The 57,671-nt window shown below is 47.8% G+C and carries 46 protein-coding genes, 1 other RNA gene and 11 pseudogenes (1 of these 58 running past the window's edge); 3 read left to right on the forward strand and 55 right to left on the reverse strand.

What is annotated here, in order from left to right; genetic code table 11:
• Both MMY81_RS05705 and MMY81_RS05710 read right to left on the reverse strand, forming a co-directional pair.
• Nucleotides 1–773, reverse strand: a 773-nt coding sequence (locus tag MMY81_RS05705; protein WP_252312009.1) for an SMP-30/gluconolactonase/LRE family protein, incomplete at its 3' end; no start/stop codon positions are given.
• A 64-nt stretch (nt 774–837) separates the two neighbouring features.
• Nucleotides 838–1,344 carry a C40 family peptidase gene (locus MMY81_RS05710; protein ID WP_252312010.1) on the reverse strand — a complete coding sequence of 169 codons (507 nt, stop codon included), beginning with the start codon at nt 1,342–1,344 and terminating at the stop codon, nt 838–840.
• Between the two features lie 160 nt (nt 1,345–1,504).
• Between MMY81_RS05710 and MMY81_RS05715 the strand changes: the two genes are divergently transcribed.
• Nucleotides 1,505–2,431, forward strand: coding sequence for a prenyltransferase (locus MMY81_RS05715; protein ID WP_252312011.1), 927 nt, complete (start codon nt 1,505–1,507; stop codon nt 2,429–2,431).
• A gap of 55 nt (nt 2,432–2,486) precedes the next feature.
• Here the strand turns inward: MMY81_RS05715 and MMY81_RS05720 are convergent, their stop codons facing one another.
• From MMY81_RS05720 to rpoN, 16 genes and pseudogenes are all read right to left on the reverse strand, one after another.
• A complete protein-coding gene (locus MMY81_RS05720) occupies nt 2,487–3,182 on the reverse strand; it encodes a hypothetical protein (protein ID WP_252312012.1) in 696 nt (231 codons plus the stop codon).
• Between the two features lie 29 nt (nt 3,183–3,211).
• Nucleotides 3,212–3,511, reverse strand: a complete 300-nt coding sequence (gene gvpO / locus MMY81_RS05725; protein WP_252312014.1) for a gas vesicle protein GvpO — start codon at nt 3,509–3,511, stop codon at nt 3,212–3,214.
• Between the two features lie 246 nt (nt 3,512–3,757).
• A complete protein-coding gene (locus MMY81_RS05730) occupies nt 3,758–4,228 on the reverse strand; it encodes a YusW family protein (protein WP_252312015.1) in 471 nt (156 codons plus the stop codon).
• Nucleotides 4,229–4,329: 101 nt separating this feature from the next.
• Nucleotides 4,330–4,695: a transfer-messenger RNA gene (ssrA, locus tag MMY81_RS05735) on the reverse strand.
• An 85-nt stretch (nt 4,696–4,780) separates the two neighbouring features.
• Nucleotides 4,781–5,254 (reverse strand): SsrA-binding protein SmpB, encoded by a 474-nt coding sequence (gene smpB / locus MMY81_RS05740; RefSeq protein ID WP_252312016.1) that lies wholly within the window; start codon nt 5,252–5,254, stop codon nt 4,781–4,783.
• Nucleotides 5,255–5,287: 33 nt separating this feature from the next.
• A complete protein-coding gene (gene rnr / locus MMY81_RS05745) occupies nt 5,288–7,615 on the reverse strand; it encodes a ribonuclease R (RefSeq protein WP_252312017.1) in 2,328 nt (775 codons plus the stop codon).
• Nucleotides 7,616–7,664: 49 nt separating this feature from the next.
• Nucleotides 7,665–8,417, reverse strand: coding sequence for an alpha/beta hydrolase (locus MMY81_RS05750; RefSeq protein ID WP_252312241.1), 753 nt, complete (start codon nt 8,415–8,417; stop codon nt 7,665–7,667).
• Nucleotides 8,418–8,439: 22 nt separating this feature from the next.
• Entirely contained in the window at nt 8,440–9,195 is a 756-nt protein-coding gene (locus MMY81_RS05755) for an alpha/beta hydrolase (protein ID WP_252312019.1), read from the reverse strand.
• Between the two features lie 134 nt (nt 9,196–9,329).
• Nucleotides 9,330–9,560 (reverse strand): preprotein translocase subunit SecG, encoded by a 231-nt coding sequence (gene secG, locus MMY81_RS05760; protein WP_120192024.1) that lies wholly within the window; start codon nt 9,558–9,560, stop codon nt 9,330–9,332.
• A 157-nt stretch (nt 9,561–9,717) separates the two neighbouring features.
• Complete coding sequence (gene eno / locus MMY81_RS05765) at nt 9,718–11,001, reverse strand: phosphopyruvate hydratase (protein ID WP_120191969.1); 1,284 nt, start codon at nt 10,999–11,001, stop codon at nt 9,718–9,720.
• 25 nt (nt 11,002–11,026) lie between these two features.
• Complete coding sequence (gene gpmI, locus MMY81_RS05770; RefSeq protein ID WP_252312020.1) at nt 11,027–12,565, reverse strand: 2,3-bisphosphoglycerate-independent phosphoglycerate mutase; 1,539 nt, start codon at nt 12,563–12,565, stop codon at nt 11,027–11,029.
• The gene (tpiA, locus tag MMY81_RS05775) at nt 12,555–13,319 is read right to left on the reverse strand and encodes a triose-phosphate isomerase (RefSeq protein ID WP_252312022.1); all 765 of its coding nucleotides are present in this window, start codon (nt 13,317–13,319) and stop codon (nt 12,555–12,557) included. Before tpiA ends, gpmI begins: the two co-directional genes overlap by 11 nt.
• Before the next feature lie 22 nt (nt 13,320–13,341).
• Nucleotides 13,342–14,527, reverse strand: a pseudogene (locus MMY81_RS05780) (phosphoglycerate kinase).
• 264 nt (nt 14,528–14,791) lie between these two features.
• Nucleotides 14,792–15,797 (reverse strand): annotated as a pseudogene (gap, locus tag MMY81_RS05785) (type I glyceraldehyde-3-phosphate dehydrogenase).
• Nucleotides 15,798–15,869: 72 nt separating this feature from the next.
• Nucleotides 15,870–16,889, reverse strand: a complete 1,020-nt coding sequence (locus MMY81_RS05790; protein ID WP_120191963.1) for a sugar-binding transcriptional regulator — start codon at nt 16,887–16,889, stop codon at nt 15,870–15,872.
• Between the two features lie 216 nt (nt 16,890–17,105).
• Nucleotides 17,106–18,460, reverse strand: a pseudogene (rpoN, locus tag MMY81_RS05795) (RNA polymerase factor sigma-54).
• A gap of 426 nt (nt 18,461–18,886) precedes the next feature.
• Here rpoN and clpP point away from each other — a divergent pair.
• Nucleotides 18,887–19,464 (forward strand): annotated as a pseudogene (clpP, locus tag MMY81_RS05800) (ATP-dependent Clp endopeptidase proteolytic subunit ClpP).
• Nucleotides 19,465–19,690: 226 nt separating this feature from the next.
• Here the strand turns inward: clpP and MMY81_RS05805 are convergent.
• The 26 genes and pseudogenes from MMY81_RS05805 to MMY81_RS05930 form a co-directional block, all read right to left on the reverse strand.
• Nucleotides 19,691–19,966, reverse strand: coding sequence for an HPr family phosphocarrier protein (locus MMY81_RS05805; RefSeq protein WP_252312242.1), 276 nt, complete (start codon nt 19,964–19,966; stop codon nt 19,691–19,693).
• 17 nt (nt 19,967–19,983) lie between these two features.
• A pseudogene (whiA, locus tag MMY81_RS05810) lies at nt 19,984–20,932 on the reverse strand (DNA-binding protein WhiA).
• A 29-nt stretch (nt 20,933–20,961) separates the two neighbouring features.
• Nucleotides 20,962–21,905: pseudogene (locus MMY81_RS05815) on the reverse strand (gluconeogenesis factor YvcK family protein).
• Nucleotides 21,902–22,811, reverse strand: a pseudogene (gene rapZ / locus MMY81_RS05820) (RNase adapter RapZ). The pseudogenes MMY81_RS05815 and rapZ overlap by 4 nt, the downstream one beginning before the upstream one ends.
• Nucleotides 22,798–23,286 (reverse strand): NUDIX hydrolase, encoded by a 489-nt coding sequence (locus MMY81_RS05825; protein WP_252312024.1) that lies wholly within the window; start codon nt 23,284–23,286, stop codon nt 22,798–22,800. Before MMY81_RS05825 ends, rapZ begins: the two are co-directional and overlap by 14 nt.
• 237 nt (nt 23,287–23,523) lie before the next feature.
• Complete coding sequence (gene trxB, locus MMY81_RS05830) at nt 23,524–24,468, reverse strand: thioredoxin-disulfide reductase (protein WP_252312026.1); 945 nt, start codon at nt 24,466–24,468, stop codon at nt 23,524–23,526.
• 117 nt (nt 24,469–24,585) lie between these two features.
• Entirely contained in the window at nt 24,586–25,623 is a 1,038-nt protein-coding gene (locus MMY81_RS05835; protein ID WP_252312027.1) for a tetratricopeptide repeat protein, read from the reverse strand.
• A gap of 134 nt (nt 25,624–25,757) precedes the next feature.
• Nucleotides 25,758–26,387 carry a bifunctional phosphoribosyl-AMP cyclohydrolase/phosphoribosyl-ATP diphosphatase HisIE gene (gene hisIE, locus MMY81_RS05840; protein ID WP_252312028.1) on the reverse strand — a complete coding sequence of 210 codons (630 nt, stop codon included), beginning with the start codon at nt 26,385–26,387 and terminating at the stop codon, nt 25,758–25,760.
• Nucleotides 26,384–27,142: an imidazole glycerol phosphate synthase subunit HisF gene (gene hisF, locus MMY81_RS05845; RefSeq protein ID WP_120191952.1), complete on the reverse strand. Its 759-nt coding sequence runs from the start codon at nt 27,140–27,142 to the stop codon at nt 26,384–26,386. Before hisF ends, hisIE begins: the two co-directional genes overlap by 4 nt.
• Nucleotides 27,136–27,873 carry a 1-(5-phosphoribosyl)-5-[(5-phosphoribosylamino)methylideneamino]imidazole-4-carboxamide isomerase gene (hisA, locus tag MMY81_RS05850; protein ID WP_252312029.1) on the reverse strand — a complete coding sequence of 246 codons (738 nt, stop codon included), beginning with the start codon at nt 27,871–27,873 and terminating at the stop codon, nt 27,136–27,138. Before hisA ends, hisF begins: the two co-directional genes overlap by 7 nt.
• Complete coding sequence (gene hisH / locus MMY81_RS05855) at nt 27,866–28,510, reverse strand: imidazole glycerol phosphate synthase subunit HisH (RefSeq protein ID WP_252312031.1); 645 nt, start codon at nt 28,508–28,510, stop codon at nt 27,866–27,868. The genes hisA and hisH overlap by 8 nt, the downstream gene beginning before the upstream one ends.
• A gap of 48 nt (nt 28,511–28,558) precedes the next feature.
• Nucleotides 28,559–29,149: an imidazoleglycerol-phosphate dehydratase HisB gene (gene hisB / locus MMY81_RS05860; RefSeq protein WP_252312032.1), complete on the reverse strand. Its 591-nt coding sequence runs from the start codon at nt 29,147–29,149 to the stop codon at nt 28,559–28,561.
• Nucleotides 29,146–30,426, reverse strand: a complete 1,281-nt coding sequence (hisD, locus tag MMY81_RS05865; RefSeq protein ID WP_252312033.1) for a histidinol dehydrogenase — start codon at nt 30,424–30,426, stop codon at nt 29,146–29,148. The genes hisB and hisD overlap by 4 nt, the downstream gene beginning before the upstream one ends.
• 1 nt (nt 30,427) lies before the next feature.
• Nucleotides 30,428–31,060, reverse strand: coding sequence for an ATP phosphoribosyltransferase (hisG, locus tag MMY81_RS05870; protein ID WP_252312035.1), 633 nt, complete (start codon nt 31,058–31,060; stop codon nt 30,428–30,430).
• Nucleotides 31,053–32,241 (reverse strand): annotated as a pseudogene (locus tag MMY81_RS05875) (ATP phosphoribosyltransferase regulatory subunit). Before MMY81_RS05875 ends, hisG begins: the two are co-directional and overlap by 8 nt.
• A 216-nt stretch (nt 32,242–32,457) precedes the next feature.
• Entirely contained in the window at nt 32,458–32,946 is a 489-nt protein-coding gene (locus tag MMY81_RS05880) for an acyltransferase (protein ID WP_120191945.1), read from the reverse strand.
• Entirely contained in the window at nt 32,946–33,593 is a 648-nt protein-coding gene (gene ppaX, locus MMY81_RS05885) for a pyrophosphatase PpaX (protein WP_252312037.1), read from the reverse strand. The genes MMY81_RS05880 and ppaX overlap by 1 nt, the downstream gene beginning before the upstream one ends.
• 11 nt (nt 33,594–33,604) lie before the next feature.
• Nucleotides 33,605–34,482 (reverse strand): annotated as a pseudogene (gene lgt / locus MMY81_RS05890) (prolipoprotein diacylglyceryl transferase).
• Between the two features lie 16 nt (nt 34,483–34,498).
• On the reverse strand, nt 34,499–35,434 hold the full coding sequence (hprK, locus tag MMY81_RS05895; protein ID WP_252312038.1) for an HPr(Ser) kinase/phosphatase: 936 nt from the start codon (nt 35,432–35,434) through the stop codon (nt 34,499–34,501).
• Between the two features lie 141 nt (nt 35,435–35,575).
• The gene (locus MMY81_RS05900) at nt 35,576–35,944 is read right to left on the reverse strand and encodes a phage holin family protein (RefSeq protein ID WP_252312039.1); all 369 of its coding nucleotides are present in this window, start codon (nt 35,942–35,944) and stop codon (nt 35,576–35,578) included.
• On the reverse strand, nt 35,944–36,144 hold the full coding sequence (locus MMY81_RS05905; protein ID WP_120191941.1) for a PspC domain-containing protein: 201 nt from the start codon (nt 36,142–36,144) through the stop codon (nt 35,944–35,946). The genes MMY81_RS05900 and MMY81_RS05905 overlap by 1 nt, the downstream gene beginning before the upstream one ends.
• A 22-nt stretch (nt 36,145–36,166) precedes the next feature.
• Nucleotides 36,167–37,336, reverse strand: a complete 1,170-nt coding sequence (locus MMY81_RS05910; protein ID WP_252312040.1) for a DUF4097 family beta strand repeat-containing protein — start codon at nt 37,334–37,336, stop codon at nt 36,167–36,169.
• A gap of 108 nt (nt 37,337–37,444) precedes the next feature.
• On the reverse strand, nt 37,445–40,330 hold the full coding sequence (gene uvrA / locus MMY81_RS05915; protein WP_252312041.1) for an excinuclease ABC subunit UvrA: 2,886 nt from the start codon (nt 40,328–40,330) through the stop codon (nt 37,445–37,447).
• A 5-nt stretch (nt 40,331–40,335) separates the two neighbouring features.
• Nucleotides 40,336–42,315 (reverse strand): excinuclease ABC subunit UvrB, encoded by a 1,980-nt coding sequence (gene uvrB, locus MMY81_RS05920; RefSeq protein WP_252312042.1) that lies wholly within the window; start codon nt 42,313–42,315, stop codon nt 40,336–40,338.
• A gap of 170 nt (nt 42,316–42,485) precedes the next feature.
• On the reverse strand, nt 42,486–43,658 hold the full coding sequence (locus MMY81_RS05925) for a PDZ domain-containing protein (protein ID WP_252312043.1): 1,173 nt from the start codon (nt 43,656–43,658) through the stop codon (nt 42,486–42,488).
• A gap of 94 nt (nt 43,659–43,752) precedes the next feature.
• Complete coding sequence (locus MMY81_RS05930) at nt 43,753–45,207, reverse strand: S41 family peptidase (protein WP_252312044.1); 1,455 nt, start codon at nt 45,205–45,207, stop codon at nt 43,753–43,755.
• A 211-nt stretch (nt 45,208–45,418) separates the two neighbouring features.
• Between MMY81_RS05930 and MMY81_RS05935 the strand changes: the two genes are divergently transcribed.
• Entirely contained in the window at nt 45,419–46,531 is a 1,113-nt protein-coding gene (locus tag MMY81_RS05935; protein ID WP_252312045.1) for a cysteine desulfurase family protein, read from the forward strand.
• Nucleotides 46,532–46,577: 46 nt separating this feature from the next.
• Here the strand turns inward: MMY81_RS05935 and MMY81_RS05940 are convergent, their stop codons facing one another.
• The 11 genes and pseudogenes from MMY81_RS05940 to fliD all read right to left on the reverse strand — a co-directional run.
• On the reverse strand, nt 46,578–47,135 hold the full coding sequence (locus MMY81_RS05940) for a M23 family metallopeptidase (protein ID WP_252312046.1): 558 nt from the start codon (nt 47,133–47,135) through the stop codon (nt 46,578–46,580).
• 291 nt (nt 47,136–47,426) lie between these two features.
• Nucleotides 47,427–47,726, reverse strand: a complete 300-nt coding sequence (locus MMY81_RS05945) for a c-type cytochrome (RefSeq protein WP_252312047.1) — start codon at nt 47,724–47,726, stop codon at nt 47,427–47,429.
• A gap of 85 nt (nt 47,727–47,811) precedes the next feature.
• Entirely contained in the window at nt 47,812–48,591 is a 780-nt protein-coding gene (locus MMY81_RS05950; RefSeq protein WP_252312048.1) for an SDR family oxidoreductase, read from the reverse strand.
• 14 nt (nt 48,592–48,605) lie between these two features.
• A protein-coding gene (gene prfB / locus MMY81_RS05955) for a peptide chain release factor 2 (protein WP_252312049.1) occupies nt 48,606–49,710 on the reverse strand; the annotation gives its coding sequence in 2 pieces (ribosomal slippage) (nt 48,606–49,637 and nt 49,639–49,710; 1,104 coding nt in all).
• An 87-nt stretch (nt 49,711–49,797) separates the two neighbouring features.
• Nucleotides 49,798–52,332 (reverse strand): preprotein translocase subunit SecA, encoded by a 2,535-nt coding sequence (gene secA, locus MMY81_RS05960; protein ID WP_252312243.1) that lies wholly within the window; start codon nt 52,330–52,332, stop codon nt 49,798–49,800.
• A gap of 240 nt (nt 52,333–52,572) precedes the next feature.
• Nucleotides 52,573–53,158 (reverse strand): annotated as a pseudogene (hpf, locus tag MMY81_RS05965) (ribosome hibernation-promoting factor, HPF/YfiA family).
• Nucleotides 53,159–53,337: 179 nt separating this feature from the next.
• A pseudogene (locus tag MMY81_RS05970) lies at nt 53,338–54,763 on the reverse strand (NAD-dependent succinate-semialdehyde dehydrogenase).
• A 242-nt stretch (nt 54,764–55,005) separates the two neighbouring features.
• Complete coding sequence (locus MMY81_RS05980) at nt 55,006–55,389, reverse strand: DUF8042 domain-containing protein (protein WP_252312050.1); 384 nt, start codon at nt 55,387–55,389, stop codon at nt 55,006–55,008.
• Nucleotides 55,390–55,541: 152 nt separating this feature from the next.
• On the reverse strand, nt 55,542–55,898 hold the full coding sequence (fliT, locus tag MMY81_RS05985; protein WP_252312051.1) for a flagellar protein FliT: 357 nt from the start codon (nt 55,896–55,898) through the stop codon (nt 55,542–55,544).
• Nucleotides 55,895–56,407, reverse strand: a complete 513-nt coding sequence (fliS, locus tag MMY81_RS05990; RefSeq protein ID WP_308215236.1) for a flagellar export chaperone FliS — start codon at nt 56,405–56,407, stop codon at nt 55,895–55,897. The genes fliT and fliS overlap by 4 nt, the downstream gene beginning before the upstream one ends.
• A 33-nt stretch (nt 56,408–56,440) precedes the next feature.
• Nucleotides 56,441–57,671, reverse strand: the 3' portion of a protein-coding gene (gene fliD, locus MMY81_RS05995) for a flagellar filament capping protein FliD (RefSeq protein WP_252312052.1). 788 nt of this gene lie beyond the right edge of the window; only the last 1,231 of its 2,019 coding nucleotides appear in the window; its start codon lies beyond the right edge, outside the window — the gene reads right to left on this strand; the stop codon is at nt 56,441–56,443.

Genomic DNA, 57,671 nt, shown 5'->3' on the forward strand with positions numbered 1-57,671 from the left:
GAGCTTCCTGTCGTAATGTACAAATCTTTGAGGTCTTTTCCCCCGAAAGTACACGAGGTCGTAACAGAGACAGGTACTTTTATTTTTTCCAGAGCCTTTCCACTTTCAGGGTCCCAGCGGATTACCTGTCCCTCTCCAAAGTGGGCAATCCACAGCTTCCCTTCGGAATCAATGGTCATTCCGTCCGGAGGCCCTTCTTCATCCGGCACGACAAATGCAACTTCCGGATCGTCCGCTGTTCCTGTGAGCGGATCAATGTTCATCGTATAGATCGTTTTCGCGGGTGTATCAATAAAATACATCAACGAGCCGTCTTCCGACCAGGCCATGCCGTTGGAAATAGTTAAATTGTTTACGACAGTATACACTGAATGATCGGAATGAAGACGGTAAAGAGAGGCTTCGCCTTCTTCCTGGTCAAAAGACATTGTGCCTGCCCAGAAACGGCCGAATGGATCGCACTTGCCGTCATTAAAACGATTATTCGGCTTGTGCTGTTCCGGATCATGAATCGCTTCTAATTGCTTAGTATTTAAATCAAATTCATAAAACCCATGCTGCATGGCCAATATAAGACCGCCGTCCCGTTTGGGCACCGCGGCTCCTATGTACTGCTCAAGCGAAATAGTTTCGTTTTTATTTTCTGCCGGATCGTATATCATCAGTTTTTTCCCTTCGATATCGACCCAGTACAACACTTCAAGCTCTGCATTCCAGCTTGGTCCTTCCCCCAGTTCTGCCTTTTCATCGACTACACATTCTGCTGTTTTCATGACACTTCACCCTTTTCCTTCTTTTTGTTTATGTTCCCCTCTCCCTTTCTGCTAAACCTTTATATTAAATGCGTCTGACATGCTCGTTAAATACGCTGCTCCAATAGCCTTCCTCCAGGCTTTCCACTGCAGCTCCCGTACTTTCCTGAGCGCCGATATATTCTCCATTCCCTATATATATGCCTACATGTCCATCTTCTTTGTACGTATCAAAAAACACAAGATCCCCGATCTGCATCTCTTCCGGAGGAATCTGCTCACCCTTATGTTTTATTGTATCCGTAGTGACGCCCCGCATCGATCCAAGCTTCATTCCTTCTTGTTCAAATGCCCAGTGCACAAAACTTGAACAGTCAAAAATACCTTCTTCCCGCTCTGCTTCATTTCTGCCGGCTCCGAATTCATATTCTGTTTTTCCAATCTGTGCAGCTGCGGCTTCGATTACGTTTTCCCGGTCTGACTGACTCCAGTCTGCAGAAGTTTCTTTTTTCAGCGGTTCTTCTGCTTCAAAGGAACAGCCTGCGAGTCCGAGAAAGACTGCTGCATATATCATCGCGTAATAACGGGACATCGTATGCTCCTTTATCTTTTTTATTTATCTTTCCAGTATAATACAACTATTTCTTTTATTTCTATCAAACTGGTTTCTCTTTTTCCTTTAAACTGCTCTCATTCTCCTTCATACTGAAAAAAAGCTGTATTACCATTTATTCGGAAAGGGCTGACCGCTGTTGAACTCTCGTTCGATTTCTATCTACCAGTTACTTCTTCAGCTTATGAGGGCGGTAGCCGTTGTTTCTTCCAGTGCGGTCGCTGTTCTTTCTACCATGCTTCCATTATTTATCTATTATGCTTTTTCTTTTTCTACTTTATTTTTTACTATGCTTTTTTTATTGGCAGGGGCATTTGCGGTGCACGGCGTACTAACGCATGCTTTTAATGATTACAGCGATCACCTCTCCGGAACAGACACGCTGAGCCCTGCTCTGCTCTCAGGAGGAAGCCGGGTGATTCAGGAAGGTCGTATTTCTCCTGATGCTCTATTAACGCTTGGAAAAGCACTAGCCGGCCTTCTGTTAATCGCTGCAGCGGTGGCTGCTATTTTAGGATTTATTCCTGTTGCTGTTCTTTTGGTTGTTGGTGTATGGGCAGCTGCTTCTTATTCGCTTCCGCCTTTTCAGTTCAGCTACACTCCTCTGGCTGGGGAATGGCTGAGCCTGTTTCCTTCTATTTTTGTTCTGGGACTTGCCGGGCCATGGCTTATTCTTGGGACCGTTCCGGAATGGGGTTACCAGAACGCAGCGGTGAACGCTCTTTTATGCCTGGCCTGGGTAATGGTTCATCATATTCCGGACCAGAAAGCAGACCGCCGGGCCTCCCCTGTAAAAAATACAACCGTTGTGTGGTCAGTTTCACGGTTTGGACCGGCTGCGGCGAAAGTGCCTGCGCTGATCTATTTAATGTTGGCTGCCGGCTGCGCTCTTTGGATCGGCGGTGACCGGATGTGGGCCGCAGCCGGGGCTTTGATATTTATTGGCCTTTCGCTGCTGTTGGTCTGGAAAATGAATGTCCATGATATTCAGCAGGTGACTCAGCATGAAAAATGGCTGCTTCTTCTTGCAATGGCTGCAGCGGTCTGGCTCGGCCTGTTTATTTAAAAGCACACAAAACCCGCCGGGCAGCCCGGCGGGTTTTAATTACTTACTGCTGTTTCTATTTCTTTTTACTGCTTTTTATGTCTTTTTTTATCTGCTTTTTTAGATCTTTCTGCACATCTTTTACCAGCTTCTCTTTATACTCATCCGTTAACTCTTTCCGAACTTGATCTATTACATCCTGTTTTACCTGATCCAGAATATCTTTTTTAAGTTCGTTTTTCAATTCTTCTTTAATGTCATCAACGAGCTGACTTACCGAGCTGTCAGGCAGGAAGGATTTTTCCTTCTCGTCCTCTTCTGATTCCTCTTCGTCCTCTTCCTCTGTTTCTTCTTCGTCCTCTTCCTCTGTTTCCTCTTCGTCTTCTTCCTCTGTTTCCTCTTCGTCTTCTTCCTCTGTTTCCTCTTCGTCCTCTTCTTCTGTTTCCTCTTCGTCCTCTTCTTCTGTTTCTTCTTCGTCCTCTTCTTCTGTTTCCTCTTCGTCCTCTTCCTCTGTTTCTTCTTCGTCTTCTTCCTCTGTTTCTTCTTCGTCTTCTTCTGTTTCTTCTTCCTCGCTGCTGTCAGAGGACTGTTCTTCTACAAATTCTATAATATCATCGATAATATCTGATTTCTTTTTTGAACTTAATTCCATACCGCTGTTTTCCGCCAGTTCTTTTAACTCTTTTACACTTAGCGTTTCCAGGTCGATTTCTTCGTTTTCATCATCCTCGTTTGTAATTTCTACGATGGCATTCTCTCTCTTTTGACTCATTCTATATTCCTTCTTTCGCGTAGTTGTATTTATTCTTCTTTTTTCAGGGTTTTGCTTCTTGGACGCAGGCTGACGCGCTGATAGGAAACAACCTCTAAATCTTTATTGATTTTTGTTTCGTATACTCCGAGAAGCATGTCTTTTGCATATTTTTTCATGTATTCTTCTTCTTCAATTACTTCCACTTCCACATCCCAGCCCTCTTCGTGGGCCGCTACTGATGTTATTTTAAAAGGGGGAAGAATATTCGTCGTAAAAAAGGACTGGATGGTATCCAGAACCTGGCCCATGGAAGCTTCTTCTTTTTTTGTATTTGATTTCGGCTTCACGTTTAACTTTTTAGCACTGCTTTTGTTGGAAGCTTTAGCTTGATCTGCGATAATAATCTCCTCCTGCTCTTGAAAATAAAAATGTGTGCTTTTTATTTATTGCGATGATTTTTGCTTAAGAACGTCTGTCCTAATCGATACCCTTCCTAATCTATATTCAATCTTTTTTATGCATAATTAATATGTTTTCATCAATAGGTAAAATTTTACAAAGAAAAAAGCTATGCTCTAAGCACAGCTTCCTTCTTATCCCTGCGTACTATCTTCCGCCTGGATAGCTTCCGCTTCGTCAAATTCCACGTCTATCTGCATTTCCTGATAGTTATCGTCCAGCTGGAAATTATTTACGCTCTCGTTCATCAGCTGCAGCTCGTTGGACTGCGGCGTTACGTCCAGATTGGGAAGCACCTGGCCCAGTTCGAGCAGAGCCTCTTCATCTTCGATTTCTCTTTCTTCATCTCCACGGGAGTCTGAAATTTCCGCCTGTGGATCTCCGTTATTGTAATCATAGGAAACATCGTATTCCCCGTATTCATATTCTACTTCCATCTCAAAAGAGGTATAGCCTAGTTCATCGTACCAGGCCGCCTCCTCTAATTCTGAATCATCATCACTTAAAGGCTGGCTTTCTATGCTTGGTCCGCTTTCATCAGACCCGCAGGCTGCCAGTGCAAAAGGCAGGCTTGCTGTCAGCAAAAATAGTCCCGTTTTTTTCATTCTGCATCCCCTCTCTTATCTGCTCATCCTTTCCCTGAAAACAGCTATGCAAAACAAAAAAAAGGATGCCGGGAGCCGGCATCCTTTCTATTTAATATGTATGGTGGAGATGGTGGGATTCGAACCCACGTCCAGAGATATCGCCACTTGAGCTTCTACGAGCGTAGTCGCTATATTATATTTCGCCTATGCTTCAGCCTAGCAACAGGCTTCAGCACAGCTAGCCTGATTAGTCTCTTCAGCCGACCTCAGGCGGAGATCGGAGCTGCGTAGCCCACTATTAGGTGAGACCCCAAATCACTCGACATGGGCGATCGAGTGCGGGATCCGCATTAGTCAGTTATTATGCTGCTACTGCGAGGTTTTCGTTAGTTTTGCCAGTTATTATTGGCGTGGCCATTTTACGAGATTGCCTCTCGGCTCGCAACTCAAGCTCAACCTATCCCTGTCGAAGCCAAGTCATCCCCATGGAAATAAGGAAAAGAAACCAATCTTTTCCCTAGAGTGATTATATTATCATTCTTTTCCCGTATTTTCAATAGAAAAGCCTTATTACTCGCCTTTCATGCGGGAACGGATCGCTCTGTCCATTTCGCGCTGCGCGTCTTTTTGCTTTAAGGTTTCCCGTTTGTCATACTGCTTTTTACCTTTGGCGAGGCCGATTAATACTTTAGCCTTTCCCCGCTTAATATACACTTTCAAAGGAACAATCGAATAACCCGGCTGCTGGCTCTGGCCGATCAGCTTGCTGATTTCCCGGCGGTGAAGCAGCAGCTTTCTCGTGCGGAGCGGGTCATGGTTAAACTGGTTGCCGTGTTCATACAGGCCGATATGGGCATTGTGGAGGAATAATTCTCCTCCATCAATTTTCCCAAAGCTGTCCTTTAAGTTCATGCGGCCTTCACGAATGGCTTTTATTTCGGTTCCTTTTAAAGCAAGTCCGGCTTCGTACGTTTCTTCAATAAAAAAGTCATGGCGGGCTTTCTTATTCTGGGCAAGCACTCTTCCCTCTGTCTGCTGAGCCATGCGTCCATCCCCCCTGTTCTCAAACGACCTGTGTTATTTTCTTTTGTTCGGTTTTTTCTTCCCTACATTTTCGTAGTACGGCTTATCTTTTCCAGGCTTTTTTGCCCCGGTTTTTCCTTTTTGGCGTCCTTTTTTAGCCGTCGGCTTGTTTTCACTTTTGCCCGGCCGTTTTGATCCGCCTCTTCCATCAATTACTTTCGGTGTTTCTTTTCTTTTACGTTTAACAGGTGCTTTCATGCCGACTACTTCAAAGTCAATATCCGCTTCTTCTACGTTAACCTTAAGCACGCGGATCTCGAGTTCATCACCGATTCGGAATATATTAGCCGTCCGTTCTCCTATCAGCGCATACTGCTTTTCATCAAAGTGATAATAGTCATCAGTAAGGTAGCTGATGTGCACCATACCTTCTATCGTGTTTTCCAGTTCTACAAACAGTCCGAAGTTCGCCACGCCGCTTATTACGCCCGTGTACTCTTCGCCTACTTTGTCTTCCATATACTGCGCTTTCTTTAAATCATCGACTTCCCGCTCGGCATCTACTGCCCGGCGTTCCATTTCTGACGTATGCTTGGCAATATCCGGAAGCTTATTCTGCCAGTTGGACTTTGTCTTCTGATCTGTTTTTCCGTTAATCAAGTACGTACGGATCAAACGATGAACAATTAAATCCGGATAACGGCGGATCGGTGACGTAAAATGCGTATAATATTCAGATGCCAGGCCGAAGTGTCCGAGATTTTCCGGATCATATTTTGCCTGGTTCATCGAGCGGAGCATCACGGTGCTGAGCACAGCTTCTTCCGGTTCTCCCTTTACATCTGCCAGAATCTTCTGCAGGGCGCTTGGATGAAGGGAGCTGCCCTTGCCTTTAATCGTATAGCCGAAGTTCGCTACAAATTCAATGAACTTCTGCAGCTTTTCCTCATTTGGATCTTCGTGAATCCGGTAAATAAATGGCACTTTCATTTTGGAAAAATGTTCGGCCACCGTTTCGTTGGCTGCGAGCATAAATTCTTCAATCAGCTTTTCAGCCACAGAGCGTTCCCGGATTAAAATGTCTTCAGGCTTCCCGTTTTCGTCTACTTTTACCTGGGCTTCTTTAAAATCAAAGTCAATGGCGCCGCGGTCAAACCGTTTTTTGCGCAAAATGGCTGCGAGCTCTTCCATTCGTTCAAAGAAAGGCACAAGTTCTTCATATTTCTTACGTGTATCTTCATCTTTTTCATCCAGAATCAGGCGGACATCATTGTACGTCATTCTTTCATTCGTGCGGATCACACTTTCAAAAATGTCGTGATTTACAATGTCTCCATCTTCGGTTACTTCCATTTCGCAGGAAAGCGTCAGGCGGTCCACCTGCGGATTCAAGCTGCAGATTCCGTTGGACAGGCGATGAGGAATCATGGGAATTACCCGGTCCACCAAATACACGCTGGTGCCGCGCTCCACTGCTTCCTCATCAATTGCTGAACCTTCCGGCACATAGTAGCTCACATCGGCAATGTGAACGCCTAGCTGATAGTTTCCGTTGGACAGCTTTTTAACCGCTACGGCATCATCCAGGTCTTTTGCATCTGCGCCGTCAATGGTAACAATTGTTTCGTCCCGCAGGTCCCGGCGTTTGTTGATCTCATTTTCCGTAATACGGTCCGGAGCTTCGTTGGCATGCGTAATTGCTGCTTCTGGAAATTCACCGGGCAGTTCATGCTTATGAATGATGGAAAGAATATCAACACCCGGGTCATTTTTATGACCGAGAATATTGACTACTTTTCCTTCTGCGCTGAAGCGCTTTTCCGGGTATTTTGTTATTTCCACGACGACTTTATGGCCGTCTACCGCGCCGTGTTCTTTGTGCTGGGGAATAAAGATATCCTGATTGATATGCTTGTCATCCACCTCAACAAACCCGTAATTTTTATTGTCGATATACGTACCGACCACTTTTGTCGTGCCTCTTTCAATAATGCGGATAATAGAGCCCTCCGGCTTGGAGTCGCGTCCTTTCTGCTGCACACGTACGAGTACGGTGTCTTTATGCATGGCACCGCCCATCTCCGGAGCGGGAATAAATACATCCGCCTCTCCTTCTTCTTCCGGCAGGATGAAAGCAAACCCGCGCTGGTGCATCTGCACTCTGCCGCGCATGATGTCCATTTTTTCGGGAACACCGTAGCGGTTGCTTCTTGTGCGGACGAGTTTCCCGCTTTCCTCCAGTTCATTCAGGGCTTTCATTAGTTCTTTCGTCTGTTCAGGTTCCGTCATCTGATACGCTTCCTGTAGTTCTTCAATAGACATTGGTTTTTGGGCAATATCCTGCAGATACTGCATCATCTGGTGCTTTTGTTCTTCTGTCATATTGTTTTCATCTCCTCTCTATCTACTTTTGCTGCTTTGTTGGTTTTTATCATTTTGTGCTCCAATCCAGGCTTTCTAAAAACTGATATATATTTTCATGCAGGTTCTGTTTTTCAGGGCCCAGTGTGATTACGTGCGGGGATTCTTCGTACCAGTCAAGGGATTTAACAGAAGACGCTACTTCCTCGTATATAATATCTGCGCTTTTTAATTCTACCATTTCGTCTTGTTTGGCCTGAACTACTTTCACCGGCGCATAAATCATATCCAGAGAGTCTTTTACTTCTGTAATCATCCCATTAAGAGAATCAAGTGCATCAAGAGGAAGTTGTTTAAAGGCTTCCATTTCTTCGTCCACCTGTTCCTCGTCTTTGCCCTCCAGCTGCTTGTATTCTTTTGCATACTGCAGGACGCCCTTATATAGGCGCTCTTTATTTTCAATGGTTGTCAACGGGGCGCACATAGGTACAATACCCTTTGCCCCGAACGTATACCCTGCTTTTAATGACATTAGTCCTCCAAGAGAAAGACCGGCTACAGCTATTTCTTCATAGCCCTGTTCTTTTAAATGGTTCCATCCGGCTTCGACGTCTTTCCACCAGTCAGAAGCGTTGGAATCCATCAGCTCTTCCGGCGGAACACCGTGGCCTTTATACACAGGCGCGTGTGAGGTGTAGCCCTGCTTCTGCAGATATCTTCCCAGCATTCTAACATCGGCTGAGCTTCCGGTAAAACCGTGTAGAAGCAGGACCGCCCGGTTTCCTCCTTCAAAGGTAAATGGTTTTGGGGGTACAACTTTCATCATCTTCCACTCCTATTCTATCTTACACCTGACCGCTGCTTTTCCAGACGACATCAGGCTCTATTTTTTCAGCCAGCAGAAAGTGCAGCACATCTTCAATCAGCTGCTTCTGATTCTCACTGTGTACAATAAAATGATGAGACTGCTCATAAAAATAAAGCTGTTTTTCTTTAGCGGCAATTTCTTTATATAAAAACAGGGCGCTGCTTTTTCGGACCAGGCTGTCTTTCATTCCCTGGGCAATAAACGTTGGCACTTCCACTTCTTTAATGAATGGTTCAATCGTGCGGACCACTTTCTGGAATTCAGAAAGGGACCGGACCGGGGTATGAATTTTAGACCAGAATATCGGGTACCAGGGCTGTTTTTTTAACTGGCCTTTAATCATATTCTTCATAATCAGTGCCATATCCTTTGAAAGCTGGGCAGGATTAACGTAATGGGCCGCTGCACTTAACAATACCAGCTTTTCGACTGGATATCTCGCAGCAATGTACGTCGCAAGGATCCCTCCCATCGAGAAACCGATAACATACACTTTCGAACAGCGTTCAAACAATTCTTTAGCTGCCAGATCTGCTGTATGAATCCAGGTTTTGTGGTCCGACTCTTTGAACCGGGAGCGAAATTCGCGTTCGCTTAAATCAGTCATTAGATCGTGACCGGGGAGAACAGGGGTATAGACGAGCCAGTCTGTTTCTTCCTCAAGCACTCTGGAAAGCGGTTCAAGCTCCCATGGTGCCCCTGTAAAGCCGTGCAGACATAGACAACCAATCATAAGCGGAACGCCTCTCATTCTTGTTCTTTTATTTGTTCTGCCTGGAAGAATATATGAAAAAAAGCAGCAAGACACTAATACATGTCCTGCTGCATGATTTCATTTCATATTCGCTATAGGTCCGCAGTCTCTTCTTATAAAAAATAAGCAAGAAGAATCGTTAATACGAAAAAGACCACGGCTAGAATAACTGTCATTCTGCTTAAAAAGGCTTCTACTCCACGTGCCTTCTGCTTTCCGACTAATTGTTCCGCTCCCCCGGAAATTGACCCGGAGAGCCCTGCGCTTCTTCCCGATTGTAATAATACTACGGCTATTAATGAAATCGATACAATAATCAATAGGACATACAATATGGTTTGCATCTCCGCCACCTCCACGTTCAAATCACACATATATAAAATTAACATATAACGTATCCAATTACAATAGAGGGAGCATGTTCTCCTTTGATGAACAATATTTTTTGTTATACAGCAAAAGACAGCGGGATTCCGATGCCCGCTGTCTTTCTAATGCTGTTTATTTATTAATGTTGTAGAATGCGCCTTTTTGTAAAAATACAGACGTATCATCAAGCTCATCTTCAATACGGATAAGCTGGTTGTACTTAGCGACACGGTCCGTACGGGACGGAGCACCTGTCTTGATCTGGCCGGCGTTGGAAGCTACGGCAATATCGGCAATAGTCGCATCTTCTGTTTCACCGGAACGGTGGGAAATAACCGCTGTATAGCCGGCGCGCTTCGCCATTTCAATCGCGTCAAATGTTTCTGTAAGCGTACCAATCTGGTTTACTTTGATTAGGATAGAATTACCGATGCCTTTTTTGATGCCTTCAGAGAGTTTTGTTGTGTTTGTAACGAACAGGTCATCACCAACAAGCTGCACTTTGTCTCCAAGAGCTTCTGTCAGCTTCTTCCATCCGTCCCAGTCATTTTCGTCCAGGCCGTCTTCAATAGAAACAATCGGATACTTCGATACGAGATCCTGATAGAATTCGATCATCTCTTCTGTTGTTTTCACAACGCCTTCACCTTTAAGGTGATATTTGCCGTCTTCGTACATTTCGGATGCTGCTGTATCCATCGCAAGCATAACTTCTTCACCTGGCTTGTAGCCGGCTTTTTCGATGGCAGTAATAATTGTTTGAAGCGCTTCTTCGTTTGAACCAAGGTTTGGTGCGAAGCCGCCTTCGTCCCCTACTGCTGTGTTATGGCCCTGGTCTTTCAGCACTTTTTTCAGGTTGTGGAAAATTTCTGCGCCAATACGTACGGCGTGGGCAAGGCTTTCTGCTCCTACAGGCATAACCATGAATTCCTGAATGTCGACGCTGTTGTCTGCGTGCTCGCCGCCGTTTAGGATATTCATCATTGGTACAGGAAGGGTCTTCGCGTTAAATCCGCCCAGGTACTGGTAAAGCGGAAGGCCAAGCTCATCAGCTGCTGCGTGGGCAGCGGCCATGGAAATACCAAGAATCGCATTAGCTCCGAATTTTTCTTTGTTTTCCGTACCATCCAGATCAATAAGAAGCTTGTCGATGCCTGTCTGGTCTGTTACATCCATGCCAAGCAGTTCAGGTGCGATTTCTTCGTTTACGTTGTCTACTGCTTTAAGAACACCTTTGCCCATGTAACGGTCGCCGCCGTCACGAAGCTCTACTGCTTCATATTCACCGGTGGATGCACCGCTTGGTACAAGTGCGCGTCCAAAAGCGCCTGTTTCTGTAATGATTTCTACCTCAACTGTTGGATTCCCGCGGGAATCCAGTACTTCGCGTGCGTAAACATCAGTAATCATACCCATTGTAAAAATCGCTCCTTTGTCGTGTCTATTTTTTTAGTAAGGAAGTGCCTGTCATTTCTTCCGGCTTTTCCATTTCAAGAAGATCTACTGCTGTTGGAATTAAATCTGCGAGAACGCCTCCGCTGCGCAGTTCCCCGGATTCTCTGGTGACGATAACCGGAACCGGATTAGTCGTATGGGCCGTCATTGGCTTATCATCCGGTGTCGTAACTTCGTCTGCGTTTCCGTGGTCGGCGGTAATAATAGCCGTACCATTTTTCTCATGGAGAAGATCTACAATTTTCCCAAGGCATTCATCTACTGTTTCAATCGCCTTAACTGTCGCGTCCATATCTCCGGAATGTCCAACCATATCAGGGTTGGCAAAATTTAATACGATAAAATCGTGGTTTTCTTCTTTGATTTCCTGCAGAAGTGCATCGGTTACTCCGTATGCGCTCATTTCCGGCTGCAGGTCGTACGTTGCTACTTTCGGGGAGTCAATAAGAATTCTTTTTTCCCCTTCAAATTCCTCTTCCTGGCCGCCGCTGAAAAAGAACGTAACGTGAGGAAATTTCTCTGTTTCGGCAATGCGGAGCTGCTTGAGCCCTGCTTTGGAAACAGCTTCTCCCATTGTGTTTTTCAGTTCCTGCGGAGGATAGGCCACGTTTGCTTCTACTTTTTCACTATAGTCGGTCATGGTTACATAGTGAAGGTTTTCCGGAAAACGGTCCCCGCGGTCAAAGCTGTCAAAATTGTTGTCAGTGAAAACACGTGACATCTGAATCGCACGGTCGGGACGGAAGTTGAAGAAAATAACAGCATCATTATCCTGCATGTCCGCTACCGGTTCTCCGTTTTCTTTTGTCATAACAGCTGGAATAATAAACTCATCCCAGACGTCTTTATCGTAATTGGCTTTGATGGCCTCTTTAGCTGAAGAATAGCTCGGACCTTCTCCATACACAATCGCACGATAGGACTTCTCCAGTCTTTCCCAGCGGTTGTCGCGGTCCATAGAGTAGTAGCGGCCGTGAAGTGTTGCTATTTCGCCGACACCAAGCTCCTTCATTTTCCCTTCAAGAGCCTCCACGTACTGTTCTGCCGTACGCTGGCCAACATCCCGTCCATCCATAAAGGCATGAACGTATACTTTTTTGATACCTTTGTTTTTCGCCATCTCCAAGAGAGCATACAGATGATTAATGTGGCTGTGTACCCCTCCGTCGGAAAGCAGGCCGTAAATATGCAGACTGCCGTCATTTTTCAGGACATGCTCGGAAGCACCTAGAAGCGCTTCGTTTTCCTGGAACGTGCCTTCTTTAATATCTTTGTTGATGCGGGTAAGGCTTTGATAAACTACTCTTCCTGCACCAATATTTAAATGGCCGACTTCAGAGTTTCCCATCTGCCCTTCCGGAAGGCCGACAGCTTCTCCGCTTGCTGTAAGCTGCGAATGCGGATATTTATTCCAGAAACGGTCGAAGTTTGGCGTATTTGCTTTTTTTACTGCATTCCCCTTTGTTTCATCCCGGAGGGCAAAGCCATCCAGGATAATCAAAGCGACAGGGTTTTTACTGCTCATTGGATCCCGCCTCCACTAGTTGTAAAAATGCGTCCGGCTTGAGGCTGGCTCCTCCTACAAGGGCGCCGTCGATGTGTTCCATCGCCATATAGCCGCCGATATTTTCAGGTTTCACACTGCCGCCGTACTGAATACGGACTGCTTCTGCTGTTTCCTGGTCATACAGCTCTGATAGAATGCGGCGGATCGTTCCACACGTTTCGTTGGCATCTTCTGCTGTGGAAGATTTGCCGGTACCGATGGCCCAGATAGGCTCATACGCAACAACAACCTGTGCTGCCTGCTCTTTGCTGAGTCCTGCAAAGCCTTTTTCCACCTGGCCGCGTACAACAGATTCTGTTTTGTCGCTTTCTCTTTCTTCAAGCGTTTCCCCGCAGCACATGATTGGCACAAGCTTGTGATTGAATGCTGCATGAAGCTTTTTGTTTACAGAGTCGTCTGTTTCATTAAACATTTCCCGGCGCTCGGAGTGTCCGATAATAACGTAGGGGATAGATAGGTCAGCCAGTGCTACCGGGCTGATTTCGCCGGTAAAAGCGCCGTTATCTTCAAAATGCATTGTCTGGGCGCCGACGGCTACGTCGCTTCCTTCTGACGCATCGTTCATGCTTTTAAGAAATAGGGCGGGGGCGCAGACAACCGTGTCTACTTTGCTGCCGGCCGGCACCTTTTCTTTAATATCTTCGATAAAGCTTACTGCTTCCTCGTGGGTTTTATTCATTTTCCAGTTACCTGCAATAATTGGTTTTCTCAAATTTCTCCACCTCTTCTTTTGTTTATTTGTCGTTCAGTGCTGCTACGCCTGGAAGTTCTTTACCCTCCATAAATTCAAGGGAAGCTCCCCCGCCTGTGGACATATGATCCATTTGATCGGCAAGGCCGAACTTTTCAACAGCTGCAGCGGAATCGCCGCCTCCGATTACAGAATACGTATCCTCTGCTCCAGCAAGCGCCTCTGCCACAGCTTTAGTTCCATATGCAAATGCCTCAATTTCAAATACGCCCATAGGACCGTTCCAAATAACGAGCTTGGAGCTTTCAATAACTTCCTGATACTTCTTTCTCGTTTCCGGGCCAATATCGAGTGCTTCCCAGTCAGAAGGAATTTCATCAATCGGCACGACTTTAATATTTGCATCACCGGAAAAATCATCGGCTACTGTAACGTCAACCGGCATGTAGAATTCACGCCTTTGTCTTTAGCTTTCTGCATAAACTCATTTTGCAAGATCAAGCTTGTTCTTTTTTCGAGCAGGGATTTACTACTTCGTGGCCCTGAGCCTTTACGAAGGTATAGGCAAGACCGCCTCCGATAATAAGGTTATCCACTTTATCAAGCAGATTATCGATCACACCGATTTTGTCTTTCACTTTCGCTCCGCCGACAATGGCCGTGAATGGACGTGCCGGGTCAGATAACGCTTTTCCAAGAACCTCAAGTTCTTTCTGCATCAGAAGTCCAGCCGCAGCCGGAAGGTGCTGTGCGATTCCTTCTGTGGAGGCATGTGCTCTGTGCGCCGCTCCAAATGCATCATTTACATATATGTCAGCAATAGCTGCAAATTCTTTTGCGAGTTCCGGGTCGTTCTTTTCTTCTCCTGCTTCAAAACGAACGTTCTCAACAAGAAGAATTTCTCCGTCCATCAAAGAATCGGCTGCCTGCTTTACTACAGGGCCGTAAACTTCATCTACTTTCCGAACGTCTCTTCTCAGCAGTTCGCCAAGACGTACGCCTACCGGTCCAAGACGAAGTTCTTCCACGACCTCTCCTTTTGGACGGCCCAGGTGGCTGGCCAGGATAACCCGTGCTCCCTGGTCCACTAAGTATTCAATTGTAGGAATGGCGGCTTTAATACGGCTGTCATCCGTTACTTTTCCATCTTCCATCGGCACGTTAAAATCCACGCGGCAGAAAACCTTTTTTCCTTTTACATCGATATCTTTAATAGATTTCTTATTCATATTGCTGCCTCCTTTTTCCTCTGTGTTCTTCATCCTTTTCCCTAAATGATACAAAAAGGAACGTATAATTATAATACAAAGAAAAGCATAAACCCGGCTTTCCTATACAACGTTCATCTAAAAAGAACCGGGTTTTCTGCTGATAAAAAGCAAACATGTTCTGCAGCTCATTCATGCTGTTTCGATATCTATTGTAGCAGGAAACTGCACAGGAAAGGGGAGCAAGAAAATACTTTTTCTCCCCCCTGCCCTTTATCTGCTTTATTAAGCCTGCTGTTTTGCAACATATTCTACTAGGTCTACAACGCGGCTGGAATAGCCGAACTCGTTATCGTACCAGGAAATAACTTTAACCATGTTGTCTTCCAATACCATAGTGGATAGACCATCAATAGTAGAAGAGTTGGAATTGCCGTTATAGTCTTTAGATACAAGCGGGCTCGTCGCTGAAACCAAGGATGCCTTTAAGGTTTCCTTCAGCAGCTTCTTTTAGTACGTTGTTTACTTCTTCAGCAGTAACATTTGTATCAAGCTCTGCTACAAGGTCAACAAGAGATACGTTTGGAGTAGGAACACGCATTGCAGCGCCGTTAAGCTTGCCGTCAAGTTCAGGAAGAACGAGGGCTACTGCTTTTGCAGCTCCAGTTGATGTTGGAATGATGTTTTCAGCAGCTGCACGTGCCAACGGTAGTCACTGTGCGGAAGGTCAAGAATCTGCTGATCATTCGTGTAGGAGTGAACAGTGTTCATTAGTCCGCGCTTAATGCCGAACTTGTCGTTAAGCACTTTAGCAAACGGCGCCAGGCAGTTTGTTGTGCATGATGCGTTGGACATAACGTTGTGCTTGGATGGGTCATACGTGTTTTCGTTAACGCCCATTACGAATGTTGCATCAACGTTTTTACCAGGTGCAGAGATAATAACTTTCTTCGCTCCGCCTTCAAGGTGTTTGCCGGCGCTTTCGCCATCTACGAAGCGGCCCGTTGCTTCAACTACGATTTCCACTTCAGCTGGCCCCATGGAATCTGTGCTGGATCTTTTTCAGCAGTGATGCGGATTTCTTTACCGTCAACAACAAGGTTGTCGCCGTTTACAGATACACTCTGCTTTAAGTTGCCGTGTACTGTGTCATATTTTAAAAGGTGAGCAAGCATATTAGCGTCTGTAGGTCGTTAATGCTTACGATTTCTACGTTGTCATTTTCAAGAGAAGCACGGAATACTGCGCGTCCAATTCTTCCAAATCCATTAATACCAATCTTTGTAGCCATGTTTAATTTCCTCCTCTTATTATGGTGCACGTTATTCAATACTATATGAGAAACTGATTGTAAAATCAGTTGTCATCGATTTAAAATTGCCTTCGCTGCCCCTTCATCTGTAATCAGCAGATTACTGGGGCGGTATTTCATGTAGGCAGAAATGGCTTCTGCTTTCGAGCTTCCTCCGGCAACAGTAATGACCGTCTGTGCTTCGTTCAAGTCATTAAGCTGCAGACCGATCGTTCTTTCTTTATGAACGATATGCCCTTCCCGGTCAAAATAATACCCGAATGCTTCACCAACCGCTGCTTTTTCCTTGATCTGCTGTACGGCGCCGTCGCTCGTTTCGCGCCGGTCTGCCATAATCTCAGCTTCCCCGATGCCGTGGATCACAATTTTTGCTTTCCGGATAAGAGCCAGTAATTCTTTAATACCAGGTTCAAGACTAAGCGATGTTCTGGTTTCGTTGCTGAGCTGGTCCGGAACATGGAGAAGCCTGTAAGCTGCCCGGGCTTTGGTGGCCATTGTCGAACTGATTGTGTTCGACTGGATTTCCACCTTTTCCCCGAGGCCGCCCCTTGCCGGTACAAAAACCGCGTCTTTCCATTTTTCGGACGGGCTGACCATATCGGCAACAGCTGCAAGCGTCGTTCCTCCGGCGACAGCAATAATGTCTCCGGGGGCTATCTGCTTTTTCATCTGCTGTACGCAGGCGCGTCCCAGTTCTTTTTTCACCCAGCTGTACTCGTCGCTGTCGCCGGAAACCACTATAACTTTCTCGACGTTAAGCACCTCAGCTACCTGCTTTTCCAGATCTTCAAGTCCGAAAGCGATTTTCATCGCCGGCTCCATGCCTTCCAGCAGGGCTTCTCCTTCATCAGAAAGAGTCATACCGGAAGGATGAATCATAATTAATCCCTGATTTTTTAAAAATGTTACCTCTGTCCGAAGTACTCTCTCCGAAAGATCCAGGCTGACGGCAAGCGTTCTTCTGCCGACCGGCTGCATCAGCCGGAGATACTGGAGAATCCGGTATCGTTTTCCCATGATTTCCAAAATATCAGGCTGCAGTTTTTTCTGCCATTCGAGTAATTCTCTCATTCAGGGATCACCAGTTTTCTCTCAGGGACACTTTTTGTCCCATATAGACATTTTTAGTCCCACTTTATCAAAAGATAAAACCCAGGGGAAAATCCCTAAGTGGTGTTCAGCCTTTTGATACTTTCATTATACCAAGAATAAAATAACATAGCAATAAAAATTAAAGGCCGGTTCGAGGTATACAGTACCTTTTCCCGGCCATTCTTTTTTAAAACATCATGCGTATCTTTTTCTTTTCGAGGAAGAGGCAATCTGCAGTTCCCCGCGGTACTTGGCTATAGCTCTGCGGGAGATCGGGATGCCGTGTTCCTCCTTAATGAGCTCAGCTATTTTCTGGTCGGATAGAGGCCGTTTTTTTTTTCCGCTTCGACCATTTTGTTCATTATTTCTTTTATAACATTCGTAGATGTCTGCTCTCCTTCTGCATTGTTCATACCAGCAGAAAAGAAATGCTTTAATTCAAATAATCCGTGCGGGGTCTGCACATATTTGTTCGTAGTTGTCCGTGAAACCGTGGACTCATGCACTTCTGCTTCTTCAGCTATCTCACGCAGGGTCAGCGGCTTCATGGCAGCAGGGCCGTTTTCAAAGAATGCTTCCTGAAAAAGCAGGATAGCTTCCGTAATTTTCCGGAGCGATGTCTGCCGCTGATCAATGCTTTTCAGCAGCCAGACGAGCTGTTTGTATTTTTTACGGGCATATTCTCCCGCCTCTCCTTGTTCCCCGCTCTCCAGCAGATGGCGGTATTGTTTATTCAGCCTTATTTTCGGCAGGCTTTCATTATTAAGTACAACTGTAAACGCCCCGTTCTTTTTTTCCACATACACATCCGGCGTAATTGCCGCTGATTCACTTCTTCCAATGCAGGCGCAGGGGTGAGGCGTGAGCTGCTGGATCGTATCATAGATCGCCTGCACATCTTCCACCGAAATATGAAGCGTCTTCGCTATCTGCTTCCACCTTCTCGCTGCCAGATCTTCCAGGTGATGTTTAACTACTTCGATGACAAGCAGGTCAGACGGATAATCTCTCGTTAACTGCAGAAGCAGGCATTCCTGGAGATTCCTTGCACCGACACCTGCAGGCTCAAGTTTCTGAAGCATCTTAACGCCCTGCTCATATTCATCTTCGGTAATAGTATAAAACCGTCCTGCTTCTTCCCAGCTTCCCTCCAGGTAGCCGTTTGTATCTACATTATCGGCGAGATACAGCATAAGCTCCCGGTACTGATCGGTTGTATCGAGAAAACGGATCTGGCTGTATAAGTGGTCGGCCAGCCCTTCTTCGTAAGCCTGGATTCTATCCAGCTGGGATTCATTTCTGCCTTCATATGCTTCATATCCATCTCCATAATCATCTGTCCACATTACCGGGCTGTCATATATAGGCAGTTCCTTTTCTTCCTGGACTGGTTCTTCCGTCTCTATAAGCGGATTTTCAAGAGCCTGTTCCGATATGTAATCAGAAAGCTCCTGGGTCGAGAGCTGCAGCAGGGAAATGGCCTGGCGGAGTTCCTGCGTCATTACAAGGCTCATCGTCTGTTTTTGAAATAATCCCATTTCTAGATTCATGTAAAATGACCTCTCCTTCTTGTAAGCGCTTTCTATAACTTATTATATCACAGGCAGCATTATCGTCTATATGTAATTAGGCCTTCACATGAAGTGTAGCAAACAGCGGCAGCCTCCTTCTTTCTTTTGTCATATAATCTTCCATAGTTTTAATCGGCATAAAATAGGTTATACTCACTATTAGGCATATGATGATTGCTTCCTTTGTTTCAATGCTGAAGATTGAAAGGTTCTCTTTACTCTTGTTATAGTAGGAGAAGCAGAATAGCGTCTGGACAATAAAAAGATAAAAAATAAACGCTTTTTATTTGACCAACATTGACCATTCGAGTATGATATAACTATTCTCAACAATACGAAAAACATACGTGTTTTTCGTTATGGAGTCAGTATTTACACAATTTATATAATAGGAGGAAATAAGACATGAACTTAATTCCAACAGTAATTGAACAAACAAGCCGCGGGAAAGAGCATATGATATTTATTCCCGCCTTCTGAAAGACCGTATTATCATGCTTGGTTCCGGAATTGACGATAACGTGTCCAACTCCATTGTAGCCCAGCTTTTATTCCTGGCTGCTGAAGATCCGGAAAAAGACATTTCCATTTACATCAACAGCCCGGGTGGTTCTATCACTGCAGGTATGGCTATTTATGACACGATGCAGTATATCCAGCCTAAAGTTTCTACTATCTGCGTTGGTATGGCAGCTTCCATGGGAGCATTTCTTCTTGCAGCCGGCGAGCCGGGCAAGCGTTTCGCTCTTCCAAACAGTGAAGTAATGATTCACCAGCCGCTCGGAGGTACACAGGGCCAGGCTTCTGATATCGAAATTCACGCCCGCCGCATTATTCAGATGCGCGAGAAGCTGAACCAGATCCTAGCAGATCGTTCCGGCCAGCCCCTCGAAGTAATTCAGCGCGATACAGATCGTGATAACTTCATGACAGCTCATGAAGCAAGAGATTACGGCCTGATTGACACAGTTTACGAGAAGTAATACGAAAACCCTCTCTTCTGCTTAGAAGAGAGGGTTTTTTAGATTGTCTATAAACTATTTCATTTTGTTTATCTATTCATGATTCCGATTTCTTTAAGAATTTTGCTGAAAACAAAAATGAATAAACAGGGGCGGTTCCCTTGGAGAAAGACTTTTGCATAAAAATATCTATTTTTGTCTTTTTTAAAAGACTGAAAAACCTCTCTCCTGCTTAGGAGAGAGGTTTTTACTCTTTTTTTACATAATCCACAAGTGCTTTCATTGCGTCTGCTTCGTCATTGCCGTTGATCATTATTTTGATGGAGGCACCGTTTCGGACAGCAAGGCTCATAATACCCATAATGCTTTTCGCGTTTACGACCTTTCCATCCTTTTCAATGGAAATATCCGAATGAAACCTGTTGGCTTCCTGTACAAATAAAGCGGCCGGCCTTGCCTGAAGACCTGTTTTTAACTGAACTTCAACGTTTTCTTTACCATGTCTACCTCCTCCAGCTGCCAGTTATGCTTTTTATTATACTATGAAACCGTTTCCCCGTTTCGGATTTTTTCAGCTAATTCATCTATTTTTCGAAGCCTGTGATTTACGCCTGACTTACTCACTGGTCCGCCTGAGGCCATTTCTCCCAGTTCTTTCAGCGTAATATCCTGATGCTCCACCCTCAATTCAGCAATTTCCCTGATTTTATGGGGAAGATTTTCGAGGCCGATTTCCCTTTGGATCAAGCGGATATTCTCCACCTGACGTAAGGCTGCCCCTACTGTTTTATTAAGGTTCGCCGTTTCACAGTTAACGAGCCGGTTCACGGAGTTGCGCATATCCTTCATAATCCGGACATCCTCGAAATACAGCAGGGCCTGGTGGGCCCCGATCACGCTGAGGAATTCAGTGATTTTCTCACTTTCCTTCACGTATAAAATATAGCCTTTTTTCCGTTCCAGGCTTTTGGAGGGAATATGAAATTCCTTAAAAAGCTGGCGGAGAGAATAATTATGCTCTTCGTAGTTTGAGAAAATTTCCAGATGATATGACGAGGTATCCGGATGATTGATTGACCCCCCGGCCAGAAAAGCCCCGCGCAGATACGCCCGTTTACAGCAGGATTTTTTTATCATATCCGGGGAAATAGAGCGGACAAACCGGTAATTTTCTTCCATTATATGAAGATCGGACAGAAATTTTTGGGTGTTTTCTTTAATACGTACAATATACACGTTGTTTTTCTTTAAGCGCATTTTTTTCCGGACAAGGACTTCCAGCTGCATTTCACTGAAGCCTTTTTTGATTAATGTATAAATCCGCCTGGCAATCGCTGCATTTTCCGTAGTACGTCAGCGTCAACAGGCCGCTTCCAAATGTCATAGTTCCATTCATTCGAATAAGCGCAGCAAGTTCCGCTTTCACACAGCAATCTTTTAATTCAAGCTGTGTTAATTCTTTTTTAGTCATCGCTGCAAATGACGACATAGGCTCTTCACCGCCTCTTTCTACTTCGCCTACAGCTCCATAAGAAGGGACTGAGCGACTTTGACTGCATTGTGGCGCAGCATCATTCCATCGTATCGAATGAATTCGTCCTGCACGACACGGCAGCCGAAGGCTCTCATATTATCTTCATCAAATGGAACCGGATGGGCGTCCTCTTGTTGATATTTTTTAATGAGCTCGTCTGGAATTATTCCATTGTTTACCAGTACTGTTTCGATAAACTGCTCATGCGTATGATTAAAAATAGCCTGCACGTGATCGGAAGCGGAAAAATTATCGGTTTCCCCTTTTTGCGTCATCACATTGCAAATGTATACTTTACGTGCTTTGGCTTCCTGAATAGCTTCAATAATACCAGGCACTAAAAGGTTCGGCAGTATACTAGTGTAAAGGCTTCCCGGCCCCAGCACAATCAAATCGGCTTCCTCAATTGCTTTTAAACTCTCTGGAAGCGCTTTAACTCCTCCGGACGTAAAAAAACATGCCGGATCTGCTTTTCCGCCTGAGGAATGAGTGATTCTCCCTCCACCGTCGTGCCATCCATCATTTTTGCGTGAAGCACTACGCTTTGATTCGAAGAAGGCAGTACTTTCCCACGTACATTCAGGACAGTACTGAGCTCACTGATGCCTTTAGCAAAATCACCTGTTATTGATGTCATGCCTGCAAGAAGCAGATTGCCGAGCGAATGGCCGACCAGCCCTTCACCGGTAGTAAACCGGTGCTGGAACAGCTGCTCGATCATAGGCTCTACTTCTGCCAGCGCAACCAGCACGTTTCGTACATCACCGGGCGGCGGTATATTCATTTCTTTTCGGAGGCGCCCGGAACTACCTCCATCGTCTGCAACGGTTACGATTGCTGTGATGTCGACCGGAAAGGTTTTCAAGCCCCTCAGTAATACAGACAGACCCGTCCCTCCGCCGAGAACGACTATATTGGACCGTTTCATACAAGAATGCCTTTTGCTTTTTCTATATCCCGATGCGTAGTAGACATGGAATAAGAGGAGGCAAAGTGCGCAGCCAGATATTCAGCCAGCGTTACGGACCGGTGTTTTCCGCCGGTGCATCCAATAGCAATGATCAACTGGCTCTTTCCTTCTTTTTTGTACTGAGGCAGCATGTATTCAAGAAGATTTATCAGCTTTGTTAAAAATTCCTGTGTCTCTGACCATTTGAGAACATAAGACGACACTTCCTCCTGCAGGCCTGTTTTAGGCTGCAGAAATTCTATATAATGCGGATTTGGCAGAAATCTTACATCAAAAACGAGATCTGCGTCTATGGGAAGTCCGTATTTAAAACCAAATGACATCATATTTACAGAAAAGACGTCTTTAGCTGTACCGGAAATATATTGAATAATTCGTTCCCGCAGCTGTTTGGGCTTCATGTCACTAGTGTCAATAACCTGAGCCGCACGGCCTTTCAGCTCTGCAAGCATATTGCGCTCCTGCTGTATGCCTTCAAGCGGAGCTTCTTCTGCGGCAAGGGGGAGAACGCCTTGTTTCTTTATAACGCTGAACGAGCACATTGTCTTTTGCATCCAAATAGAGAATATGAAGATTTAAATTCTGCTTGGAAGATAAGCGATCCACCGTTTCAAATAAATGCTCAAAAAATTCACGTCCACGCAGGTCGATAACCAGCGCTATTTTCTTCACTTTTCCTTCTGAGGATTCCACCAGCTCAATAAAGGTTGGAATAATAGCAGGAGGAAGATTATCAACGCAGTAATAGCCTAAATCTTCGAAGCTTTGGACAGCTACCGTCTTTCCCGCACCTGACATTCCCGTAATAATCACTACGTCTAAATCGTTCTCACGGTTTCCCACGGCTTCTTCATCCTCTCTCATTTCCAGATTCATTCAGCTCTCCTCCACTTAGTTCATACGAAATCAGTTCGTTTTCCGTCGTGAAGTAGAATGTTCCATACATCACTCCTTTTCCAAAGAGCGTATGCTGTAAAATATGATAATCGCCGGGATTCATATCAAGACCGCTGACGCTGTCTTTATCAATCCATTCGAGCAGTCCTTCCGGTGAATACTCCCAGGCTGTCCCTTCCCATTCAAAAGCTTCAAAAGAAAACAGCATCCATTCCGAGATAGTTTTCTCCTGGTCTTTAATCACCATTGTATAAATCCCTCTTATGTTTGGGTTTTTCACTAATATATTTGTTTCTTCTTTTGTTTCCCTTACAGCAGAATCCTGGATGGATTCTTCCGGCTCCATTTTTCCGCCGGGAGCGACCCACCATAAACGGCTGGGTTTTTGAAGCATAAGTATTTTTCCATTGTTGTGAATAACGCAATTTGTTATCCTCTGCATGCTCATCACCTCACATTGCCTGTTTTAAGTATACTATTCCTTTTCTTTTCCCACAAATAGAAATAACCATTCCTAAAGTTACAGCGGTTTCACTCCCGTCCTTTTTTATAAAAAAAAGCGCAGGCTCCGCAGCCTGCGCATGAAAAAGGGGGGTGGTAATAGTATACTAATACCCCCGTTTCGTTTCGTATAGATTACAGCATGGTTAAGATACCTTTACAGTATCTTTCTGCTGCCTTATGCCTGTACGGCGTTTTTGAGCTCTTCTACATATTTCTGGGCCGTCTGTGCGGCAAGGGAGCCGTCTCCAGTTGCGGTAACAATCTGGCGGAGGGTTTTTTCACGAAGATCTCCGGCTGCAAAAATGCCGGGAATCTTTGTTTCCATTTCCTCATTCGTCACAATGTAGCCCTCGTCATTTGTAATGCCAAGATTTTTAACCGCATTGTTAAGCGGCAGCATGCCGACATACACGAAGACACCTTCCGTTGGGAAGTCATAATCCTCGCCTGATTTCAGGTCCGTCAGCGTGACGCTGGATACTTTGTTGTTTTCTCCATTAATTTCCTTTACAACGTGGCTCCACTTAAAGTCAATCTTGTCGTTAACAAATGCACGCTGCTGCAGAATTTTCTGGGCACGCAGCTCATCGCGGCGGTGAATAACTGTTACTTTATCAGCGAAGCGGGTAAGGTAAACCGCTTCTTCTACTGCCGAATCTCCGCCGCCGACAACGACAATTTCTTTCTTACGGAAAAAGGCTCCGTCGCAGACAGCGCAGTAGGATACACCGCGTCCGCCGAGTTCCTTTTCACCGGGAACGCCGAGATTTTTGTACTCCGCGCCCGTTGTTACAATAACCGCTCTTGCCTTATATTCTTTGTTGCCGGCAATGACTGTTTTGTATTCTTTTCCTTCGATAATCTCTTTTACATCTCCGTACGCATATTCTGCGCCGAACTTCTTAGCATGCTCAAACATTTTGTTGGACAGGTCGGGCCCAAGAATATGCTCAAATCCGGGATAATTTTCAACATCTTCCGTATTGGCCATCTGTCCGCCGGGGATCCCGCGTTCGAGCATAAGTGTGTCAAGCTCTGCACGAGAAGTGTACACTGCTGCTGTCATTCCCGCCGGGCCTGCCCCGGCAATAATTACATCATAAATTCTTTCTTCACTCACGCGTAAGTCCTCCTTTTAATCGTTTCCTGTTTTTCATATAGTATACTCATTGTTGTTTTCGAATTGTTTCGTTCTGTTATATCGTATGAGATTTTGTACTCTTCGTCACTAATCTGCTTACAGCTTGTAATGCTCTTTTACCGCAGATTGAACAGCTTCCGTAGAAAGCCCGTCTTTTTTCAAATGCTTCAGCAGTTCGCCTGCCGTATGGTTGTCTTTGTTCACGCTCTGCTTCCACTGCTGTTCAGCCTGGACGATGCGTCCGGACTGATATGCCGAAGCCCCGAAAAACAAATGAAAGCCTTCCTGGGTCGGCGCGTGCCGTTTAACATAACGTTCAAACAAAAGGCGGGATTCTTCATAAAAACCGAGGCGGCAAAGGGTGGAAGCCGCGTAAAATAAGTGCGATTTATCCAGCGGGATAATATTTTTCAGCATTTCCGCTGTCTCCTGTGCTTCTGTTTCTCTTCCCATTTCTGCGTACAGCACGGCAAGCTGGCACAGCGCCGGAAGATACATATGCTCCCGTGCGATATCTTTCACAAGGGCCAGTGCCTCTTCAGAGCGGTCCTGCTCATGAAGAAGCCTGGCAAGCTGGCATTTTGCCGGCAGGTAATCCGGATAATCTGCAATAATTTCTTCAAGTATCTGGTCTGCTTCCGCAAACTGCTTTGTTTTCATTAAGCGTTCGGACTTTTCGTATTTCATAATCAGCTCTTCTTCCTGCTGATTGTTTTCTTCTTCCTCATCTTCAAGCAGCAGATCCAGCAGGTCCCGGGCATCTTTGGAAAAATCCCCCTCCGGCTGCATCGTAAGATACGACTCGGCCATCTCTTTGGCTTTATCGAATAGACCAAGGTATACATAGTTATTTGCTAAAAAGAAATAGCATTCACTCAGGCTGCTGTCCAGGTCTTCAAGCACGTGCCAAAGCAGGCGGTTGGACTCTTCATACTCCCCGGTATCAGAATATACGACAGCCAGCTGGCACTGAAACACACCCTGGGTCGGATCCATATCGATCGCTTTTTTCAAATATTTGACCGCACGATCCAGCTCTCTTTTTTGGAAAGCGTGGATGCCGCGTTTAAAATAGTGTTCTTCGTTCTGCAGAAACGGCAGAACTCTGCCGGTTTTTTCCGTTGATGATTTCATTCACTCTCTCCCTCCAGTTGGGGTCCCGATTGCAATAAGAGTAGTATATCATTTATTCAAACGATAAGAAAAGTACTGATATCGGGAAACAGGCATAAAAAAGCCCGCTGCTTTTTCGCAGCGGGTGCTGATTCTTATTTTTTGTGACGCTGTCCCAATACGTCCAGCACATCGTCAAGCGGCAGCTTCTGCTCTCTTAAAAGCACAAGCAGGTGATAAAGAAGGTCGGCGGTTTCCCACTTCAACTCTTCTGGATCACGGTTTTTGGAAGCAATGATTACTTCGCTTGCTTCTTCTCCGACTTTTTTCAAAATTTTATCCACGCCTTCTGTAAACAAATAGGTCGTGTAGGCGCCTTCAGGCATTTCTGCTTCACGCTGGGCAATAATCTGCTCGAGCTCATTGATAATCGCAAACCGGTCCAGCTGCTTCTCCGGCACTTCTTCTCCGAGAAGAGAAGACGAAAAACAGCTGTAGGAGCCGGTATGGCAGGCGGGTCCTGCCGGATGAACGAGAACGACAAGTGAATCAGCGTCGCAGTCGTAGCGGATGTCTTCGACTTTCTGAATATTACCCGATGTTTCTCCCTTATGCCACAGCTCCTGGCGGGAACGGCTGAAAAACCAGGTTTCTTTCGTTTCAATCGTTTTCTGCAGGGATTCTTCATTCATGTAGGCGAGCGTCAGAACTTCTTTGCTTACGGCATCCTGGACGATCGCTGGTATATAGCCTTTTTCATCAAAGGTCAGGTTATTGCTGTTCATCGTACCCGGACCCCTTTCTCTCGTAAGTAGGTTTTTACTTCTTCAATAGATGTTTCTTTATAATGGAAGATCGAAGCAGCAAGCGCGGCGTCCGCATTTCCCTCTTCGAAGGCTCCAATAAAGTGTTCCCTGGAACCGGCGCCTCCGGAAGCAATAACCGGCACGTTTACAACTTCATTGACTGCCTGAAGCAGTTTAATGTCAAAACCGGTTTTTGCCCCGTCCTGATCCATACTTGTCAACAGAATTTCCCCGGCGCCGCGGCGGACCGCTTCTTTTACCCAGTCCTGGATTTCCCAGTCTGTCGGCGTTCTGCCGCCGTGGGTGTATACACGCCAGGAGCCGAGCGCTTCTTCGTATTTGGCATCAACAGCAAGCACAATGCACTGCGAGCCGAAATGATCCGCGCCTTCGTTGATCAGCTCCGGTCGGTCAACAGCGGCAGTGTTAACCGAGACTTTATCCGCTCCGGCCCGCAGAATTGCGCGCATGTCCTCGAGGGAGTGAATGCCTCCGCCGACGGTGAAGGGAATCGCAAGCGTTCCTGCCACTTCTTCTACCACTTCGACCATCGTTTTGCGGCCTTCATGAGAAGCGGAAATGTCGAGAAAAACCAGCTCGTCCGCTCCCTGGGCATCGTAAATTTCCGCCAATTCCACCGGATCTCCGGCGTCGCGGAGGTCTACAAATTGAATGCCTTTTACAACTCTTCCCTCTTTTACATCCAGACACGGAATAATGCGTTTCGTCAGCATGCGCCACCCACCTCTCTTAAAGCGTCTTCCATCGTAAACCGGCCTGTATAAACCGCTTTGCCTATAATAGCACCGCTGATACCCTGCTCTTTATAGGAAGCGAGCTTCTGCAGATCATCAATGCTGCTTACGCCGCCGGAAGCAATCACTTCCTGTCCGGTTTCACGCGCAAGCTCAGCAATAGCGTCCACATTCGGGCCGGAGAGCATGCCGTCTTTGGCAATATCCGTAAAAATAAATGTCTTCGCTCCATGTGCGGCCATTTCTTTTCCAACGTTAACTGCCGTCATTTCAGATGTTTCGAGCCAGCCGTTCACCGCAACGTAGCCATCTCTTGCATCGAGTCCGATAGCAATTTTCTCCCCATACTCGGCAAGCATTTCTTTTGCGAAATCCGGATGGTTGATTGCCACGCTTCCAAGAATGACCCGGTCCACGCCGCGGTCCAGGTAGTAGGCTACATCTTCTTTCGTGCGGATACCGCCGCCGATCTGCACGCGCATGTCCAGTTTCGCCGCTTTGAGCACGTGCTCATGATTAATCCGCTTTTTGGCTTTTGCGCCGTCAAGGTCCACCATATGCAGCCACGAAGCACCGGCCTGCTCGAATGTGCGTGCCATATCTGCCGGCGAGTCGCCGTAAATTGTTTCCTGATCGTAGTCACCCTGCACGAGACGGACGCATTTGCCGTCCCTCATATCGATGGCCGGGTACAGAATAAAATCACTCATAAGTGTTCCGCCCCTTTGCTACATCAGTAACGAAGTTTTTAAGAATGCTCATGCCTACCGTACTGCTTTTTTCCGGGTGAAACTGCGTACCGATAATACGGCCGCGTCCTACAATAGCAGGCACGTCTCCGGCATAATCACATACGGCGATCAATACGTCTTCATCTTTTGTTTCAATAACGTAGGAATGCACGAAATACACGTGCCCTTCTTCTACGTCACGGAGCACGTCATGATCCGGCAGGCGGAATTCGAGCTTATTCCATCCCATGTGAGGAATCTTCAAGGCCGGGTCCATATCTTTACGCTTGGAAAAATGGCGTGCATAGCCGGGTAAAAAGGCAAGGCCGTCTGTATCGCCGTTTTCTTCGCTGCCGTCAAACAACAGCTGCATGCCAAGGCAGATGCCGAGAAGCGGATTGCCGTCCGCTGCCCATTTCTTAATAAAATCTTCCTGATTTTTCTCTTTAAGCAGCGTCATTGCGTCTTTAAATGAGCCGACCCCCGGAAGGATCAGGCCTTCTGCTTTGTTCAGTTCTTCCGGATCTTCGGAAATAAAATAGGGCTGGTCCAGGCGTTCCAGCGCCTTGCTGACGCTGTGAAGATTACCCATTCCATAATCGATAATACCAATCATGCACGTCCACTCCTTGTATATTTCTAGCAGTCCGAATCTGTATTATTATTAAAGCATGCCTTTTGTAGAAGGCACTCCCTTGACGCGTTCGTCCAGCTGGGTGGCTTCATCCAAAGCACGTGCCAGCGCCTTGAAAACAGCTTCTATCATATGATGGGTGTTAAACCCGTAATGCACAATGACATGCAGGTTCATTCTTGCTTCCAGAGCAAGTTTCCAGAGAAATTCATGGACAAGCTCTACGTCAAAGGTGCCGACTTTCTGCGCCGGAAATTCACCGCGGAATTCCAGATGCGGGCGGTTGCTTAAATCGACAACGACCTGAGCCATGGCTTCATCCATTGGAACAAAGGCATTACCGTAGCGGCGGATTCCTTTTTTATCGCCGAGTGCCTCTTTGAGGACATGGCCAAGGCAGATACCGATATCTTCCGTCGTGTGATGGTCATCTACGTCGGTGTCGCCTTTCGCATCCACGGTTAGATCAAACTGGCCATGCTTGGTAAACAGATCAAGCATATGCGTCATGAAGGGGACGCCGGTTTCAATCCGGCTCGTTCCCGTGCCGTCCACCTGAAAATCGAGTGTAATGTTTGTTTCATTTGTTTTTCTTGTAATAGATGCTTTTCTTTCTGTCATTCGACTTTTTCCCCCTTTTTACGTGCATCAACTGCCCGGGCGTGTGCTTCCAGCCCTTCCATGCGTGCAATGGCTGCCACGTCATCGGCATCCCTGAAAAAGGCCTGTTCGCTGTAGGAAATAACGCTTGATTTTTTCACAAAATCATCTACGCTGAGCGGACTCGAAAAGCGTGCCGTTCCGTTTGTCGGCAGGACGTGATTCGGCCCTGCGAAGTAATCACCGAGCGGCTCAGGGCTGTAGGGGCCGAGAAAAATAGCGCCGGCATGACGGATTCTCCCCATAATTTCATATGGGTAGGCGGTGATAATTTCAAGGTGTTCGGGTGCGATTTCATTGACCGCCTCGACGGCTTCTTCCATCGAATCCGCGATATATATAACGCCATGATCTTTAATCGACGCCTGGGCAATGTCTTTTTTAGGAAGATCGACCAGCTGCGCTTCTATTTCCTCTTTTGTTTGTTCAGCAAGCTCCCGTGATGTCGTTACGAGGACGGAAGACGCCATCTGGTCATGCTCCGCCTGAGAGAGCATGTCTGCTGCGACGAGCTCGGCTCTTGCCGTTTCATCAGCCAGCACGACAATTTCGCTCGGTCCTGCAATCATATCGATATCGACCCATCCATAAACGGCCCGCTTGGCAAGCGCTACGAAAACGTTGCCGGGACCGACAATTTTATCGACTGCCTCCACGCTTTCTGTGCCAAAGGCGAGTGCCGCTATGGCCTGGGCGCCTCCTGCTTTCAAAATCGTGTCTATACCCAGTTCCGCTGCTACGACGAGCACCGTTGGGGAAATCAAGCCTTCTTCATTAGGCGGTGTCGCCATGACAATACGCTGCACCCCTGCCGTCTGGGCCGGAATAACGTTCATCATTACGGTGGACGGATAAGCGGCTTTTCCGCCTGGTACATATACGCCGGCCGAGTCAAACGGCGTTACTTTCTGGCCGAGCACGGTGCCGTCGTCTTTTGTTACAAACCAGGACTGCTGCACCTGGCGCTGATGAAAGTCACGGATATTCACAATAGCGCGGCGGAGCGATGCCAGATGATCCGGATCAAACGCTTCATACGCCTCTTCCATTTCTTCTTTTGTAACAAAAAGCTCATCAATTTCTACATTATCAAAGATCTCTGTCAGTTCCCGGAGCGCGCTGTCCCCTTCTTCGCGGACACGCGTAATAATCGCGTCAACTGCTTCCCGCTGTTTTTCATTGCCGGTTTCCACATCTCTTTTTAACTGAGGCTTTCCGGATATTTCTTTAATCTCCATGTTACTCCTCCTCTACCACTTTCGCGAGCCGTTCCACAACTTCATCAATTTGTTTGTCCTTGATTCTATAGCTGACCGGATTAACGATCAGTCTTGATGTAATCGGCACAATGGTCTCCAGTTCAACAAGGCCGTTTTCCTTCAGCGTCTGGCCGGTGGAGACAATATCGACGATTCGGTCGGCCAGGCCTACCATAGGCGCAAGCTCGATCGATCCGTTGAGTTTAATAATTTCCACTTGTTCGCCCTGCTCTTTAAAATATTGGGCTGCCAGGTGAGGATACTTGGAGGCGACTTTCGGATTAATATCCGTTTTCTGATAGCCGGGAAGGGATGCCACCGCCATGTAGCAGGCGCTGATATGAAGATCGAGCACTTCGTACACGACGCGTTCTTCCTCAATCATCGTGTCTTTGCCGGCCACGCCAAGATCCGCCACTCCGTGCTCTACATAGGTGGGAACATCCATCGGCTTTGCCAGAATAAAGCGCATATTCGCTTCCGGAGCGTCTATAATCAGCTTGCGGGAGTCATCAAATTCCGGCGGGATGGGAAAGCCCGCTTCTCTTAACAGATCAACTGCTTCTTCAAAGATACGCCCTTTCGGCATTGCTATCGTTAAAAAATCACTCATGCGTATCGGCCTCTTTCTTTTTTCCAATGTAATAGTAAAGGTCGGTGTAGGCTTCGCTCAGCTGGTCCAACGCTCTCTAAGCCCTGAAGATCCTGAAGCACAACGCGTTCACCGTTTTTTCTGCGTTTCACCGCTTCTGCGATCGCTTCGGCACGGCGCTCTTTGCTGAACACAATACAGGAGGGCTCTGGAAATTCCTCGGAAGGCTGGAGCGCTTCTGCAAGAAGATCGAGACGGATGCCAAACCCTGTCGCCTGAGCCGGCCGGTCGAATTTCTGAAGCAGTTCATCGTAGCGTCCGCCGCTGGATAAAGGCACGCCGAGATTGTTTCCATATCCTTCAAATACAATTCCCGTATAGTAGCTCATATGCATGACGAGGTTAAGGTCAAGCGTAACCAGCTCGCTCACGCCATAGGCCCGCAGGACGTCAAACAGCTGCTTAAGGTCTTCTACTGCCTTTTTCGCCTGCGGATGGCTGCTTAAAGCGGATGCCTCTTCGAGCACCGATTCGCCTCCGCGGAGCTTTAGCAGGCCGAGCAGCCTGTTTTTATCAATAGTAGATAAAGGAAGCTGCTTCACGTGATACCGGTAGCCTACATAATTTTTCTCATATAAAAAGCGGCGCAGTTCATCTGCCCGTTCATCGTTTCCAAGTACATCCACAAGCAGTGCATTAACAAACCCGATATGTCCCGCTGCAATGCGGAAATCCTTCAGACCCGTGCCTTCAAGAGCCGCTGCCATCAGGGCAATTACTTCTCCATCGGCACTCGTGGTGCCGTCACCGATCAGCTCGACTCCCACCTGTTCAAATTCCGCCGGACGTCCGCCTTCTCTCTGCTGGGCCCGGAATAAATTGGTGTGGTAGGAAAGGCGGAGTGGAAACGCCTGATCCTGCAGGCTTGAAGCCGCCACTCTTGCAATAGGCGCTGTCATATCCGGACGCAGAACGAGCGTATCTCCCTGCTGGTCCAAGAGCTTAAACAGCTGCTGGTCGAGGATAGCTGAAGCACTTCCGACTGTTTCGTAATATTCCAAAGTGGGCGTTTCGATGGTTAAGTATCCCCATTTTTCCATTTCCCCTGCGGTCGAACGCCGAATCGCATCTTTTGCCTGAAAATATCCAGGCAGCCTGTCTCTCATTCCTACGGGCTTTTCAAACATAAAAGGCTGGCTCATTTATGGTAACTCTCCTTTGATTGCTCATCTATTTGCTTTAGTTCGCTAATGTACTACTAAGGTAAAGAATATATTTTGTAGTTTACACACAATTCAGGGAGGGGTCAATAGAAAACCACCTGGAAAGAAAAAAGCTTCTTTTTTGGCAAAAGAAGCTTCAGTCTGTCAAAAACAGCCGGCATGGATCATTTATAAGGAGAGAGTACTGGCTGGCTTTCAGCTTTGCGGTTTTTTTATCTCTACCATCGGATTGCCCCCGACAAAAGCTCCGGCCGGCACATCTTTATAGACGAGGGTTGCCGCTGAAATCACGGCGCCGTCTCCGATCGTCACGCCCGGAAGCACTGTGGTATTAGCTCCGATCATCACATTGCTGCCGATGATCACTTCGCCCAGCCGGTACTCATCAATTAAATATTCATGAGTGAGTATCGTCGTATTGTACCCGATAATGGAATTTTTCCCGATCGTGATTTTTTCCGGAAACATGACATCGACCATCACCATCAGGGCGAATGCGGTCTGTTCCCCGACTCTCATACCGAGAAACGTCCGGTACAGCCAGTTTTTCATCGAAAGAAACGGGGTATACCGCGCCAGCTGAATAACAATAAAATTTTTCATTACTTTCCAGAACGACACCGTTTTGTACACCTGCCACAGGGCGTTCGATGACGTGACAGGGTAACGGTCCGTGCGTCGCATTAGATATGCACTCCATCATAAAGCCGTAACAGCTCGCGCATATCCTGAAGCATATGGTCCGGTTCAAACGTCTGCAGCCATTCTTCTCCCTTGATCGTCCAGGAAACGCCGGCTGTTGTAACGCCGGCATTCTGACCGGATAAAATATCATACTGGCTGTCGCCGACCATGATCGTTTCCTCCGGCACAGCGCCAAGAATGTTCATGGCAAGCTGAACAGGCTGCGGGTGCGGCTTGGCGTGCTCTACGTCTTCTATAGCCACCATCGTGGAGAAATACGGAAGCAGGTCCATTTTTTCTGCCCCGCGAAGCGCTGCTTCCCGTCTTTTCGTCGTTACAATACCGAGCTTGAATCCTCTTTCATGCAGGGAATGAATCGCTTCTTTTACCCCTTCATATTCTTCAATTAATGCATCGTGATGCTCCATGTTATGCGTTTGATACGTTTTCACCAGTTCCGGTGCACGTTCCGCATCAATATTTTCGAAATTCTCCAGAAGCGGCGTGCCGATCATTCCAATAATGTCGTCACGACTGTAGACTCCCGGATAATAGAGGTTCAGCGTGTATTCAAATGAAGAAATAATTAACGGGTTCGTATTAATTAACGTGCCGTCCAGATCGAACAACATGGTATTTACGGCCATGGGCAGCCTCCTTATTTTTTCTTTTGTTTTTTAGGCGTGCTTTTTGCGGCCGGTTTTTCTGTTTCCAGTCCGCCGCCATCGTCATCGAGATAGTGCGCGGTTGCGTTCATTTTCAAACGGCGGTACCACATCAATAGAAAGGCAGCAGCTATCAGTACGATAGAAATCACCTGGGCCGTGCGCAGAACCTCTCCGATCATCAGGCTGTCTGTGCGCATTCCTTCTATAAAGAAGCGACCGGCAGAATACCAGATTACATAGGAAAGGAACATCTCGCCGCGGCGGAGATTAAATCGGCGGAGCCAAATCAGAACGGCAAAGCCGGCAGATTCCATAAGGACTCATATAAAAAAGTAGGGTGATAATAAATGCCCTCAATAAACATCTGGTTAATAATAAAATCCGGAAGAAACAGCCCTTCCAAAAATTCTCTTGTCACCGGTCCGCCATGGGCCTCCTGATTCATAAAGTTCCCCCAGCGTCCTATAGCCTGCCCGAGTATAATACTCGGTGCCACAATATCGGCAAGCTTCCAGAAGGAAATCTTCCGGACACGGGCAAAAATGACGGCCGTGATCACAGATCCGATTAACGCTCCGTGGATGGCAAGACCGCCTTCCCAGATTGCTAAAATACTGCCGGGATTCTGCGAATAATAATCCCAGCTAAATATCACATAATATAACCTGGCGGATATTATCGCGATCGGCACTGCGAAAATAAGCAGGTCCGCAATAATATCAGCCGGCATGCCTCTTTTTTTAGCTTCCCGGTTGGCAATAATATACCCGAGGACGGCTCCGAGGCCGATAATAATCCCATACCAGTAAACCGTCAGCGGCCCAAGCTCCAGGGCTGTGCGGTCGATGGGCTGTATTGAAAATAACAATGCCTGTCACCTCTTCTTAAAAATCTTCTTTGTCGCCTTCTTCAATAACACCGGTCAGGCGGTCCGAAAACTCCTGCGCGGTATTAATACCCATTCGTTTCAGTCTGAAGTTCATGGCTGCCACCTCTACGATAACCGCAAGGTTTCTTCCCGGACGAACCGGAATAGTTAATCTTGGTATTTCAGAATCAATAATTTTCACGGTAACTTCTTCAATTCCCAGACGGTCGTAGGCTTTTTTGTCGTCCCAAAGCTCCAGGTTAATCGTCAGCGCAATCCGTTTGAATGGACGGACGGCGCCGGCACCGAACAGCGTCATCACGTCAATAATACCGAGTCCGCGGATTTCCAATAGGTGCTGAATCAACTCAGGCGCGCGTCCGACAAGCGTGTTGCCCTGTTCCTGGCGGATTTCCACAGAGTCGTCCGCTACGAGACGATGCCCTCGGCGCACCAGGTCCAGTGCGGTTTCACTTTTACCGACGCCGCTTGCCCCGGTAAGAAGTACGCCTATACCGTAAATGTCCATCAGGACGCCGTGCATGGCGGTTGATTTAGCGAGCTTTGTTTCCAGAAATGTCGTAATCTGACTGCTCAGCCTCGTGGTCGTCACGTCTGCCCGCATAAGCGGAACGCCGACTTTATTTGCGTTATTAATCAATTCATCCGGGGCGGTCAGGTCCCGGGAAATGATAATCCCAGGGGTATCATATGTACACAGCTTTTCCATCCGCTCCTGCTTTTCTTCATCATTGAGCTGCTGGTAAAAAGAAAGCTCTGTTCTTCCCAGAAGCTGCAGCCGTTTGGCAGGATAATACGTAAAATAACCGGCCATCTCAATTCCCGGCCGGGAAATATCACTAGTTGTAATTGCGCGATATACGCCTTCATGCCCGGCAAGCACCTCAAAATCAAAATGCTCGACCAGGTCCTTTGCTGTCACCTTCGCCATGCTTTTCCCTCCACTCGTTCTTGCCCATCCGGGCGCTGTCACTTTTTTCATTGTAGCATGATTTGCAGGCAAAGGATAACGTTGCCTGCCCATAAAAAACAGGATGCCGAAAGACGGCATCCTGTCAGGGATGGAGAGGTATCAGCGGCGGCTTCCTTTGCTTAAAGGGTCCGCAATGAAATTAGAAAGCACCATATTCAGCAGGGCAATAATAATGGATGCAAGCAGAGCCATGCCGAATCCGGAAATTTCAAAAGCGCTTCCCATCAATGCTGCTGTAAGCATAAGCATGAGCGCGTTAATAACGAATATAAACAACCCAAACGTAACAACGGTAAACGGCAGCGTCAGCAGGACGAGAAGCGGGCGGATGAAAAAGTTAACCACGGTCAGGATAATACCTGCCATAAGGGCCGCACCAAAACCTTCCAGGTAAAATCCATTAAAGACACCCGCAACCGCCATAAGCGTCAGCGTATTAATGAGAAAAGGCGTTAAGCAGCCTACCATCAGCTCGCGCTTCCTTCTTTAGGCAGCACGAACGCCAATACGATATAAAGAATAATAATCGGAACACCTGACGTAAGCAGGGAAAGAATAACGGTACTGACACGCACAAGCGTGGTGTTTACGTTTAAATAGTCCGCCAGTCCTCCACATATACCTGCAAGCATCTTATCGGTTTCGGAACGATACAATTTTTTCTTCATCATACATCTCCTTGTCTGTGGTTTATATCTTTGGCTTTACCGTAATAGAGCCCGTCTTCGTCAACGCTTCCAGTCTCAAAGTTGGAGAAGCGGTTGGACGTGACATAAACCGCACTGATTTTTGGACAAATTCTTTTTGTTCTTCGAGTATTTCCACTTCGGCTAAATCATTATGATACGTACCGGTCATCGTTTCGAGATGGCCGTCCGTACGCGCGGAAGGTTCCAGCTCAAGGTCAATATTGCCTGTTTTGGCCTGAATAACCGCTTTTGCATCTTCTTTATAGGAAAGAATGCCGGTCACAGAACCATTAAACACTTCGACTTCAAGATCTTTCACTTCCGCCCGGCACATAACGGATCCATTCCATGTTTTCAGCGTAGCAAGGTCGGCGCTGCCGCCCTGAAGCGTAATCGGACCGTTACCCGTTTCCGCGAACATGCGGGAAGCCTGAACGTCCCGGAAGAAAAGGGAACCGTTTGATGCCTTGGCAGAGAAGCGGTCTGTATCGATAGATTCCCCTTTTAAATGACCGTTAAACGTGTGCCATTTAATGGACTCATACCGTTTGGACGGCACATAGACTACAGCTTCCACTTTCATCGCTTTGGATTTGGTCCGGAACAGCAGACGACCGTCCTCGGAGCCGAATTCGGCGTCGTTTAGAAAACGGCTGGACGCCTGCTCTTCCGACTCTTCGCGGTAGACTTTCACACGGCAGTCGATTTTGATGCCGGGCATGTCCCATGTTTTCCATTCGAAGGAGCCATTTTCAAGCGCAAACTCAATATTTTTGTCGCTGAGGTGCTGCAGCTCAAATGTGTGGCTCACTTCTGTGTATGGACCAAAGTTGAAGTCGAGATCCATTTCTTTTACTTTTTTTACAGCGGTATCGACAAAAGAACTTGCCTGATCCGACCATTCCTGAAACATTTTTTTCTCTTTGTCAAACGGCGGCTGACGGTCTCTGCGCTGAAACGCACGCCCTGCCGCATCGCGGAAGATATTAAATGGATCCGCACCGAAACCGCCGGAGGAACGCTGGCTGGACCGCGTGGAGTTATTTTTTCTGCCTGAACGGGATGAGCCGCTTTTGTCAGCTGACAATGCTTCCAAAAGACGGACTCCTTCCTCTGCTGAAATTTTTCCCTCTTCAATCATGCGTAAAATTTGTCTGCGTTCTTCTTCCATGCTGTACCCTTCCTTTCAGGTATCTTTTCATTCACCGCGACTGGCGGCTTCTTGTATTCTTTATTTACGAAAGACCTGCAGGGACGTTTCATTTTAATGGGACGGCGTTCAGGAAGAAGCTTCTGCTACCCGATCCGCCTGCAGGCGGCGGGTTTTCATCCGTTCTTCTTCCCGTTCAAGAATCGGCTTTAAATAATAGCCGGTGTAGGATTCCTCCACCTTCGCTATTTTCTCCGGCGTGCCTTTCGCAACGATGGTACCGCCGTTGTCTCCGCCTTCCGGGCCGAGATCGACGATATAATCCACCGTTTTAATGACGTCCAGATTGTGTTCAATGACCAGTACCGTATCGCCATTATCTACAAGGCGCTGCAGTACTTTAAGCAGGCGGTCAATATCGTCTACGTGCAGGCCGGTAGTCGGCTCATCAAGAATGTAGAGCGATTTACCGGTGGATCGCTTGTGAAGCTGGGAAGCAAGCTTCACTCGCTGGGCTTCCCCGCCGGAAAGCGTCGTTGCCTGCTGTCCTAGTTTTATATACCCTAATCCGACATCATATAACGTCTGGATTTTGCGTTTGATTTTTGGAATGTTTTCAAAGAAGTCTACTGCCTCTTCCACGGTCATTTCCAGAACGTCGGCAATGTTTTTTCCTTTGTATTTAATATCCAGCGTTTCCCGATTATACCGTCTGCCTTCGCATTCTTCGCAGGAAACGTACACATCGGGAAGAAAGTGCATCTCAATTTTTATAATCCCGTCCCCGCGGCAGGCTTCACAGCGTCCGCCTTTTACGTTAAAGCTGAAGCGTCCTTTTTTATAGCCGCGCAGCTTCGCTTCATTCGTCAGCGAAAATACGTCGCGGATGTCATCAAACACGCCGGTATACGTAGCCGGATTCGAACGCGGGGTTCGGCCGATCGGAGACTGGTCAATATCAATAACCTTTTCAAGCTGGTCAAGACCTTCCACGGATTTGTGGGCGCCCGGCTTGTGCTTGCTCTTATACAGCTTCTGCGCTACGGATTTGTAAAGGATGTCATTAATCAACGTACTTTTTCCGGAGCCTGATACGCCGGTGATTGCAGTAAACAACCCGAGCGGGAAGTCCGCATTTACCCGCTTTAAGTTATTTTCGGAAGCACCTTTGATTTTCAGCCAGCGTCCCTGAGGCTTTCTGCGTTCCGCCGGCAGCGGAATAAAGCGCTCGCCGGACAAATACTGGCCGGTCAAAGAGTCTTTATCTGCCATAACTTCCTCCGGCGTGCCTTCCGAAATAATATAACCGCCGTGCATCCCTGCGCCGGGGCCGATGTCGACAATGTGGTCGGCGGCAAGCATCGTGTCTTCATCGTGTTCCACTACAATTAGCGTATTGCCGAGGTCCCTCATCCGCTGCAGTGTGGCAATCAGACGGTCGTTATCGCGCTGATGGAGGCCGATCGACGGCTCATCGAGTATATAGAGAACACCCATCAGAGAAGAACCAATCTGTGTGGCAAGACGGATCCGCTGGGCTTCCCCGCCGGAGAGCGTACCGGCTGCCCGGCTGAGCGTCAGGTAGTCGAGACCGACATTGTTTAAAAAGCCGAGACGTTCTTCAATTTCTCTTAGAATCATGTTTGCAATTTCTTTTTCTTTGTCCGTCAAATGAATAGACTCTCCGAAAAACTCCATTGCGTTCTTGATGCTCATATCGGTTACCTGGCCGACATGATGATCATTAATCTTCACCGACAGGCTTTCTTTACGAAGGCGGTGGCCTTTGCAGGTCGGACAAGGCTTGCTCGTCATATATTGTTCCATCTGCTCCCTGATGTAATCGGAGCTCGTTTCATGATAGCGGCGGTTAATATTTTCCAGTACGCCTTCAAAATAGATCTTGCGCTCTCTTACACCGCCGCGGTCATTTTCATACCGGAACGTCATTTTTTCTTTCGTGCTTCCATGTAAAAGGATATCCATCTTCTTTTCAGAAATTTTCTTGACCGGTACATCCATTTTAATATCAAAATGGCGGCATACGGATTCAAGAAGCTGTGGATAGTACTGGGAGCTCGTCGGCTTCCATGCGGCAATAGCATGCTCTTTGAGCGTCAGATCCGGATCCGGAATAACCAGTTCTTTGTCCACTTCCAGCTTGCTGCCAAGACCATCACACGATGGGCATGCACCAAATGGGCTGTTAAAGGAAAACAGGCGCGGCTCCAGTTCACCAATGGAAAATCCACAGTGCGGGCAGGCGTGATGCTGGCTGAATAATAGCTCTTCTTCCCCGATGACATCAATTTTTGCCTGGCCATCGCCTAGGCGCAGGGCTGTTTCCAGCGAGTCGGCAAGTCTTGTTTCCACGTCCGGCTTAATAACAACCCGGTCAATCACCGCTTCAATACTGTGCTTTTTATTTTTTTCAAGCGTAATATCATCGCTTACTTCGCGCATTTCCCCGTCTACGCGGACACGGACATAGCCTTCTTTTTTCAAGTCTTCGAGCACTTTTACGTGCTCGCCTTTGCGCCCTGAAATAAGTGGCGATAAAATTTGCATTTTCGTCCGCTCCGGATAGGCCATCATCCGGTCCACCATCTGCTGTACGGTCTGTGAAGCAATTTCAATGCCGTGGTTCGGACAGACCGGCCGGCCGATGCGGGCAAATAGAAGCCGCAGGTAGTCATAAATTTCCGTAACCGTCCCTACCGTGGAACGGGGGTTTTTGCTCGTTGTTTTCTGGTCAATGGAAATGGCCGGAGAGAGCCCTTCAATAGAGTCCACGTCCGGCTTATCCATCTGCCCGAGAAACTGGCGGGCATAGGCAGAAAGCGATTCAACATAGCGTCTCTGCCCTTCTGCGTATATCGTATCAAAGGCCAGGGAGGATTTCCCTGAGCCCGATAATCCTGTAAATACAATCAGTTTGTCTCTTGGTATCGTAATATCTACGTTCTTTAAGTTGTGGGAGCGTGCGCCTTTAATTTGTAAGTTTTCCAGTGCCATTCTATCTATCCTTCCGCTTTTAATTCAAGAACGAGGTCACGAAGTTCAGCGGCTCGTTCAAACTGCAGGTCTCTTGCTGCCTGCTTCATTTCCGCCTCAAGCTCATCTGCATATTTCCGGCGTTCGGTTTTGTTCATTTTCGAAAGCATAGGTACCTGTTCCACTTCTTCCCCATCTTCGGTCACAATAGTCGCCTTAATTAATTCCGGAATGGATTTCTGAATGGTTTTCGGCGTAATACCGTGCTCTTCGTTGTAGGCAAGCTGAATCTCGCGGCGCCGGTTCGTTTCGGAAATAGCGATATCCATCGATTTTGTAATCCGGTCAGCATACATAATAACGTGGCCGTTGGCGTTTCTTGCCGCCCGTCCCATCGTCTGGATTAAGGAGCGTTCAGCGCGCAGAAATCCTTCTTTGTCCGCGTCGAGAATCGTAACGAGCGATACTTCCGGAATATCGAGGCCTTCTCTTAACAGGTTAATTCCGACAAGCGCGTCAAAATGGCCCATGCGCAGCTGGCGGACAATATCTATGCGGTCAAGCGTCTTAATATCGGAGTGAAGATACTTCACCCGTATTCCTACTTCTTTTAAATAGTCGGTCAGGTCTTCTGACATTTTCTTCGTGAGCGTCGTAATGAGCACACGCTCGTTTCGGGACGCCCTTTCATTAATTTCACCAATCAGGTCATCAATCTGCCCTTCAATTGGACGGATGTCGATCGTTGGATCAATTAAGCCGGTCGGGCGGATAATCTGCTCAATCATTTCCGGCGTATGCTCTTCTTCGAACGCTCCCGGTGTTGCAGAAATAAACAATGCCTGATGAACGCGTTCCTGAAATTCATCAAACTTCAGCGGGCGGTTGTCCATCGCGGAAGGCAGGCGGAACCCGTGATTGACGAGCACTTCTTTTCTAGCCCGGTCCCCGTTGTACATGCCCCGCACCTGAGGAAGGGTGACGTGGGACTCATCGACAACGATCAGAAAATCGTCCGGAAAGAAATCAAGCAGCGTGTAGGGAGAATCGCCCGGGTTCCGGAATGTCAGATGGCGGGAGTAGTTCTCGATTCCTGAGCAGAAGCCCATCTCCTGCATCATTTCGATATCGTACCTGGTGCGCTGTTCGAGCCGCTGTGCTTCGAGCAGTTTATCCTCGGAGCGGAAAACGGCAAGCTGATCTTCCAGCTCTTTTTCTATATTTATGATCGCTTTGTTCAGCTTCTCTTCTCTGGTTACAAAGTGGGACGCCGGAAAAATCGCCACGTGGCTGCGTTCGCCGTTGATTTCTCCTGTCAGGGCGTTCACTTCCGTAATGCGGTCAATTTCATCCCCAAAAAATTCCACGCGGATACACTGCTCATCGCGTGAAGCCGGGAAAATTTCCACGACATCACCGCGCACGCGGAACGTTCCGCGCACAAAATTAATGTCATTGCGGTCATATTGTATATCCACAAGCCGGCGCAGCAGTTCATTGCGCTCCATTTCCATATCTTTTCGGAGCGACAGCACAAGGTCCCGGTAATCTTCCGGGGAACCAAGACCGTAGATGCAGGAGACACTGGCTACAACAATGACATCATCACGCTCAAACAGCGAGCTTGTCGCGGAGTGGCGGAGCTTGTCAATTTCGTCGTTAATGCTCGCATCTTTTTCAATAAACATATCCGTCTGCGGAATATAGGCTTCTGGCTGGTAGTAATCATAATAACTGACAAAATACTCCACCGCGTTGTTCGGGAAGAGTTCTTTAAATTCACTGTAAAGCTGGCCGGCCAGCGTTTTATTGTGGGCAATAACAAGTGTCGGTTTTTTTATTTCCTGAACGACATTCGAGACGGTAAACGTCTTTCCCGTTCCTGTAGCGCCGAGCAGGGTCTGATACTTCCTGCCTTCACGCAGCCCTTCGTTCAGCGCTTTTATTGCATTGGGCTGATCGCCTTCCGGCTTGTATTTGGATACTAATTCAAATGCTTCGCTCATGGCGTGTCCGCCTCCATATTCTTAAAATTCTCGTCTATTATTCTGCTTCATTATACCACATTTACGCTGTTTCCAAACGCAAAAAACGAATACATGTTCGTTTTAGAGAGACGTAAAAGACCATCCTCAACAGATGGTCTTTTCGTCTGGTTCTATAAAGTATAAGCATCCTACTCTTGTTTTACAAGCAATAAGCCGAGCAGATAATGTTCGTTTGCGTAAACCGCGATCTGCGTATAGCGCAGCTCCTGATTCAGGTCGATGACACCGATTTTGCTGTAGGCGGAATTAAGCTGAATCGCCTGGTAAAGGTCATTTTCATTCGTCACTGTCTGCCCGTTGACCCTGGTAATTATTTCTCCCGGCTTGATATCCATTTTCTCAGCCGGAGAGTATGGAAGAATGCCTGCTACGCGCAGACCCCGGTCCGGCACAGTGTAGATCGGCCGGCTCGATGCTTCCCGGCGTTTCTGTGACCACGTAATCCATTCTCTTCCGAGAAGAGCTGCAACGGCTGCGATGTAGATCGGATAGTCAACCAAATAGGCAGCACCGGCTGCGGCTCCAAGGACAAGACCCCAGAGCACAATTTTTCCACCGATACGACGCACAGCCTGCTGCGGAACGCTTCCGATAATGTCGAGCCTGAGAGCTGCGGCAAATGGAAACAGCAGCAGGGAAAGGCCGGTTCCTTCTATAGGAAACAGCGGCCACCAGCCGATGGCCTGAAGCGCATCCCCTGGTACGAGAATAAACGCCGGCAGAAGCCATATCCGCTTTAGACGATGAGCTCCCTGCCACTTGCCCCGTGGTGTTTTAAAAAGGTAAGGAGACGTATGATGCCGTTTCGTTCGGAGAAGAAGCAGTCCTTCTGTAAGAACAAGCAGTGCTGTAAGTACGAACGCAGGACGCAGATCCGCCTCCTGCAGGGACAAAATGATGCCGCCCCAGAAGCTGCCTGTCGGGTTCCAAATAAGCGGAACTACGTGCGCGGCTATTACGCTCAGTCCGAGCACATGAGCCGGAGTAGCAAAACGCATCAGTCCGCAGACGATAAATAATATCCACAATACAGCGGCTGCCGCCAGTACTTCCAGCGGTACGAAAAGCCCTGACACCACGACCAGTATCGATACGAGCAGGCCGTAGGCGATGCCCGGCCAGATCGATACAAGTACATCGTAGAGCGGCGGGTAAAGCCTCGTCTTAAAATCCTTCCGCTCCTGTTTTACTCTTTTAGAGCCTATCCACAAAGCTGTACCGATAATTACATATGTAAGGGGGTTGGCAAAAAACCAGCCTACCGCCCTCGCTATTTCCCATAACCACGTTATCCAGTCCAATGAAGCACCTTCCTTTCCTATCCTTTGACTTAGTCGGTAATTTGTTTTATTTAAATGAAAAGCACAGGCAGGAGACGCCCTGCCTGCGGTTTATTTATTCAGATGACTGCTCGGCAGCTTCCTGCAGGGCGCGTTCAAGCTGGGCGTCGTTTTCCGGATCACGGATATTTTCGAGCAGGGCCTGGTTCAGCGCCTCTGCCGTATCCTCATCAATTGTTCCGTTTGCTTCCAGATCCTGTTCCTCCTGGAAGTTCTGCACGGCTGTTTCGGTTTCTTCATTGAAGTATCCGTCGGAGCGTCCCGGCTCGTATCCAAGTCCCTGCAGCATATTCTGGGCTGTTCCGATATCTTCTCCGACCTGGTCAAGCTCGAGTGGCTCTTCCGGATCAAGAGCAGCGGAAGTAAAGTAATCAGGCTGCTCTACTTCAATAGTAGGCTCTACGCCATCTCCATCGATCCAGTTGCCGTCCGGCGTCAACCACTTGAACATGGAAAGCTTCAGCTGGCTGCCGTCTCCAAGCTCCATCGACTGCTGTACCGTTCCTTTGCCGTAGGTGGTCTGTCCGACCAGGTCATAGCTGCCGGCTTCTTTTAATGCACCTGCGAGAATCTCGGAAGCCGATACACTGCCTTCGTCAATGACGCCGACAATCGGATAGTCTTTCGGTTCGGCAAGATCGCTCGTGAACTCCTCCACCTGCTCGTTTCTATCTTCAATCTGCACGAGCGGCTTGTCGCTGGAAATAACCAGTTCGCCGATTTCTTCCACGGCATTTAAATAGCCGCCCGGATTTCCGCGTACATCAATAATCAGCGCATCCATCCCTTCTTCCTCGAGGGAATTAAGCTGTTCTTCAAACTCGGAAGCCGTGCTTTCTCCAAAGGAAGTTAAGGAAAGGTGGCCGATTCTGGATCCATCTTCTTCGATTATTTCCGATTGCACGGTTTCAACCGGTATCTCATCACGTTCTACTACAACATCAAACGGTTCGCTGCTTCCGGCACGCTGCACGGTAAGCGTTACGTCGGTTCCCTGCTCCCCGCGGATACGGAGCACGGTTTCATTAAGCGTTTCTCCTTCCGTCGATTCCCCGTCCACTTCGAGCACCTGGTCATTTGGCTGCAGACCGGCCTGCTCGGCCGGAGAATCCTGGAACGGTGCCACGATCGTGACGGTATCGTCAATGAGACTCACCTCTGCTCCGATGCCTTCAAAAGAGGATTCCAGTGACTGATTAAACTCTTCTGACATTTCCTGATTCATGTAGGAGGAGTGGGGATCGCCAAGCTCTTCGATCATCCCTTCCATCGCCCCTTCCATCAGCTGGCCGGAGTCTACTTCATCCATATAGTCTTCACTGATCGTGCCGTATACTTGTTCGAACCGCTCCATGTCCTCCGTATGTGCATCTCCCGTAGAAGCCTGGCCCGCACTTCCGGAAGTATCAGAACCAGTGTCTGAGAGGTTGGCGCCTAGAAACACGCCTCCTGTTCCCGCGACCAGCGCTGCGCCCGTGAGCGCTGCTGCCGTCTTTTTATTCCATCCCATATATAATCCACTCCATTATGTGCTCTGGCTGCTGTGTTTCAGTAATCGCGTCGGACTTATTGTGTCTTCTCCATTGCAATAAACATACTTCCTTTATTCTAGCATGAAAGAAGCATGTAACAAATGAAAATATCCCTGTTTTTCACATATCTGCCTGCACCGCATATGCTAAAATAAAAATACTACATATTATAGAAAGGCGGCACCTACTATGAGACAGGTGTACATGGATTACAATGCAAGCACCCCGCTTTCCACCAATGTAAAAACCGTTCTTTCCTACTGGATGGACCGGTCCTACGGCAATCCTTCCGCCGGGCACTGGGCCGGCACAGAAGCCAAAAAGGCAGTCGAGAAAGCACGCAGCCGCGTGGCGGATTTTATCGGCGCCGAGCCCGGCGAAATAGTATTTACGAGCGGTGGAACAGAAGGAAACAACCATGTGTTAAAAGGAATATACGAGCTGTGCGGAGCCAAGCCCTGCCATATCATTACAACTGCTGTCGAGCACCCTGCAGTAATGGAACCCTGCCGCTATCTGGAAAAGCATGGAGCTGTTGTCACCTATGTTGGGACGGATTCCTACGGCCGTGTTAATCCGTTTGATATTGAGGCAGCCATTACGAAAGACACGGCGCTCATTTCCGTTATGCATGCCAATAATGAAACAGGAACCGTTCAGCCCATTGAAGAAATCAGCGCCATTGCACGCCGGTTCAAGGTGCCGTTTCATACCGACGCTTCACAATCACTTGGCAAAATTCCTGTGAATGTGAATGACCTTGATGTTGACTTTCTGACCATTGCCGGACATAAAATTTATGCGCCGAAAGGGGTCGGTGCGCTGTACATCAGAAAAACGACTGCCCTGGCCCCCCTGCTTCACGGAGCTTCTCATGAGACGGGCAGACGGGCCGGAACGGAAAACGTATTGTTCACTGCCGCCCTCGGAGAAGCGTGTGTGGATGCTGCTTCTATTGACATAGCCAAGGTAGAGAGGCTGCGCGATTTATTCTGGGAACTGCTGCAGCAGAATTTCCCGCTCCGGGTGCACCGTAACGGCCATCCGGTTCACACGCTACCCAACACGCTGCATGTCCGCTTTACAGGCATCACCGGCCAGGACCTTCTGCAGCAGATGCCTTTTCTGGCAGCTTCAACAGGGGCCGCCTGCCACAGCGGTTCGGTGGAATTATCGGCTGCTCTCCGGGCTCTCGGACTTACCGAGCAGGAAGGCGCGGGCGCTGTCCGTTTCAGCCTCGGCCCTTATAGTACAGACGAGGACGTGTTTGCTGTTATTGAAGCGTTAAAACAGATCCTTTAACCACCTATAAGCTCCGGAGGCCAACAGGCTTTCCGGAGCTTTTTTCTTAAAAATCAACGTACCGGCGCGGATTGACGGAACGGGACTTCCGGGTGTCCCAGACGCCTTCATGCACTTCAAAATGAAGATGGGGTCCCCGGGAAGCGCCTGTGTTTCCCATCAGTCCAAGCGTTTCACCCTGTGCCACGGTCCGGCCGGCGGCGACGCTGATCGAAGCCAGATGTGCGTAAAGCGTCATCATCTCCCTGCCGTTCATTGTGTGGGATACCATCACAGTATTGCCGTAGCCGTTACGATATTTGGCTTCCACAACGGTACCGGCTGCGGCGGCTGTGACCGGCACATTCATCCGGCCGCCCCGGCCGATATCAATACCGTGATGCATGCGGCCGTTGCGCGGCCCATATTCCGATGTGATTCGTCCGGTCGCCGGGCGGACAAATCCGGATACTGTTTCTTCTGCTGCCGGAAAAGCGGCAAAGGTCTGCACCGGCTCATCTGAAATAGAAAATACCGCCGCAGCTTCTTTTTTTACGTGTTCTGCCGGCACCGGCGGAAGGACAATTACCATTTTTTCTTCTGCTGCTTCGGTGTCTGCTTCCATACTTACCAGCAAACACAGACAGAATGCCGCAGCGGGAAGCAAGGGGAGCTTTCTTTTATGTAAAGCGGAATAATCAGGGGTAAAATTCTTTTCAAAGCGGGGAATTCGTGGTGTCACGTAGTCACTTCCTTCTTTTTTAGTGGACATACAGATTAAATAGTTCACAAGGGAAAAAGATGCGTTAAGGCAGAGGGAGGAAAGCAAGGAGGAAAAAACCAATACTAAATACCTGGTAATTAATAAAAAAAGAAAGGAGAGAGGTCTCTCCAATCTTTAACCATTACTTATATACTACTGTTCTGCAACCCAGGTTGCAACACTTTCTGCTTCAGCGCCTTCCAAAAGACCGGCCGGCATGCCGTTGCCTCCGTTTTCAATCATGGTAAGTACCTGATCTTCTTCAAGGTTTCCGCCATCGAGTGCCGGGCCATTGTTGCCTTCGAGGTTCTCCCCGTGACAGGTGGCACAGTTCTGCTGGTACAGCTGTTCGGGAGCCGCGGTAGTATCCTCTTCTTCTCCGCCGCCTCCCCCGCCGCATGCGGCCAGCATAAACATCGAGCCTCCTGCAACAGCCAGAAATGCTTTTTTCATTTTACATACCCCTCTCTATTCCATTATGTCATTGCTTATTTAATACCCTGCCTGGGCGTTCTGAAACGCAGGTAAGGTCCTATCTTTAATAGGCGCTGACCGCACCGCCTTCGACGAGGATAATCTGACCGGTCGTATAGGAATTGGCCGGGGAGCCCAAAAACACGACCTGTCTCGCAAATTCTTCCGGAAGGCCGTAGCGGCCAAGCGGAATGGAGGCTTCGCTTTGTTGTTTTGCCTCTTCAAACGTAACGCCTTCACGCGCTGCGGTTTTTTCCAGCAGGCTTGTCGTCCGGCCGGTTTCAATTCTTCCCGGCCCTACGGTATTAATTAAAATACCGTGCGGCGCAAATTCAATCGCAAGGCTTTTGGAAAAGCCGGCAATCCCGGAGCGGAACGTATTGGAGAGCAGCAGATGGTCCACCGGCTGTTTAATCGAGGACGAAGCAATATTCACGATCCGACCCCTGCTTTTTTTCAGCAGCGGAAGGGCCGCCCGTATCGCGCGGATATAGCTGAACAGCGTCAGCTCAAACGCATACTGCCAGTCTTCATCTTCCATATCTTCAAAATCCCCGGCGGGCGGTCCGCCGGTATTGTTCACGAGCACATCGATGCCGCCCAGTTTATTTTCAGCTTCATTCATCAGCTGTTTTATGTCTTCCGGATTGGTAACGTCGCATACGTGCCAGTATACAGAGCCCTCGCCTTTTACAACAGCTGCCGCTTCCGCCAGGCTGTCTTCTTCGCGGCCGGCGAGCATGACGTTGGCTCCTTCTTCTGCGTACAAAGAGGCAGCAGCAAATCCAAGACCCTTACTTGACGCAAGAACAACGACGGCTTTTCCTTTCAGCCCTAAATCCATAACATACGCCTCCTTTATGCTTTCATGCTGTAACGCAGGTATTCATCAATAAAGGGATCAATTTTTCCGTCCATCACGCCGCCGGTATTCCCGACTTCAAAATTGGTGCGGTGGTCTTTGACCATGTTATACGGGTGGAATACGTACGAACGGATCTGGCTGCCCCAGCCGATTTCCATCTGTTCGCCGCGGATTTCATCAATTTCTTCCTGCTGTTCGTCCAGCTTGAGCTGGTACAGTTTGGCCCGCAGCATTTTCATCGCCTGCTCACGGTTTTTGATCTGGGAGCGTTCGTTCTGGCAGGTGACGACGGCGTTTGTCGGCAGGTGGGTAATACGGACGGCGGAATCGGTCGTGTTGACGTGCTGTCCGCCGGCACCGCTTGCGCGGTACGTGTCAATTTTTAAATCTTCGGTATTAATGTCAATTTCCACGTCATCATCCATTTCCGGCATTACTTCGCAGGAAACAAACGACGTGTGGCGGCGTCCGGATGAATCAAACGGCGAAATCCGCACGAGGCGGTGCACGCCTTTTTCCGCTTTCAGGTAGCCATAGGCGTTGCGTCCTTTAATAAGAAGCGTGACGCTTTTCACACCGGCTTCATCACCCGGCTGGTAGTCGAGCATATCAACGGAAAAGCTGCGCAGGTCCGCCCAGCGCTTGTACATTCTAAGCAGCATCGAGGCCCAGTCCTGCGACTCGGTGCCGCCAGCACCTGGATGAAGCTCCAGGATTGCATTGTTTTTATCGTACGGCTCGCTGAGAAGCATCTGCAGCTCATAATCATTAATCGCGCGGCGAAGCGCGCTCATGCCGTCATCAAGATCTTTTTTCAGATCCTCTTCCGGCTCTTCTTTGACCAGTTCATAGGAAACTTCCAGGTTTTCCAGCTCTTCTTCGAGCTCTTTAAAGCCATGGACCGTTTCCTTCAAAATATTTACCTCATCAATGACTTTTTTTGAATTGTTCTGGTCGTCCCAGAAGTCCGGATACGTCATTTTTTCTTCCAGTTCTGCTATACGTTCTTCTTTGGCAGCGAGGTCAAAGAGACCCCCTAAAGTCGTTGAGTACCTTGCTCATTTTTGATAATTCATTGCGTATATCTGCGATTTCCATTGTAATTCCCCTTTTCCTGTTCATCATTTCTAGTGAAGGCTGAAAAAAGAGGAGGAGACTGGTCCGCCTTTCCTCCCCCTGCATCTTTTATTGAGCTTTCGTATCTTCCTGGCCGTGGCAGTTTTTATATTTTTTGCCGCTGCCGCACGGGCAGGGATCGTTTCTTCCTACATCTTCTGTATTTCGGGCCGGACGCTTCTTGGCTGCGTCCGAGCGGTCTGTTTCTCCGTGAACCGCCTGATTCTGCGACACCACTTCTTTACGCTCAAGGTTGTTGTTTACCTGGGCTTTCATTACGTAGGTGGCTGTTTCTTCTTCAATGGACGCGATCATGTCTTCAAACATGTTAAAGCCTTCAAACTTATACTCGCGGAGTGGATCGTTCTGGCCGTAAGCACGCAGGTGAATACCCTGGCGGAGCTGGTCCATCTGATCAATGTGGTTCATCCATTTACGGTCCACGGCACGAAGCATAATAACTTTTTCGAATTCGCGCATCGTTGGCGCTGTAAGTTCTTCTTCTTTTTCATCGTATTTCGTCATGACAATACCTTTGACTTTATCAATAATTTCTTCGGAATCCAGTCCTTCGATGTCTTTTACGTTCAGATCATCCATGGAAAGCACCGTACCGCTCAGGTAATGCGTGAGACCTTCCAGATCCCAGTCCTCATGCACTTCATTTTCCGGCGTGTACAGATGAACGGTCCGCTCAATTACCGTGCCGATCATCGTTTTCACGATCGCGCTCAGGTTATCGGACTCGAGCACTTCCATCCGCTGCTTGTAGATCACATCACGCTGTTCGCGCATAACATCGTCATACTGCAGTACCTGTTTCCGGGCATCGAAGTTCGATCCTTCCACACGCTTCTGGGCCTGCTCTACCGCACGGCTGACAAGCTTACTTTCGATCGGCTGGTCTTCTTCCATGCCGAGACGGTCCATCATGCTTCTCATGTTATCAGACCCAAAGCGGCGCATCAGCTCATCGTCCATGGAGAGGAAGAACTGGGAGGCACCCGGATCCCCCTGACGTCCGGCACGTCCGCGCAGCTGGTTATCGATCCGGCGGCTTTCATGACGTTCGGTCCCGAGCACAAACAGTCCACCCAGTTCCGTTACGCCGTCGCCAAGCTTAATGTCGGTTCCGCGTCCGGCCATGTTTGTCGCAATCGTTACTGCGGAACGCTGACCGGCATTTTCAATGATTTTAGCTTCGTTTTCATGGTTTTTTGCATTCAATACGTGATGCGGCACGCGGCGCTTCTGCAGGTGGCTTGCCACAAGCTCGGACGTTTCCACGCTCACCGTACCGACAAGCACCGGCTGGCCGGATTTGTACAGTTCTTCAATTTTGTTCACGACCGCTTTGAATTTTCCCATTTTGGACTTGAAAATCAGGTCCGGGCTGTCCGTCCGGTCGATCGGTTTATTGGTTGGAATGGACGTTACGCTCATTCCATAAATATCTTTAAGCTCTTCTTCCTCCGTTTTGGCCGTACCGGTCATCCCGGCAAGCTTCTGATACATCCGGAAGTAGTTCTGGAACGTAATCGAGGCGAGCGTCATGCTTTCTTTCTGCACTTCCATGCCCTCTTTTGCTTCGATTGCCTGATGAAGTCCATCGCTGTAGCGGCGGCCTTTCATTAAACGGCCGGTAAACTGGTCCACAATCACAACGTTACCGTCTTCTACCACATAGTCGGAGTCACGATGCATCGCCACACGCGCCTTAAGCGCCTGGTTAATGTGGTGAATCAGCTGCACGTGGCGCTGATCAAACAGGTTTTCAATTTGAAAGGCAGATTCTGCCTTATTGACGCCCTCTTCTGTCAGCTGCACGTTTTTTGTTTTTTCATCGTACGTATAGTCGGTTTCCAGCGTAAGGCGGCGCACGAACGTATTGGCAGTTGCATACATTTTCGTGGACTGTTCCGCAGTTCCGGAAATGATCAGCGGCGTTCTTGCTTCATCAATTAAAATCGAGTCCACTTCATCGACCACGGCAAAATGGAGCGGACGCTGAACCATCTGCTCTTTGTAAAGAACCATGTTGTCACGCAGGTAGTCAAAGCCGAGCTCATTATTCGTGCTGTACGTAATGTCGAATTGATATGCTTCCCGCTTTTCTTCCTTGGTCATGCCTTTCTGGTTCAGGCCGACCTGCAGGCCGAGAAATTCATAAAGCGGAGCCATCATTTCGCTGTCCCGGCGGGCAAGGTAATCGTTTACTGTAACGACGTGTACACCTTTTCCTGCAATCGCATTAAGGTACACCGGCATGGTAGCCACGAGGGTTTTACCTTCACCGGTTTTCATTTCCGCAATGTTGCCGCGGTGCATGACAATCGCACCCATAATCTGAACAGGGAACGGAGTCATCTTCAGAACGCGGGCAGCCGCTTCCCGTACAACAGCGTACGCTTCCGGCAGCAGGTCATCAAGCTTTTTCCCGTCTGCATATTCTTTTTTGAACTGCTCTGTTTTCATGCGCAGTCCATCGTCACTGAGCTTTTTCATATCGTCAGCGTAGGATTCCACTGCCTCCACGGTTTTCTGCATTTTCTTTACGTGGCGCTGGTCGGTGTCTCCTATCACTTTTTTAAGCATACCTATCATTCGTTCATCATCGCCCTCTCTTCCCCTTTTGGGAAATAGAATCGATTGTCCATATAGTATTCCTGCCCGTTTTGGCAGAGGAAAATCGAGTACTTGTATCATTCATTTATTTTTCTTCATACCTTACATTATTCTATCAGTTTACTGAGTACCTTACAATTAAAAACAGGAGGCAAAAAGGAGCCCCCTCTGCGGGGGCTCCTTTCTATCCGAAAGCATTTCTGCTGTCCGGCTGTTTATTTATTCAGGCTCAATCAGCCCGTATTTTCCATCTTTACGTTTGTAGACGACGCTTGTATCTCCGTTTACCGCATTGGAGAAAACGAAGAAATTATGGCCGAGCATGTCCATCTGCAGAATCGCTTCTTCTGCATCCATCGGCTTCAAATTAAAGCGTTTCGTACGGACGACTTCAAGATCATCAACCGGATCTTCGGGAATTCTGCATTGGATGGGTCGCCATTTTGGGCTACCTGCTCCTGCAGAGCTTCCATGTTGTTGTTAAACAGCTGTTTCACACTGCCATTTTGTCTGAATTTTCTGTTTACTTTTGTTTTGTATTTACGGATCTGTCTTTCCAGCTTTTCCACTACAAGATCCACAGCAGCGTACATATCAGCATGATTCTCTTCGGCACGCAGTAAAAGCTGCGGCATCGGAATCGTCACCTCAATAATGCTGTCGCTGTTCTGTTTTTGAAGCTTTACATGAACATCTGCTACCGGGTAGTATCAAAATACCTTTCAAGTTTGCTTACCTTTTTCTCCACATATGTTTTCAATGCGGGAGTCACCTCTAAGTTTTCACCACGAATGTTGTAATTCACTAGTAAACTCCTCCTCTCGGTTGTTAATACACTTCTCTATTCCACTCTTATATACCTTCTTAAACACAAAAGAAATTTTAAAAAAAGCATATTTATTTTTAAAATAATCCGCGTTGGAACAAGGTCTCAGGACCTTTTACATAGAAAAAGGCGCTTCAATTACGAAGCGCCCGGTTTTTTTACAGTCCCATGGAAATATATTTCGTTTCAAGAAATGCTTCAATACCCTGATGGCCGCCTTCGCGTTCCATGCCGCTTTCTTTCCAGCCGCCGAACGGTGCCTGGGCAGCGGACGGAGCGCCGTCGTTCCAGCCGACAATACCGAATTCCAGCCCTTCGGCTACTTTCATGCCGCGGCTCAGACTTTCGGTAAAGAAGTAGGATGCGAGACCGAACGGGGAATCATTGGCAAGGCGCACGCCTTCTTCATCGCTTGATATCTTCTGGATCGGCGCGACCGGTCCGAACGTTTCTTCATTCATGATCAACATATCATGGGTAATGTCTTTAAGAACAGTCGGATTGTAAAAATACGCGCCGTCCTTTTCAAAACCGTCGCCGCCTTCCACGACTACAGCTCCTTGATCTACTGCATCTTTCACGTGGCGCTCGACTTTTTCGTAGCCTTCTTTATTAATCAGCGGCCCGATTTCGACTTTATCAAAACCATTGCCGACTTTCAGTTCTGAGACTTTTTTCTGGAATTTCTCGATAAACTCATCGTAAATGCCTTCCTGAACATAAACACGGTTACCGCATACGCAGGTCTGTCCGGCGTTGCGGAACTTCGATGCAATCGTGCCGGTGACGGCTTTATCAATATCAGCATCATCAAGCACGATAATCGGTGCATGTCCGCCCAGTTCAAGAGAAAGTTTCTTCATATGATCAGCGCCCTGCTTCATCAGCACTTTTCCGACCTCGGTGGAGCCGGTGAACGTAACCTTACGAACAGCTTTATTGTTCATCATTGCTTCCCCGATTTCCGAGCCGCTGTCAGCACTGATCAAATTAAAGACGCCTTTTGGAAGGCCGGCTTCTTCGCAGATCTCCGCGAATTTAAATGCAGAAAGCGGTGTGTCTCCTGCCGGCTTTAGAACAATCGTGCAGCCAGCAGCAAGTGCCGGCGCTACTTTACGGGTAACCATCGCCTGCGGGAAGTTCCACGGCGTAATTGCCCCTACAACGCCGACCGGCTGGTGAATAACCATGATCCGCTTTTCCGTGGAGCTTGCCGGAATTGTTTCGCCGTACACGCGTTTCGCTTCTTCGGCAAACCATTCAATGAAGGAAGCTGCGTATTCAATTTCCCCTTTTGCCTCATGGAGAGGTTTTCCCATTTCTTTTGTAATTAATTCTCCAAGCTCATCTTTCTTTTCAAGCATGAGCTGGTGAATTTTCTTCATATATTTAGCGCGTTCTGCCGCCGTCGTTTTTTGACCATGTTTTAAATGCTTCGTTCGCGGCTTCAATAGCTTCATCTGTATCTTTGCTGCTGCCGTTGGCTGCAGTGCCGATTTTTTTCCCTGTGCCGGGATCAAGCACGTCAAAGCGTTCCTTGGATCCGTCTTTCCATTCTCCGTTGATATAAAGTTTACTATCCAATATGGACACTCCTTTTTAAATCACGTTTTTTCGTTCCGTACACATGTACTCTATACCCATATTGATGGAAGTTTATTCCGGGAAAGACCGTTAATTTTACCGAAGATGTGCCGTACGTGACGTACGGACACGCCAGCTTCACACTGCGGAAGTGTTTTGGTAAATAGAGAAAAAGGCCGCCGCTCCAGCATTTGCTATACTAAAAACCAGACAGCGCCTCTATATATCCTCGCATACATACATTAATCTTCCTTCTGGTGTAACAGCCCGTCCACTAAAAGCTTCCAGCGTTGGAACACCGGCAGCAGCACGGTACTCAGGTACGTGATTTTTTCATGCCGGTTTTTGGTTTCCAGCACCTTCCCTGCTTCAGCTGTCGTTTGATAAAACTGTTTCAGCCCCTTCTGATACTCCCCGCGTTCGGATACAATATGCGCCATCGTCATATTTTCCGGCGAATACGGCATTACGCTTTCCAGCATTTGCAGCAGAAGGCGATCCCCGCTTTCTTCAAACCCTTCCCGGTAGAAATAGGCTACAGAGCTGAATCCATCCTCCAGCGTATCAAGCAGTGCAGAGTATGTAGCCAAAAAGTCCAGCTCCGCTTTTTCCAATGATTTCGCCATTGCTTATACCCCCTTTCTCATAACCCTACCACGCTTTTCTTCTGAAAAAAAAGCAAAAACCTGCTCCGGAATGGGCAGGTTTTTCAGGTTTTTGGAAAAATATAAATTTCCATAGGCGGACGCTTTCGGCAGGCCCTGATTTTTAACTTCTATTAATTCTTCTGGTCAAAAAATACGCCGTCCGACGCTGGTTCTGCGTATGGGTTCTGGTAGAGCTTGTTGGACTGTTTTTTCGCTTTGAGCTGCTGTACGTCTTTTTTCCAGCGTTCCAGCACGTTTTCCATCCGGGCATCAATGACCTGGTTCATCTTTGTCATTTCTTCGCCGAGCTTCTGCTCTTCCGCAGTAAATGTACCGGATGAAGGAACCTCAGCAAGAAGCGCATCGCGTCTGGTCAGATGCTCATTTACGCGCTCTAAGTAAGCTTCGCGGTCAACTTCTCCTTGAGGATCGCTTCCGGTGACTAAGTCATGAAGCTGCTTTGTTTCTTCATATAAAGCGTTAATCATGCCTGGCCTCCGCTCCCGAAACGCTGCTGGCGGTCGAGCTTCATGACTTCCTTCCACGTATCGCGGAAGTCGGTCACAAGTCCCGCTGCCTCCTGCAGTGCCTGCGCATCATTGTTCACGTTGGCGTCCTTTAGACGGGATAAAATAAAATCATATAGCTGCAGCATATTTTTGCCCACATCGCTGTCCGTTCTAAGCGTAATCATAAGCTCGCGGATAATATCCTGGGCTTTCATAATAAACGTATGCCGCTCTTCCGGATTTTTTGCCGCGATCGCAGTCTCAGCCCGGCTGATAAATTTCAGGCAGCCATTATACAGCAGAAGCGTTAAATCTCCCTTGGATGCGGTCTGCACCGACTGATTTTTGTACGCCTGCGATGGAGCATTCAGAGGCGGATCCGGGGCTTTTGTTTCTCTTGCCATCGTACTGACGGAAGCAAGCGGCTTAGAGGGCCCTGCAGCCTGCATATTTTTTTTATAAAGATCCTGTGCTTGGTTAAATGCCATGTGTACTGTCCTCCCAGACGTAGTGCTGTTTTATTATTGATTGCTGTTAAACATCGAAAAGATCATGTTGGATTGGTTATTTGCCGCAGACATCGCCTTTTCCATTGCGCTGAACTGCCTCCAGTAGCGGTCTTCAATCATCGTCAGCTTACGTTCGAAATCGCTGATACGGTCATCCGTATTCATAAGCTCGCGCCCGAGCGTAAACTGATTGTTCTGCACTTTTCCTTTTAATCCGCCGGCCCGCTCGGCAATCTGCGTGATTGCGGTATCAAGGCTTTCACGCATCCTCCGGGCCACCCCCTGCTCGTTCTTCGTCTCCCCGTTAGCGGCAAACACGTTAAACACACCTTCAGCATCAGACTCAATCGCAGCACGGAGCTTCGTTTCATCAATCTCCAGCTTGCCGCCGTCCATATAATTTCTCGTTGTCGTAATACCGAGCGACGTTAAGTTTCCGAAAGACGAGCCGCTGACTGATCCATAGAGATCGTTACGGATCGTTGTCATCGCATTACTAATAATGCGATCGTTACGGATCATTCCGCTTTGGGCCAATTTATCCCATTTTTCAATCTCCGATTCGCTGAGCTCCGCACGTTGCTCATCGGTAAGCGGCGGATAGTCTCGGTTTAATGTTTCCTTCAGCTTGCCGTTAATTGTTTCCAGCATTTTGTTGTATTCATCCACAAAGCCTTTGACCGTATCAAACACCCCATCCGTATTAACGGTGGAAGAAAGCGTGACCGCACCTTCTGCTGCTGTAAAAGTGTCTTTAAGCGTCATCGTCATGCCGTTAACGGTAAACGTATTGGACGTGCGCTCTGTATCCATTCCATTCAACGTGAACTTTGCATTTGAGGCATCAGTATAGTTCGCACTGCCCAGTCCAAGCGTATTTTGAAAAAAGTTTCCCTCAAATGTCATCTCCGGGCCGTCTGGATTAAATTTCCCGGTTTCAGAGCGGTTCATGGAAATATTTCCGGTAAACTGATCATAAAAGCCCTGTACGCCTACTTTAGAATTACGGACAGCCGTCATGACCTGATCAAGCGACTGGCCGCTCTGGATAATAAACTGTTCCTTCACTTCTTTGCCTTCCGCGTTGAAGGTGGAAATCGCCCCGGTTTCATACTGCTGGGTATAGTTCACCTCTACGGCTTCCGTCGTAGCTTCTGCCAGGCGGATCTGTCCAGTCGCACTGTTTAAGTAAGCTTCACCTGCCTGCAGCGTCTGATCAGGATCGGTAACAACCGTTAACGGT

Source organism: Sinobaca sp. H24 (assembly GCF_023845525.1).

What these genes read in the sequence shown, in the direction of transcription:
- MMY81_RS05910 (WP_252312040.1), bottom strand. Translation starts at nt 37,336, where the DNA reads ATGGAAGAAGAACGCAGACAAATTTTACGCATGATTGAAGAGGGAAAA.
- hisF (WP_120191952.1), bottom strand. Translation starts at nt 27,142, where the DNA reads ATGCTGACGAAACGCATTATTCCGTGTCTGGATGTAAAAGAGGGAAGA.
- MMY81_RS05880 (WP_120191945.1), bottom strand. Translation starts at nt 32,946, where the DNA reads ATGCGACGCACGGACCGTTACCCTGTCACGTCATCGAACGCCCTGTGG.
- fliS (WP_308215236.1), bottom strand. Translation starts at nt 56,407, where the DNA reads ATGGCATTTAACCAAGCACAGGATCTTTATAAAAAAAATATGCAGGCT.
- hisB (WP_252312032.1), bottom strand. Translation starts at nt 29,149, where the DNA reads ATGACAGAAAGAAAAGCATCTATTACAAGAAAAACAAATGAAACAAAC.
- uvrA (WP_252312041.1), bottom strand. Translation starts at nt 40,330, where the DNA reads ATGGCACTGGAAAACTTACAAATTAAAGGCGCACGCTCCCACAACTTA.
- MMY81_RS05945 (WP_252312047.1), bottom strand. Translation starts at nt 47,726, where the DNA reads ATGAAAAAAGCATTTCTGGCTGTTGCAGGAGGCTCGATGTTTATGCTG.
- MMY81_RS05825 (WP_252312024.1), bottom strand. Translation starts at nt 23,286, where the DNA reads ATGCAGAGGATAACAAATTGCGTTATTCACAACAATGGAAAAATACTT.
- eno (WP_120191969.1), bottom strand. Translation starts at nt 11,001, where the DNA reads ATGGGTATGATTACTGATGTTTACGCACGCGAAGTACTGGATTCCCGC.
- MMY81_RS05935 (WP_252312045.1), top strand. Translation starts at nt 45,419, where the DNA reads ATGAGACAGGTGTACATGGATTACAATGCAAGCACCCCGCTTTCCACC.
- secG (WP_120192024.1), bottom strand. Translation starts at nt 9,560, where the DNA reads ATGCAAACCATATTGTATGTCCTATTGATTATTGTATCGATTTCATTA.
- MMY81_RS05755 (WP_252312019.1), bottom strand. Translation starts at nt 9,195, where the DNA reads ATGATTGGTTGTCTATGTCTGCACGGCTTTACAGGGGCACCATGGGAG.
- MMY81_RS05720 (WP_252312012.1), bottom strand. Translation starts at nt 3,182, where the DNA reads ATGAGTCAAAAGAGAGAGAATGCCATCGTAGAAATTACAAACGAGGAT.
- MMY81_RS05900 (WP_252312039.1), bottom strand. Translation starts at nt 35,944, where the DNA reads ATGGTAGGCTGCTTAACGCCTTTTCTCATTAATACGCTGACGCTTATG.
- hisH (WP_252312031.1), bottom strand. Translation starts at nt 28,510, where the DNA reads ATGATTGGTATTATCGATTATGGAATGGGTAATCTTCACAGCGTCAGC.
- uvrB (WP_252312042.1), bottom strand. Translation starts at nt 42,315, where the DNA reads ATGAGCGAAGCATTTGAATTAGTATCCAAATACAAGCCGGAAGGCGAT.
- MMY81_RS05905 (WP_120191941.1), bottom strand. Translation starts at nt 36,144, where the DNA reads ATGAAGAAAAAATTGTATCGTTCCGAAACCGATAAGATGCTTGCAGGT.
- MMY81_RS05730 (WP_252312015.1), bottom strand. Translation starts at nt 4,228, where the DNA reads ATGAAAAAAACGGGACTATTTTTGCTGACAGCAAGCCTGCCTTTTGCA.
- MMY81_RS05930 (WP_252312044.1), bottom strand. Translation starts at nt 45,207, where the DNA reads ATGGGATGGAATAAAAAGACGGCAGCAGCGCTCACGGGCGCAGCGCTG.
- MMY81_RS05940 (WP_252312046.1), bottom strand. Translation starts at nt 47,135, where the DNA reads ATGGAAGCAGACACCGAAGCAGCAGAAGAAAAAATGGTAATTGTCCTT.
- fliT (WP_252312051.1), bottom strand. Translation starts at nt 55,898, where the DNA reads ATGATTAACGCTTTATATGAAGAAACAAAGCAGCTTCATGACTTAGTC.
- secA (WP_252312243.1), bottom strand. Translation starts at nt 52,332, where the DNA reads ATGATAGGTATGCTTAAAAAAGTGATAGGAGACACCGACCAGCGCCAC.
- hprK (WP_252312038.1), bottom strand. Translation starts at nt 35,434, where the DNA reads ATGGCGAAGGTGACAGCAAAGGACCTGGTCGAGCATTTTGATTTTGAG.
- smpB (WP_252312016.1), bottom strand. Translation starts at nt 5,254, where the DNA reads ATGGCTCAGCAGACAGAGGGAAGAGTGCTTGCCCAGAATAAGAAAGCC.
- hisA (WP_252312029.1), bottom strand. Translation starts at nt 27,873, where the DNA reads ATGAGTGATTTTATTCTGTACCCGGCCATCGATATGAGGGACGGCAAA.
- ppaX (WP_252312037.1), bottom strand. Translation starts at nt 33,593, where the DNA reads ATGGCCGTAAATACCATGTTGTTCGATCTGGACGGCACGTTAATTAAT.
- MMY81_RS05980 (WP_252312050.1), bottom strand. Translation starts at nt 55,389, where the DNA reads ATGGCGAAATCATTGGAAAAAGCGGAGCTGGACTTTTTGGCTACATAC.
- MMY81_RS05750 (WP_252312241.1), bottom strand. Translation starts at nt 8,417, where the DNA reads ATGAAAGTTGTACCCCCAAAACCATTTACCTTTGAAGGAGGAAACCGG.
- hisD (WP_252312033.1), bottom strand. Translation starts at nt 30,426, where the DNA reads ATGGAGATTAAAGAAATATCCGGAAAGCCTCAGTTAAAAAGAGATGTG.
- hisG (WP_252312035.1), bottom strand. Translation starts at nt 31,060, where the DNA reads ATGAGTGATTTTTTAACGATAGCAATGCCGAAAGGGCGTATCTTTGAA.
- rnr (WP_252312017.1), bottom strand. Translation starts at nt 7,615, where the DNA reads ATGACAGAAGAACAAAAGCACCAGATGATGCAGTATCTGCAGGATATT.
- MMY81_RS05710 (WP_252312010.1), bottom strand. Translation starts at nt 1,344, where the DNA reads ATGTCCCGTTATTACGCGATGATATATGCAGCAGTCTTTCTCGGACTC.
- MMY81_RS05950 (WP_252312048.1), bottom strand. Translation starts at nt 48,591, where the DNA reads ATGGATTTAGGGCTGAAAGGAAAAGCCGTCGTTGTTCTTGCGTCAAGT.
- hisIE (WP_252312028.1), bottom strand. Translation starts at nt 26,387, where the DNA reads ATGAACAGCAATAACCTGACCTTTGATGAAAAAGGCTATATACCAGCG.
- gpmI (WP_252312020.1), bottom strand. Translation starts at nt 12,565, where the DNA reads ATGAGCAGTAAAAACCCTGTCGCTTTGATTATCCTGGATGGCTTTGCC.
- MMY81_RS05835 (WP_252312027.1), bottom strand. Translation starts at nt 25,623, where the DNA reads ATGAAATCATCAACGGAAAAAACCGGCAGAGTTCTGCCGTTTCTGCAG.
- MMY81_RS05790 (WP_120191963.1), bottom strand. Translation starts at nt 16,889, where the DNA reads ATGAGAGAATTACTCGAATGGCAGAAAAAACTGCAGCCTGATATTTTG.